The organism is Pseudomonas sp. KB-10, assembly GCF_018221585.1.
Classification (GTDB): domain Bacteria; phylum Pseudomonadota; class Gammaproteobacteria; order Pseudomonadales; family Pseudomonadaceae; genus Aquipseudomonas; species Aquipseudomonas yangonensis.
Genome location: NZ_QYYB01000006.1, coordinates 1 through 57,671 on the forward strand (window position 1 = coordinate 1; position 57,671 = coordinate 57,671).

Here is a 57,671-nt window from a genome sequence, read left to right on the forward strand (position 1 = left end):
CAGGATCGACCGTATGCAGACGGCCATTGAACAGGATGAGATCGGCGCTCATGGAGCCTCCCGGGGAACTGGTTGAAGAGTCACTGGCGAAGGTGGCGAAAGGCAGGGCGGACCAGATGGCTCCAGCGGCGCCGAGAACGCTGCTGGTGGCGAGGAAATGTCGGCGCTTCGGGTCGGAGGGATCCTGACTCATGATCGATCCTCATCTACGGTTGGGCTCAGCCAGGCGGCGAACAGCCTCGTGGCCATGGGCATGAACAGGTACACCACAAGCAGGACGATGCTCAGGGTGATCACGACGTTGCTCGGCACGTAACCGCCAAGCCAGGGAATACGGTGGAACAACGGTTGCCAAAGCAGCGGCACCAGCACACTAAGTGGCAGGATCACCAGGAAGGTGACGCAGGCTTGTTTCCACCTTGGCGGCGGCGTCTGCGTGGCTTCTGGCATGAACCAGAACTCCTTGCCTTGGGCGATCTCCAACTGGTCGCCGGTGCGCAACATCGGCTCAACCTCAGCGATCAACTGATGCCTTTGTTCAGAATCGATCCAGCTCTGCAGCTGCTGCAGGCTGGAGAAGCGCAGCACGCTGGTGAACTGCGCCACGCATGGCTGACGGCTGCGTACCACGTCCACACCGAGGTGGCCGGGGCATTGGCTGGCAGTGGCGATGATGCGGCGCAACCAAGCCTCGTAAAGTTGCACGTGGCTGGGACGAACCTGATGGCGCACCACCAGGGTGACGGTTTCCGCTTGCGTCTGGTTCATTAGGCTGTCTCCGCATCTGCGAGTTGGGGCCAGCCTCCGCCACGCGAAGGCTGGCATCGGCTCAGATAGGTGCGGCGACAGGGGCCATGGTCGGGCCGTGCTGCACGCGCTCGGGCGCCTTGTGGACCATGGTGTAGGCGTAGTCGACGCCCATGCCGTAGGCACCGGAGTGCTCCTTGACCAGGTTCATGACGGCGTCGTAGGTGTCGCGGTTCTTCCAGTCGCGCTGCCATTCCAGCAACACCTGCTGCCAGGTCACCGGTACCACGCCGGCCTGGATCATGCGTTGCATGGCGTAGTCGTGCGCTTCCTTGGTAGTGCCACCGGATGCATCGGCAACCATGTAGATCTCGTAATCGGCATCGTGCATGGCAGACAGCGCGAAGGTCGCGTTGCAAACCTCAGTCCAAAGTCCGGCGACAACGATCTTCTTACGGCCATTTTTCTTCAGGGCATCGCGCACCTTCTGGTCGTCCCAGGAGTTCATTGAGGTGCGCTCAAGCAACGGCGCATCGGGGAACACGGCGAGCAGCTCGGGGTAGGTGTGGCCGGAGAAGCTTTCGGTCTCGACCGTGGTGATAGTGGTAGGAATGTCGAAGATCTTCGCAGCCTTAGCGAGCGCAACGGTATTGTTCTTCAGTGTTTGCCGATCAATGCTCTGCACACCGAACGCCATCTGAGGTTGGTGGTCGATGAAGATGAGCTGGCTGTTTTTAGGGGTTAGGACTTCAGTTTTAGAATTTTTCATCATTGTTTCCTCTCAGCGGATAATGGGTTTTGGAACATCTCTCGGCGGCATATCTGCGTCGTTTTATTCCAGAAAAACTGGATTTCGAGGCAAATCGCTTTCCGGCGAGCGAGCTTCGAACATGCTTGATCTAGCTCAGTTGAATGGCCGTCCCAAGCTGGCTGCCATAAAATTTAATTCACAACCAGCTCGGATTAGGTACATGTAGCTAGGCCATTCGCTAACATTCTAGAAATATTTTTTACTGTGATTTGTACGGTTGTGCCGTAATGTTGATCTGCTTGTAAATATTTTGGAGTTGGAGTCTAGGTCAGAGATCAAACCTCAATCTTAAAGCCCTTGTGCCGCGATTAGAAAAGAGCCGATTGAGGCATTGCGGCTTAAAAAGCGCACATCGATACAAGCCAGGACTATTAATCGCAGACCTAGTGGCAGAGGTACGGCTATTGAGAAGGCAGCGAGTTAACAATCAGGTGCAAACTCTCGGCTACTTGAATAGCGCAGCCCTGAGCTGCGTTTTCTGAGGCCAACCTTTGAGCGTTCAAATTTGGCGCTTCATGTCAAGCAAAAAGCTAAAAAGCAAGCCTGTTTAATAATTAGTATTTACGTGTTCGAATGCCGACCAAGCTCAATGGAGCTCGGCACTAGTTGATTCTGACGAACGGCACTGCGCCAGGCCTTCGGATTGATCCCTTCAAGCTTGGAAAAGGTACGGCAAAAGTGCGATTGGTCGCAAAAACCACATTCCAGACTGATATGTATTAGACTCAGGTCGGACTCGCTCAGCAGTTCTTTGGCCTGGCGGATTCGTTGCAAGTGATTCCATTCTTTGGGCGAAAAGCCGGTGTTGGATTTAAACGCCCTGGAGAAATGGCTACGTGACATTGAGCAAGCCGTTGCAAGCTCGACGACGCTGATCCAGCGCCCCGCGTGATTGGCAATCAGTTGTTTAGCCAGAGCTTCCTTCCAAGGCGCGAGCCCACCTAATGCTCGTTTCTTTTCGTCAACTTTCTCTGCTTTTGTCAAACAGTAGGCGTGCGAAAGACTCGCCATAACAGACACTCCTGTAATGGATTCCAGTTGGTAGGTAAAACCAGAGAGCGGTTTCTTGCTGAACCGCGCAGTATTAACGCAGCCCCGATGGGGCCGTAGCTAATTAGTAGGGCAGAATCTGCTTAACAAAGTCCCGTGTTCGTACGGGACGGCTTTCCAGGCCGCAAAAAAATCTTTCTGTACTACAGTCTTCGATAATCTGTCCTTGATCCATGAAAATCATCCGATCGCTCACCTTGCGGGCAAAACCCATTTCATGGGTTACACAGACCATAGTCATGCCTTCCTCCGCCAGCTTGACCATGACTTCCAGAACCTCGCATACCATTTCGGGATCGAGTGCAGAAGTCGGTTCATCAAACAGCATCGCAATTGGGTCCATGGTCAACGCTCTTGCAATGGCAACCCGTTGCTGCTCGCCTCCAGATAACTGGCCGGGATGCTTGTTGCGATGAGCAAGCATTCCCACTTTTTGTAAGTACGCTTCGGCCCGTTCGATAGACTCGGACTTGCTGCGCTTTAGCACACGCAATTGTCCCAAAGTGAGGTTCTCGAGTACGCTGAGGTGCGGAAACAGTTCGAAGCTCTGAAACACGATACCGATGCGGCTGCGTAATTTCGTAAAGTCGGTTTTGGCGTGGGTGAGCGAAACACCGTCCACTACTATATCCCCGCTGGTAATCCCCTCTAAGCCATTTAGAGTCTTGAGCAGTGTAGATTTTCCCGATCCCGAAGGACCACAAATCACTACAACTTCCCCTCGCGCGACCGACAACGAGCAATTTGAAAGAACTTCTAAGCATCCATAATGTTTAGTGACTTCTTTAACTTCAATCATGGTTGTCATCGCACGCTGCTCAGTAGGCTTGCTGGTTCTTTTTTCGCAGGTAGTTGGCGAGAGCCACTCCCGTGCTGCAGATCGCTAGGTAGACGGCGGCCGCAAACAGATAAAACTCCACCAGCTGGCCGTTTCGCAGTCCTATCTGTCCAGCTGCGCCGAAGAAATCGTTCAGGCTGATGACGTACACAAGGGAAGTGTCCTTGAGTAGACCGACTGCTTGGTTGACTAAAGACGGGCTCATGTTTCGCAACGCCTGCGGTAGCACTACCCAGCGAACGCACTGCAAGGTGCTCATTCCTATGGCTTTACCCGCCGCCATCTGGCCGCTTCTTACGCTGCCGATGCCAGCGCGGACTATCTCACAGAAGTAAGCCGATTCTGCGAGAACTAGGGCGATGATGGCCGAGTACATCGGACCTACCGTGAGGTATGGATCGCCCGTGAGCTTTCTGAGCACGAAGGGCATGAGAAGAAACATCCAGAAAATCATCAGAATTAACGGCATGGCGCGAAAGAAATTTACATATCCTGCGGCCAACTTGGCGAGCGGCTTTGGACCATATATACGTACTACCGCCAGCAGACATCCCATGGTGAAACCCAAGGCCAACGCTACTGCAGCCAATAGCAAGGTGGTTTTCATACCTTGAGCTAGGTATGGCAGCGCAGGGATGATCCCGGCCCAGTTGAAATCGTAGTTCATCGTTGAACGCCCGCAGTAATCAGGCCGGGAACAGCCATTCTGGATTCCAATCGGCGCATCCCGATTACTACTAGATAGGTGATCGTCATATAGATCAATGTCGCTGCAATAAACGACTCAAAGGGATGGCCGGTGAACTCGCTGATGTGTCGGCTTTGTCCGGTGAGCTCCATCAAGCCGATGGTTAATGCCGCAGCCGAGTTCTTGAAGACATTCATGAAGTCGGAGGTGAGTGGGGGCAAAACCACGCGGAACGTCTGCGGTAGCAGAACGAACCGGTACACGTGCCACGTGCTTAACCCTATTGCCCTCGCTGCCCTGGCCTGCTCCGGCGGTACAGAGCGGAGCCCGGCGCGCACTTGCTCAGCCACACCTGCGGTGGTGTAGAGCGTCAAGCAAAATATGACACTCAGAAATTGGTTGAGGGTGGGATCCATTTGCTTGATCGCGTTACCCCACGGAACAGGCAGCAGCTCCGGGACCACGAAATACCAGAGGAACAGCTGCACCAGCAGTGGCGTGTTACGAAAGCAATGAACGTACACTGCCGATGGCCGGCGCAACCATGCGATGCTCGAGTTACGCGCGATGCCCGTGAAGGTTCCAAGCACCAACGCAAACGCCCAGGAAAGCAATGACAGTACCAGCGTCCATAACACGCCTTCTGCCAGCAACATTCCATACAAGCCTTCGCCTGTGGTGGAGGGTTGGAAGAATATGCTCCAGTCCCAGCTGTAGTTCATGAGAGACGTACCTGAAAGGTCTACTCGAAGGCGTGATCGTTGGGGTTTTGGTAAAGCTGCGCATTTTCACGGGACAACGGCACCTGAATCTCCAAGCCACCGTTAACGTCAATGCGAGTGTTGAAATACTTGTTGTACAGCTCGAGCATTTCTCCAGAGGTCTGCATCTCGCTAATCACCGAATCCGCCAGTTTTTTGAAAGCCGGATCATCCTTGCGCAGCATGCATCCGTAAGCCTCGCGTGACTGTGGGGTGCCCACTACCGCCCACTGCTCGGGTGTTCTGGCGATGGCAATATTGCCGAAGAAAATGATGTCGTCGCCCATCGAGGCGACTGCGCGGCCGGTTTCCACCATGTTGAAATTGGAGATGGTGTCCTTCGTCAACAGGATGCTGATATCCAGATCCCTTTCCCTATTGAGGATGCGCAACAAGCGCTCTGAGGTGGTGCCGGCCTCTACTGCGACCGTCTTGCCCTTGAGGTCGGCGAAATCAAGCACGCCTGAGTCCTTTCGAGTCAAAAGACGCGTTTCTGTCACAAAGTAGGTGTTGGAGAACGACACCTGCTTTTGGCGCTCGCGGTTGTTGGTAGTGGAGCTGCATTCAATGTCGACGGTTTGATTGGCAACCAGAGCAATTCTTGTTTGTGGCGTAAGGCCCACTGTGTTGATTTGCAATTCGGCCAGCGCCAGCTCTTTCTGAGCCCGCCTTGCAATGCGCAGAGAAATCTCCCAACCGAGGCCAGCCTGACGGCCACTGTCGTCTACGAAGTTAAACGGCGTAGACGCTTCTCGGGTGCCGAGAGTGACCGCACCGGTGGCCTTAATCTTGTCCAGCGTGCCGGCGCTCTGCGCCAAGACCAGTTCAGACACGAGCAAGAGAGGGGCGGCTGCCGATAACTTTTTCATTCTTTGTCCCAGCTGTTGGGGTTATTCCCTGGTAAGCGTCGAGAATGCTCTCTCGAGATCCTCCAACAACACGTCCAAGGGTTCGAGACCAATGTGCAGACGCAAAATCCAAGCGGAGCCGTTCCAGGGCACCGAGGTGCGCGAACCGCTGATATCATTCAGTGCTATCAGGCTATGTGTGCCACCCCAGCTCGCACCGATCTGAAAGTGCTCAAGGCTGTCGACAAAGCGCTCGATTTTGCTTTGACTCATTTCGTTCAACGTCAAACTGATTACGCCATTGCCTCCGCTGAAGTAGCGTTTGAAGCGCGTATGTTGCTTGTCACCTTCCAGCGAGGGGATGTAGACCTCAGCCACATGTGCCTGAGTTGTCAACCACTTGGCTACCTGATGAGCACGCTTGGCATGCTCCGCAAGTCGCACCGGCAGCGTCTGCAGTCCGCGGAGAACTAGGTAGGCGTCGTCCGCACCCACACCAGTACCAAGGTTGATAAAAGACATCTTCAGCTTTTCGTATAGCTTGCGGTCCCTAACGGTACAAGCGCCCATGCAGACGTCAGAGTGGCCGCTGGCGTATTTCGAAAGCGACGTACTGACAATGTCCACACCATGCTCGAAGCAGTTGATCAGCCCGAATCCCCATGCATTATCCATCAGGACCAGGCTGGATTTTCGATGGGCCTGAGCCGCAATGGCGGTGATGTCTTGGATCTCCATGGTGTAAGAGCCAGGCGACTCAAGTACCACCAGCTTGGTTGCGCAGGTGAGCCATGGCTCGATGGTCGCGGCGTCGGCGGGGAAGAAGGTATGGGTAATGCCATAGCGCGCCAGCAGCGATGTGCACAGGTCTCGGGTCGGGCCATAGACACAGTCCGCCAGCAGGACATGGTCTCCCTGCTTCAGCAGAGCCAGCATCGGGTGCGTCACTGCCGCTAAGCCGGAAGGCAGCAAGATGCTGAATTCCCCTCCCTCGATGGCCGCGATCTGCGCTTCCAGTGCCTTGCCTGTGGGCGTTCCATACAAGCCATAGCTGAAGCCATCAAGCATTCGCTCATGGCGCTTGAGAAAGCTCCCTGCAGAGGGATAGGTCAGCGTCGAGGCGCGGTGAATTGGCATATTCAGCGCGTGGAAATTGGGCATCGCGGCGCGAATAAGACGAAGATTTGCAGGCAGATAAAGAGATTTCACGGAAGGCCTTTGGCATCGCCATGTGCATAGGCTTCCTAAGGTGGATGATTGTCCGTATAACTTCTAATGCAAAGATGTCTTGAATCAATTCAGATTTGATATAGGTGAGCATGAATCATCGGCAGATTGAGGCCTTCCGGGCAGTAATGGTAACGGGCAGCACGGTAAAGGCTGCCGAAATGATCCACACCTCGCAGCCAGTCGTTAGCCGGTTGATCGGGCAGTTAGAAAACAATCTGCGCTTAAAGCTTTTCGAGCGTGAGTCCTCAAGACTGCGTCCCACTCCCGAGGCCAAGTCGCTCTTCGTGGACGTTGAAAAGCACTTCTCCGGCATGGATCAGCTGGAGAAGAAGGCCAAAAGCCTACGCGACGGACGAAGCGGATTGCTTTCCATAGCTTGTTTGCCGGCAATGGCCTATGGCCCCATGCCGAAGTTTTTAGCTGAGCTGCAGCGACAGTTACCTGACCTGGCTATCCGCTTGGAGGTCAATTCATCAAATGAGGTACGCGAACTGATCGCCAGCGGGCGCTGCGATATCGGTTTTGCGGCCGAGGAGATTGATACACACGGAATCGTGGCTCGAAGTATCGCTCGACGTAGAGCTTTACTTGCAGTACCCACCGGCCACCCGGTAGCGGACCTTCCTAAGGTGTCCGTTCTGGATCTGGCGGAATACCCCTATCTTGGGCTGTCTTCCACTGATTCGACCCAGCGTTTCTTGAACAGTGTGATGGCCTCTGCGGGAAAGGCGCTACGGATCACCATTGAAACACCTTATACCTTGACTATCGCTTCCTTGGTCGTCAGTGGCGCAGGTATCGGTCTGGTCGATCCTATTGCCCTCGACGCGTTTGAATGGCCCGGTTTGAAGCTGGTCCCGCTGGTGGAAAATATCCATTTCAATACCCTGGTCATCCATAGCGCGACTGCTCCGCTTTCAGCACCTGCAAACCTGTTGATCCGTATCGCTGAAGATTTTCTTTCCCGCTGAATAGCTGCTTTTGGTCTGCATCTCCACGCCACTTCTAGAGGAAAAATTGTTGGCGGACGGCCGTTAAGGACAGGCCACAAATGTCAGCTGTTAGACTTACACCAATGGCTGCTTTTGGCCGAAAGCGGCCTTTTGAGCCTGTGGGGCAGACTACTCAAGAGCCCTTAACGAAGGCCATCTATCATGGATCCACCTATATTCTTCGGGTGGATCGGTGGTTACGACATAGACCCGTAAATCCTCTCCCTCGCCAATCACCAAGCATTCCAGAGCGTAGCCCTCTGGCACGTCAAACCAGTGTGATGGTCTTGTCTTGCTTCCAGGTTGTCCTTCTTTCTCCATAAAACGCTGCACCATGCCGAAGCCACGGCGCGGTCGGTACTTTGCCCAACCCCCGGCCTCCACCGTGCTGAGTCGTGCCCAGCCGCCCTGTGGACCACTGCCGGGCTCCTCCTTCCGCCGCCCCCAATGAATCCAGTCCAACTGGCCGCTGTCTTCCAGCAGTACCGGTATGGCTGCCTTGGGGTTGGGGAAGTAGATCTTCCAGACCTTGTCCGCTTCGCGAGCCTCTACACCGCCGCACATAGGGCTTTCCTCTGCTGGAAATCGTCACACGTAGTGCCTACGTCTCGTAGGCAATCAGCGTAGCAAGCGCATCCCTGCAACAGGAAAACCTTCCGTGAGATGCACGGCCCTGCCTCCTTGCGGTGGAGCGCGCGGCCCCGATGTTGATCTGGGAGGTGGGAGGGCAGCAGAACCCAGTGCGCGCTGACGCCTCCTGTCGGGGCTGTCCAGCAGCCGATTGACTGGCAAACTTACTTCGCAAATACTGTTCTTATATACAGTATTGGTGAATGTTCCGATGTCATCTCTCTCGATACTTGCCCGCGGTAAACGGCTGCGCGAGCGCTTGCTCACCGATGTTGCTGCGGATTTGCGCATTACAGGATTCCAATTGCCCGCCGAGGACGAGAAGGAGGAGGGGCTTTCCCTCGACCGTCTCACCGGCTTGGGCGCACCGCACATCTGGGGTGTCCAGGTGCTGGACGACAGCCTGGTCGGATTCGGCATCTTTCCTGGTGATCGGCTGATCGTGAACCGGTCAGCGAGTCATCTCGATGACAAGCTGGTGGTAGTGGATCTGGGCGGAGAGGGATATCGAGTGCGTCTGGTGCAGCGGGATCTATTCGGAGGCCGCTGGCTGAAGGCGGCTGACCCGGCCGTACCGGATGTGCAGCTGGACGGCGAGGAGATCATCGAGGTCTGGGGCGTGGTGTCATGGGTGATCAGTCGCGTGTCGCCATGAGCCATCGGCGGCGTGTGTTCGCGCTGATCGACTGCAATTCGTTCTATTGCAGTTGCGAGCGCATCTGTCAGCCTGCGTTGAAGCGCCGCCCCGTGGTGGTGCTCTCGAATAACGATCTGATGGGTGGCTTCCGTTAGTAAATGAACTACAGTCCGCACCACCGAGAAGAGGCCTATGAGAGCTTCGGAAAGGGAGTCATTGGGTTGGTGTGTAAGGCTGTGAAATGAGGCTGGTGTTCGCAACAAAAGACCTTGTCGTAGCAGGGCGATCCTTTGAAGGCTTTCCGCTATTGATTGGCGCCGACGGTTGGCCAGTGGAGCCGGCGCAGTCTTTCCTCTGGCACACCTTGATTGAGTCTGGTGAGGCTCTAAGCCCCTTGACGTGGGAGGCCTATGGCCGGCGTCTCTTTGACTACTTCGCCTTTCTTGAAGCGAACGATCTCGCGTGGAACGAAGAGAGCCAGGCAGATGGATTGAGTGTCCTATCACGGTATCGCGACTGGTCGAGCAGTGAGCTGGAGCTAGACCCCAGCACTTTAAACAAGCGCCTGAGTCTGGTGGTGAGGTTCTACCAATGGGCCAAGCAGCGCGATCTGATCGCTGTACTGCCGTTTGGTGAGCGCAGGGTCAGGACGACACCGCATGCCGGTTTCCTCAGCCACGTAGCGCGGCCAAATACCGAGAGCAAGAAGCCTTCGGTTATGGTGCGGGAGCGTAGACGCTTGACCAAATTCCTGACCAAAGACCAGGCGAAGATTTGCCTTGCTATGGACACCGATCCAAGCCACCGGATCTTGCTCCACCTGATGGTTCGTACTGGTCTGCGCTCCTGCGAGGCACGCACCTTTCCTCAAAAGTACGTCTTCAATCCTCGGCTCAAGAAGGGGCTACGCCCTGGGCAGATGATCAGCGTCGCCCTTGACCCATCAGACATGTATCTCAAGTACAGCAGGCCTCGGACTATCGACGTGCCCTGGTCGCTGATGGAGGACATGTGGTCGTACTCACTTCATGTGCGTGAGGTGCGCAAGGCGGCCGGAAATGAGCGCGCCACCGCTCTGGTGCTTACCAAGCAAGGGAGGCAGTACTCGAAAGACTCCATCGTTGATGTGATGAAGGCATATGAGCGCAAGTGTGGCTTCTACGTCCGGGCCCACATGCTCCGCCACACCTATGGGACTTATACCCTCCGGGCGCTGAGGAAGAGCCGAGACTTCCAAGGAGAGCCTCTGCTCTATGTCCGCGACAGGATGGGGCACTCGGACGTCCAGACAACGATGGTGTACCTGCACCTAATCAACCAGCTCGAGGCCCAGTCCGTCCTCGCCCATGAAGACGAGATCGACATGATGTTCCTCACAGGAACTACTCCAAGCGCTTGAGGTAATACCATTGGCTCGCAAGAAGAACTATAAGGCCGAAATGCAATCGGTCACGAAAGGGTTTGAAGCAATTGAAGATGACCTTGTGATCCTTTTGCCAAAAAATCCACGTAAGGTTGGGAAGATTGATCACGCGCAGTATATGGGGGTAGGGTTTGACGCATGGGCCGTTCAGTGCACTCATGTCATAAGAGCGCTGTTGAACTCCGGAAATTTCTCCACTTCCACTCTAATTGGGTACTCCAGCAACGGGCTGCGCTACTTTCTGGCGTTCTTGAAAGGCGGCGCTTTAGACAGTCCCCCTTCGGTTCCGAATAGCCTGGAAAAACGGCATCTAGAGAGATTCGTCTCGTGGCTGAAGCTCAAATACCCGAACGGAACGACGGCGAAGAACTGTTACACCGCGTTTAAGTCATTGGTTATTAGTCTAATTGAATATGGCTTCATTGAGGCTAGTCGCGACGATTTGCTTCCTGACATTCCATTTCCAAACAATGCGAAGACCATTGGCGACACGAAGCCTCTCACGCTTGCGGAAATGCAGCGGCTTATTTCTGCGCTAAAGGCTGATCTAATTTCAATTCACAAGAGTACCTTTGTAGGAAATGCTGCAGAAGCTATGACAGTTCTGTTCCTGATCACCGCTGCCAGGTCTGGAATTAACACCACGCCGCTGCTGGAAATGACTAGAGACGCACTGCAGCCTCATCCATTCATTCCTAATCTAAGGATACTCACCACTGTAAAGAGACGCGGCAAAGGTGCTCAGAGCAAGACTATTAGACAAACTGAGATTCATGACGAGTACAGCGCTATTCCACTGGATGGCGTGGCTGTCGTAAACAAGGCACTCACCATTTCAGCTCCTTTGGTTGAACTGGCACCAGAGGAACTTAAGTCTCACATTTGGCTTTATCACTCAGGCCAGCCAGGCCGCGAGCACATAATCGTCAGCCTCAGTGCTGGATCTGTTTTTCAATCAACAAAAAGTATTTGCGAGCGACATTCTCTGAAGGACGATAAAGGTGAATCACTGGTCGTCAATCTAATGCGTCTTCGAAAGACGATGGAGAGCAGGCTCTGGAAGTTAAGTGGAGGAGACCTTTTAGAGGTTTCTGCTGTGATGGGGCATTCTCCAGGCGTCGCTGATAACCACTACCTGAAAATCAACGACGAGATCAAAACCGAGGGGGCCATCTTCGTTGGAGAGGCTTTCCCTGATCAGCTGCGAGGCCTCAACGTTACCCCTACGCCACCTGGAGGCTGCAAGGATAGTCTCTACGGAAGCTTGGCCCCCAAAGACGGGGTCACCCATTGCTCGAAGTTCATTCATTGCCTGACATGCCCTAGTTACGCGATTGTGGGAAGTTTGGAAGACTTGTATCGGCTGTTCAGCTATCAGCAGTTTCTGCATGCTGAGATTGAGTACTTCTTAACTGATGAATGGGAGGCTTGGCGGCAGCGACAGAGCAGCATAATTGCACTTATTGATCGCTTCACTTCTCGCAAGTTCAGTCAAGCGTTAATTGGTGAGGCGAGGGCCAAGGCAGAAGAGTCTCCTCATCCCTTCTGGATCAGCAAGATCAAGCTCATGAAAAAGATCCGAGGTGATTCACTTGTCGGTTAATCGAAACTCCAAAGCTTCCCTAAAGGCATATGACGTCCTTTTTACGCAGCCTGTCACTGCCTCGGGTCTTGGTAAGTCTGAACGCGATTCGATAATCATAAGCGCCATTGTCAATGATAGTGGCGAGACTCTCGTGCTGAGTCGATTTGGAGATCCACGGTGGGATCTGCGACCGTTTTTCGATCAGTCCAATGTTGGCGAGAGCGGCAAATTCGTAGCTGGGATACGAGCCTTCCAGTTGAGTTAATAGACGATTGCAAGTCCGTCGCGTATGCATGGTTCAAAAGAGGTCTTCCAGGATCAAAGCCGCCCGTCGCTCGCGGAATCACAACGCTTGTTGGGGCTAGTGTTATACCCTTTGTTCGTTGGCTCAGCACCCTCGGGGTTAAACGATTTTCCGATGTCCGGCCTATACACATAAGCAACTACATTCACCAGTGCAAGTCAGAGTCATTGAGGCCTCTCCCTCTCTACTCGAAGCTGCGGATTGTTGACCTGCTATGGATTTTTTCTGCCGAAACAATGCATCCCCTTGAGCAATATCCGTGGGGGAGTTCTTCGCTGTGGCGAGTAAGTGGGGTTGGCGAGACACGGGGTGTTTCGGCCGCCAACAAGAACACGGGAAGAACGGATATCATTCCGCCTGATGACCAATCCAAAATATTCAACTATTGCGAGCAAGTCATTCGAGAAACCAAGGCGGATCTTGAAGCGTCAGGAGTCGAATCCTTCACCCGCCGCAGTCCAAAAACGATTCGCTGTCGGGATGCGGTGTTGTACGTCTCTTCCATTACTAGCGGCATGCGGAACGAAGAGGTAATTGGGGTTGATTCGGGGGCATGGCGGAAAGAGACCGTTGATGGCGTAACCTTCTGCTGGGTAACCACCACTGAGCATAAAACTGGAAAGGGTCGTGTCGATTACCTCGTTCCGGAACTGACTTTGGACGCGCTTGAGCTCTTGGCCAAGTGCACGACTCCAATGAGGCAAGAGCTTGAGGCTGAGGTCTATGAGCTAGAGCAGATGGCACCCTCGTCCAGATCCGCTGAGCATTTGCTCCGGTTAGAGAAGGCCCGAAAGGATTCGAAGAGGTTGTTTCTCTGTTTGAACGGATCAGGCAACAAATCTGAAAGGTTAGCGCACATTGAAGTGCTTGGACAGGCTGGCTCGAATGAGTCCTTCAAGCGCATCGCAAAAGCCGCTGGAAGTGACTGGCCGCTGCGCACTCACCAGTGCCGGCGAACCTATGCCCGTTGCTTCGTTGAGTCGCGGATGGGGCGCACCTCGCTCGTCTTCCTCAAGTGGCAGCTCAAGCACAGCAGTATGAGCATGACCCAGCTCTACGCCTCCAATCCGCTCCAGGATCTGACGCTGTTCGATGAGATCCTGCAGCAGATGACGGAGTTCAAGATCGACCTCATTGAGTCCTGGCTTGATGACCAGCCTTTGGCAGGTGGTGCCGGGAGCAAAATCGTTGAGTTGCGTGCGATTCCGGTCAAGGACAGGGCCGCCTTGCTGGCCCAAACGGCACCTCATGCGAACATTCGCGCAACCGGTCACGGATGGTGCATTGCCACTGAGCGTGGTTGCGGAGGCGCTGGGTTGTACGAGGCCACCAGGTGCCCTGGGTGCAAACACTCGGTGATCGATGAGACGTTTGCAGGCACTTGGCAAGGCATCTACTCCCAGCAACGGGAGCTAATGAAAATTGAGGACGCAGGGCCGGCAGTGAAACAGCGTGCAGAGCGCGACCTGCAGGTCGCCCTCGACGTGATCAATAGTCTTGGGTTGTCGCCGGATGACCAGGAGCTTGAGGAGGCTGTGAATGGCTAGCAAGTCGACCGAGCCGTCCAAGGGCCGCTCTCGCCCAAAGACTGCCGATGCGCTCAACAAGGTCATCGATAGGATGCTCGCCGGCAATGAGAAGCTCTCCATCTCCTCGGTCGCCAGAGCGGCAGGCGTCACCCCCGGGCTGATCCATAACACCTACCCGGCCGTGGCGGAGCGTATCCGCAGCCTCATAGGGAAATCGACGCGCGCTCAGCGTGATTCGAAGCACCAGGCGCTCATGAAGGAGAAGGATCTCAACAAAGCCCTCCGCGCAGAGAACAGCCTACTTCTGGAGGAGATCGCTCGCCTTGCCTCCGTGAATCAACGCCTCATGCTTGAGCTAGCACAGCTGAAAGGTGTTGCTCAAGGCAAGGTCATCGAGCTTGCGCCAAAACCAGGGGCAAAGTAGCTCCTGGGCATCACTCTGCAGTCCAGAGTTGATTTAGCCTGGTCGTGCAAGGGTGTACCGGACATTCTCTGACTACTCGATCAGCGGTAGCTTGACATCTCTCCGTTCGAAATCTAGTCTACCAACTAGTAGGTAGACAAACAGAGGGCATCACCATGCAGTTCAAAGGTCGCAAGCTTCTGGTAGTGGGTGGCACGAGTGGCATTGGTCTCGAAACCGCGCAGATGGTCGCCGAGCAAGGCGGTTCGGTTGTGATCGTGGGCAACCGCCCTGAGAAAGCCGAAGCTGCACGCCAACAACTGGCCGCCGTTGCCGGCGAAGACAAGGTCGTGGCCTATGCTGTAGATCTGACCGATTTCGCCAGCGTCCAAGCGCTGATCGAGAAACTGGCCGCAAGCCACAAGGACATTGATCTGATGGTCAATTCCGCGGGTATCTACTACCCGAAAGCATTCATCGAGCACTCGCTTGAGGATTACGACAACTTCCTGAATCTGAACCGCGCCATCTTCTTCCTAACCCGTCAAGTAGCGGCGGAGCTGGTAGCTCAGGGCAAACCCGGTTCGATCGTGAACGTCACCGCGGTAGCAGCCAGGCAGGCGGTCGAGGGTGTTCCGGCCTCGGCCTACTCGATGGCCAAAATTGGCCTGGACACCTTGACCACACACGCGGCAGCAGAGCTGGCCCAGCACGGTATTCGCGTCAACTCGGTCAGCCCGGGTATTGTGGAAACGAAGATCTTCGAGCGCTTCATCCCCGGCGATCAGTTGGCTGGTGCGCTGAATGACTTCAACAATTTCCACCCGCTGGGCCGTAACGGCACTCCGCGTGACGTTGCTGAGTCCATCGTGTTCCTGCTCTCCGACAAGACGTCCTGGGTGACCGGTGCTGTTTGGGACGTGGACGGTGGGGTCATGGCTGGCCGTAAGCAAGGTAAGTAAGATAACTGCGTAGTGGCCGGAATCGCTCTTTTCTGGTCGGGGCGATTACGGCAGGAGAAGTTATGGCACTGGCAACACGGGACGCGTTAATTCAAGCCGCTGAAGGGCTGATGCGCACTAAAGGGTATGCAGCGTTCAGCTATGCAGATCTTGCAGACGCGGTAGGTATTCGCAAGGCGAGCATTCACTACCACTTCCCTACAAAGGAAGACTTGGGGATCGCGATCGTCGAAGAGTACGTCTCGCGGGTGCAAGCCGAGTTCGAGCGAATCGAGATCAATCAGGCAGGTGCAGTTGAGAGGCTCAAGGCTTTCTTTGTGCTCTTCTACTCCAGCACCGAGGGTGGTCTGTTGCCATTGTGTGGTGCGCTAGCAGCTGAAATGGCTGCATTGCCCGACGGGCTTCAACGCCTGACACGACGGTTCTTTGATGTGCAGTTGTCTTGGTTGACCAGAGTGATGGACGAAGGCATTGCCGCTGGTGAGTTAGCCCGGGGGCGAGGGGCCAGAGAAAAGTCTTACTTGCTGCTCAGTATCCTTGAGGGATCGAGCTTCATCAACTGGGCCACCAGGGAAGGTGAGACTGTGAATATTGCTGTCATTCGGATGATCGCAGAGTACTGATCTCTGCCTACAACAGGGCCGATACGCGACCCGCGTCGGCCCTATTTTTGGCCGATCTTACCTATCAACTAGTAGGGTGGTAATCATGTCTAGTATGCCTAACTGGGAACAAACCATCACCGACGTCAGTGCCCGCCTGAAAGAGTTCGGCGCACATTCCCCCGACACCCTGCGTGGCGTGGCAATGCTCGGTAATGCAGGTAACAAAACCAATCGCCTTGATGCGAAGACCCGTGAGCTGATCGCACTGGCAGTTGCCGTTACCACGCGCTGCGATGGCTGCATTGCGTTCCATGCGGCAGAAGCCAGGAAGCTCGGCATTACCACCGAGGAAGTGGCGGAAGCTCTCGGCGTGGCCGTGAACCTGAACGCCGGTGCGGCAGTGGTTTACAGCACTCACGTCTTGGATGCGATGGATAGCAAACCTCAAAGCTGAGGTCCCTCCGCGGCTGATCCATAAGCATCGGAGACAGATGAGAGGAAGTTCCATGAAGAAAATTACGGTCGAGGTCTGGTCCGACTTTGTCTGTCCCTGGTGCTGGATAGCAAAGAAGCGCCTGGAGCAGGCAATTGATGCTCTCGGGGACCAGGTCGAAGTTGAAATCGTGCCACGCGCATACCGCTTGGCCAAAGGCATGAGCCCGATCCCTTTTAAAGAGGCGCTCGTACAAAAAACAGGCAGCCAGGGCCGAGCGGATGTGTTCATGAGGGCCATTCGCGGAGCTGCTTCACGTGAGGGTTTGGACTATCGATTTGACGTCATGCGCTTCGGGGACACGTCCGCGGCTCATCAGTACGTCAAGGCCATCGCCGATCCGGCGTTGCAGGTCCGCTATGTAGAGCGGCTCTATTTGGCGGGAACTACTGAGGGCAAGGACATCTTCAACGCACGAGTTCTGCGAGATCTGGCGATTGAAATAGGTGCCACCGACCTCATCGGCTTTGATTCGGCGGAGGCCGCAATCCTGAGCGATGAAACAGCAGTAAGCAGCCTCGGTACCGGCATTCCGTTGTTCGTGATCAATGGTAATCGCTACATCTCCGGCGCTCAGGAACCTGCAGTGTTTACCAAAGTGCTCCGCGCCGCGATTGAAGAGCTTTCGAGTGATGAAGAGGCAATCAGTGCAACCAGCTGTTCGATTTCTGGCTGTTCGCACTGACAGGGTTATCGCCTTCGGGTGTTTCGTTTTTTTGATTTTTTATCCACGACTTTAAGAGGTTTTGAAAATGGACAAGCTTCTCAACGGTATCGACGTCGCTGCTCTGCAAGCCTTCGCACAGGGCGTTGCTGAAGATGCATCCAAGCGTCACGCACGCTTCAACGTGAAGACCAAGTGGGAGCATCAGACCCGCACCGTAGCCACCGTGAACCGTTTTCATCTGAGTGGTAACGACTACCCGCGTGACATCAAGATTGCGGCCGACGAGCCACTGGAGCTGCTGGGAGCAAACTCTGCCCCAAACCCGCAGGAACTGCTGATTGCCGCTCTGAACGCCTGTCTCTCCGTGGGCTATGTGGTGAACGCTTCGGTCATGGGCATCACCATCCACAACCTTGAAATCGAGACCGATGGTGAGTTGGATCTGCGCGGCTTCCTGGGCCTGGACGAGAGCGTCAACCCCGGTTTCGACGAAATCAGCTACGTCGTGCGCATCCACACCGATGCACCTGTCGAGAAGGTGGAAGAGCTACACCGCATCGTCACCAAGACTTCCGTGAATCTCGCCAACTTCTCCAAGGCCATTCGCATGGTGCCAAAGCTGGAAGTCGTTGTCGGCTAAGCCAGCCGATTGATTCAGGTATTCGTTTGAAGAGGTTGAATATGAAAAAGCTGTTTTCTCCATACAATCTGGACAGTCTGGAGCTGGCCAACCGGGTAGTTATGGCACCGATGACCCGCACCCGGACGGAAAACAATGTTCCGACCGAACTGACCGCGCTGTATTACGCGCAGCGGGCCTCGGCGGGCCTGATCATCACCGAGGGCCTGCCGATCTCCGACGAGGGACGTGGCTACCTGTATACCCCGGGAATCTACACGGACGAGCAAACCCGTGCCTGGCGAGAAGTGACTGATGCAGTGCATGCCAACGGCGGCAAGATCTTCGCGCAGCTCTGGCACGTGGGCCGCATGTCCCATGTGTCGCTGCAGCCAGGAAATTCTGCGCCGGTCTCGGCGAGTGCCGAGCCAGCAGTAGGTACTACTGTTTATGCTTGGGTCGAGCCTGGTCTCCCTGGCCCGGTCGCACCGAGTGTCCCCCGTGCACTGAGCGTCGATGAGATTCGCCGTGTCACCGACGACTTCGTTGCCTCCGCCCTGCGTGCGGTCGAAGCCGGCTTCGATGGAGTCGAGCTGATGGCCGCGAATGCCTTCCTGTTCGATCAGTTCCTGAGCAGCCAGATCAACACGCGTACAGATGAATACGGCGGATCGATCGAGAATCGTCAGCGCTTCTTGCTGGAGACCGTCGATGCCATTGCAGACGCCATTGGGAGTTTCCGTGTCGGCGTGCGCATCTCGCCATTCGGTCGGCTGTACGACCTGCGTCCCTACCCTGAGGAAGAGGCTACCTGGAAGAGCGTTGCAGCTGCACTGAATGAGCGCGAGTTGGCCTTCGTCCATCTCAACTACCAGCCAACACTGGATGCAGTACCGTTCCCGGAAGGCTTCTACAAGAGCTTCCGCTCGCTCTACAAAGGCACGGTTATCGGCGCCGGTGGCTTCACCGCGGAGCTGGCAGAGGCCGAGCTGCAGAACGGCAATCATGACTTGATCGCCTTCGGCACCCCGTACATCGCAAACCCAGACTTGGTCGAGCGGATGCAGAACGGTTGGCCTCTCGCACCAAGCGATCACTCCACCTTCTACGGCGTGATCGGGGCGAAAGGCTACACCGACTATGCGCCTTACCAGGAATAACCGTTTCGGCTGATCCACAGCGTAACTCAACTACTGAAGGTGTCTGGCTATGCCACTGGTAACTGTGAAAGGTATCGAAGGGGTTTTCTCTACCGAGCAAAAGGCCGAGATCATCAGCAAGATCACCGACGCCATGGTCTCTGTCGAAGGCGAGAAAATGCGTGGTGTGACCTGGGTCGTTTTTGAGGAAGTGAAGAGCGGCGACTGGGGAATCGGCGGTGAGCCCATCACCACCGAGAAGGTACGAGCTCTTCAGAACAGCTGATGGTGAAACTGGCCCGGCCTGAGCTTTGCGCGGGTCGGGCCAGCCAGCTCATTTCTTCGGCTTGTATACCTCTTTTTTTGCGTACTGGATCAACCAGTTCCTTGTTGACTCATTCGTTCCAAGGCGCTTCCAGCGCCTGTCGCCACATGGTGAATTTTCGTGCTGATAGGCGAAAAAAGTCGAAATTTGTTAGTCGGAAAAAAGCGTTATGAATCAGTGTGTTATGACCTACTAATTGTTAGGATCATTCAGATACAACGATGGCTGCGTCATTGCTCGCAGCTCCGAAGCAAAGGCCCTGGGCATTGCCATGGGCGCCGCCTATTACCAGGTGCGCGAGCATATGCGCCATCAAGGTGTGGTGGCGTGCTCAAGCAACATCTACTAGCGCCAAGGCTTCTTTCAAGCGTTGTGTTAGCACCTTGTCAGCCTGGCTTGGTTCTGGATTTCCGCTTGGATGGTTGTGCGCGAAGATCACTGCCGCAGCATTCAGGCGCAGCGCGTCCTTGACCACCTCGCGTGGGTACACAGACGCACTGTCGATGGTGCCGCGGAACATCTCGACGTACTGGATCAGGCGATGCTTGGCATCCAGAAACAGCGCTGCAAAAACCTCGTGCTCAAAGCCACCCAGTTTCGCGATCAGGTAGTCCTTGACCAGCTCCGAAGACGTAAAGGCTGCACCTCGCTGAACCTTCTGATCGATCACCTTGCGAGCAGCATCCAGGATCTGCTCCGCAGTAGCAGGCAAATAACGTCCTTGCTCGTCGCGAATCATCAGGGAAGCGTCAAAGGCGAGAGAAAGCTGCGACATGATCATGCTCCAGTTGCTCGGGCGGAATTGCCCGGAACCGGCCCAGCACGGCGCAGCGCAGCAGTCAGGGGGCGATAGCCGGCCCAGCCGCAAATGCGCGAAGCGCATGCAGCCCTTGACGGCGAGAATGCCGTGATAGGGTGAGAGGAAACAGCAAGACCGCTATTCCACCGATCTCACAGGCAACACCAGCAAGCGCAGCGCGCAGGCTCTGTCGGCCCAACCAAAGATGCCAAGTGATGTTGTGGCGGGCCGTAGAACTGCAGATATGGCCTGCACCAACAACGAGAAAGGAACGAGGCTGGTCGCCACTTATAGCCAGTACCCCATCAAAACGTTTGGCAGATGGCCGCTACCGAAATATTCTCCGGTCTCTGGGCTAACGAAGTGCAAACAGTCAGTACGCTGCCCCTGCACTCCGTTAGCTCAGAACCTTCCTTCCTGGTCTGTGTAAACAGGCCACTTCATTGGCATTTGCCATGGCTCAGGTCAGCCCTGACAGCTCGCTCCTGCGAGCGTCAGGGTCTTTCTGTGGCCAGAACAATCACCCGCCGTATAGATCTCGGCCAGCTCACCGCAGCGAAGATGCGAGCACATACGCTGGTGGATACGACTCAGGAAACCCACTTCAAAAGCTCGCCTTTCAATAGCGCAGGGCAGCAGATCGCGCTCCGCGATCATCACTGCCCAGAGCCATCCACTGCGGGCGTTATCGAGCCAGGTCTGTGCCAGCTTCACGCCCTGGTCGAATGCCTCTCTGCAATCGGCAGCCCAGGTGATCTCCATTCCTGGATGGCCGTCGTGAGGCGGAAGGTAGGTCATCACACCCTTGCTCATCTGGCACCTCCTCGAACGTCAGAGAGGGCGCGGCGATAGAGCACGACCATCTCATCGAGCAGAGCCAGCGCTGAATAAGCAGCGATGCGCACGCGCAGATCCGCTGGCTGCAAGCCCTCAGGTTCAGCCAGTTGATCGAGCAGATTGCCGAGCATGACGCCACGCAGTTCAGCGGCAGCTTCAGAGGGCAGGGGAGAGCGTTCGGATTCATGCAGCGGGCTTCGTTGTAGCGGAAAAGGTACAACGCAGGATTCGAACTCAGCCATGGCGCACCTCCGGATCAGAGGTGGACAGCAAGACCTGAAGCCCAAGGCGGAGCTCTCGGGTAAAAAAGGGGTAGCGCATTCCTTATGCTCCTCGGACAGTGAGAGGAACCACCAACACCGTTTCGACTCGGTAATGGTGGCGAACCGTACGGGGGTCGAAATACCGGCGTCCGAGGGAACCGGCCAGGCAAAAGCCTGCCCCGCACGGCCCGCCATAGAAATGCAGTAGCTGGGTACAAGGTACCTGCTACGCAGCTATGAACGCTGCCGCGCCCTCAGACAAAGCGGGTTTCGACTCCCGGTCGCGGGACTTACCACGACGGGCGCACTCTAGCCCGAGGGTTTCAGGATGGCAACCTACTGTGGCGTAGTTGATTGAGAGATAGGTGACGGCGTCGCCTTACCAGGTCATGGCCGGTACGGTGATCGCCGGCGCCCTGGTGACGGGCATCAAGTCGGATCTTCCGGGTGACGTGATTAGTACGGTGACGGAACCAGTCTACGACACGGCGACCGGCAAGCACCTGCTGATCCCGCAGGGCTCACGCATCCTCGGCCGCTACAACAGCCAGGTCAGCTACGGGAAGAGCCGCGTGCAGGTGGTGTGGAATCGCATCATCCTGCCGGACACATCCTCGCTGACGCTGGACAACCTCGTGGGCACCGATCCGGCCGGCTCTGCAGGCCTGGAGGACGGCGTGGATTGGCACTGGGATCGCGTCTTCGCTGGCACGGCGCTGACGACACTGCTGGGCGTTGGTGCTGAGCTGGCCGCGCCCGAGAGCCGCCAGGGTGGCGATCGCATCATCATCGCCAGCCGTGACGGCCTGCAGGACAGCGTGAATCAGGTCGGGCGGGAGATGACTCGACGCAACATGAACATCCAGCCCACGTTGACCGAGCGGCCTTGCCTGCCGGTGCGCATCATTGTCAACCGGGATCTGGTGCTTCGGCCTTACCAACCACTGTTCTTCAACCGGGGGACTTAGCAACGAGTACGACTCGAAAGCTGCGGCTGGGGCCGCTGCCCAAGACTGAGAGCATCAGGTTGGCCTTTGCCTGTCCGGCCAGCTTGAAAGCCGATCTCGACCGCTACGCCACGCTGCACGCGCAAGCATATGGCGAGGCCGTCGATGCCACGGTTTTGATTCCGCACATGTTGGAGGCCTTTATGGCAGGGGATCGAACGTTTCGGCGGACTAGCAAATTTCCGGCCGCAAAGCCCAACGCCAGCGACGACTGACAGCTATCTGCCGCACCTCCGCTGACTGCCCCCCGTGCCTGACTCGGTGATCTGTGTCCTCCCGTGCAACCTCTGCGCCCGCCTTTTATCGGAGGCAGGCGCGATTTGCCCGTTTCCAATCGCCTTCACAGACATCTGAAAGTGTGTGAGAATAAATATAGTCCGTTTTTTGTTTTAAAAAATTCCTTATAAATCAGTGGGTTGAAAATTGTATGGGCGAATTGACTGGTTTGAAGGCTGATTTAGCCCAGGTTGTGAGGCTGGCGTTGGCTGAACAGACGGAGGATGTTCGTCTGTACGCTGCGAGGCTGGTCAGAAAGTATCGGAGCACTGAGCCGGAACTGGCTGAGCAGGTGGATTTATTTCTTCGCGCCAAGCCGCATCGGGCGGGAAAGCCATTGCGCAAGGCGGCCGCGCCGTCGCTCGTCGAGCAGGTGCTGCCGATGGATGATGAGTCGCGTTTGTCGCTGCTCAAGGTTTTCAAGGACTCTCCGGATCGGGACGCGCCACTGCTGTCTGCCAGTCTGGAGGAGTCCCTTGGTCAGCTAATTCAGGAGCGCAAGCAGGTAGCGCGTCTTACCGCACTGGGCCTGACACCGACACGCTCTGCCATCTTCGTTGGTCAGCCAGGTGTTGGGAAAACACTGACAGCACGTTGGTTGGCAGCTCAACTTGGCGTGCCGTTGTACGTACTCGACCTGACTGCTGTGATGAGTAGCTTGCTGGGGCGTAGTGGCACCAATCTGCGCGCGGCGCTAGATTTTGCCAAACGCGTCCCCTGTGTCTTATTGCTGGATGAGATCGATGCGATCGCCAAACGCCGCAGCGATGATACTGACGTCGGCGAACTCAAGCGGCTGGTGACCGTGATACTGCAGGAGGTTGATGAGTGGCCTGCGACGGGGATGTTACTGGCAGCAACCAATCATCCTGAACTGATCGATCCGGCGCTTTGGCGTCGATTCGACCTCGTGGTCGAATTCAAGGTGCCAGAAGCAGCAGCGGTCAAAGAGGCGATCAAGCGGTTCTTGGGGCCGGACTTCGCGCTGTTTGGGCGTTGGATCGAGATTCTGGCCTTCGCGTTTCGTGGCCAATCCTTTAGTGACATCGAGCGCGAGATACAGCGTTTTCGGCGTGCCGTGGCGTTGGGGACGACGCCGGATGCAGATTTGATCGAAGAGTTCATAAAGGCGCGCGCCCTGTCGCTTGATCGTCAGGGGCGCATCGATATGGCGGTGCTGCTGGCTAAGCAGACGCGTTTATCCCAGCACAGCATCTCGGATATCACCGGCGTGAGCCGAGACACCATTCGCAAGTACACAAGCGACGGACTGACCGTCGCGCCCAAAAAACGGGGGGCGTGAGGCATGAACCAGACCAATTTCCTGATCGGACGTGGCGAGTTGTTGACCCACGAAATCAAGGGGCCGAAGCGCGGCATGGATAAGGCCGAGGTCTACACGTTGCAGCAGGCGAGGATCCGACTGACACCGCAGTTCGTCGACGTTGCAGCAAGCCTCGACAGTTTGCCCAACAACGCCTGTCCGGGGGATTTGGGAGTGGCACGCCTCGCACTTAATCCTAGTTACATCGCGCGGTCCTTCTTTCCGGCGGCCATGCTGCGTAGCGTAGGTCTTGAATCTGTCGGTAGTAGGGCGGTCAGATTGACGCCGGAGAGCTGGTCGAAGAAGGGGGCGCCGCGGGAGTCGACCACCACAGAGCTATTCGTGGTGGGCAGGCGCCAGGCCTTTCGGCAGTTGAAGGACTGGGCAGGGCAACTGGAGGAGGGATCGAACGAAGCGAAGGATCTGTCGCATATTGAGCGGATTTCCGCGTTCGAGCCGAATGACCGTATTGTTTCGCTCGGCGAGGAAAAGGATCGCTTCTTCGAGGTTGGCATCCATCTGCTTCCTGGCGACAACGATCAGTTTGTGCAGCGAGCATTTGCCAAGTACGCGACCGATGTCGGCGTGAAAATCCATGCCGACTTGGCGTTTAGCGCTGGCAATCTGTGGTTCCTCCCGGTTGAGGGAGCGCATGACAATGTTGTGCGTCTGGCTGAATTCTCATTTGTGCGGGTGATTCGTTCCATGCCGAAGTTGCGTGGCATGCGTCCCGTACAGCGCTCGGCGGGTGTAACAGTGCCATGCAGTCTGCCGACGGAACAGCCGCTATCGTCCGAACCTAAGGTGGCTATCCTCGATGGCGGCTTGCCTGAGCAGCACGGTATCGCTCCATGGTTGCATACCTACCGAGTTCTCGATGAAACGGCGGCCGACGATCCGGGCGGCCTGGAGCACGGACTTGGCGTGACTTCAGCATTCCTGTTTGGCCCAATTGCTCCTAACAGCGTCGCGGCACGCCCTTACTCTTACGTCGACCACCTGCGTGTACTGGATCGTGAGACTGACTCGGAAGACCCATTGGAGCTGTATCGCACACTGGGGCTAGTCGAGGAAGTGCTGCTGTCGCGGCAGTATCAGTTCATCAATTTGAGCCTTGGGCCTGACCTCCCAATCGATGACACAGACGTGCATGCCTGGACTTCCGTGATCGACGACCTTCTCAGCGATGGCGAGACGTTGATGACCGTGGCTGTTGGCAACAATGGTCAAATGGATCGGTCGGTAGGAAATGCCCGTGTTCAGGTGCCTTCCGACTGCGTTAATGCGCTATCCGTCGGCGCTGCCGACAACACGAACGCGTCATGGTCGCGTGCCGCCTACAGTGCCATCGGGCCAGGGCGAAGCCCCGGCGTGGTAAAGCCGGACCTCATGGCCTTCGGTGGGGATGCCGCCAGCTCCCAGTATTTCCATGTGCTGGCACCTGGTGCGAAGCCGACACTGGTGCCGCAGTTGGGCACCAGCTTTGCGTCACCGTATCTATTGCGCAATGCCGTTGGTGTTCGAGCGATCCTCGGAGCAGATTTGACTCCGCTGGCCATCAAGGCCTTGCTTGTTCATGCCGCGGATTCATCCACGCACGACAAGCTCGAAGTCGGTTGGGGCAAGGTGCCGGAAGACTTGATGGATGTCATTACGTGCCCAACCGGCGTGGCGCGAGTGGTCTACCAGGGCGAGCTAAAGCCGGGGAAATATCTGCGCGCGTCACTCCCTCTGCCTGCCGGTGGTTTGCAAGGCAACATCCGCTTGAAGGCGACCTTCTGCTATGCGTCTCCGACAGACCCGCAGGATGCTGTTGCTTACACGCGGGCCGGTTTGGAAATCGTGTTCCGGCCCAGCGATAAGAAGATCAAGGAAGGCAAGAGCAACGCGGACACGAAGGGCTTCTTCGATATGAAGAAGTATGCTACGGAAGAGGAGCGTCGTTCCGACATGGGCAAGTGGGAGACGGTCCTACACGGTAACAAGTCCATGCGTGGCACTAGCCTGGATAACCCCGTGTTCGATATCCACTACAACGCACGCGAGGCTGGTGCGCCGACGACGAGTGCAGAAAAGATTCGCTACGCGCTAATTATCACGGTCGAGGCGCCCAAGCACGCGGATCTGTACAACGAAATTTTGCGCGCTTACGCCAAGATGTTGGTGCCCATTCAGCCCAAGGTCACATTGCCAATCCGTGTGTAGCGGAAAAAGGCGGACACGTATCGCTACAACGCCTTGCCGGCTTCGATCGCAAAATTCAAGAAGAGATGGGGCATGAAACTCACAAGAATTTACGTTAGCAATTTTCGCAACTTTCGCGACGCGGACATCGTCGTAGATGGAAGTGTCGTCATCGTCGGCGAGAATCGCGTTGGTAAGAGTAACCTGCTTCATGCTTTGCGACTTGTTTTCGATCCCAGCTTACCCGATAGCGGTCGACAGCTTGGGCAGGGCGATTTCTGGGATGGCTTGGGAGAGCCACTCGAAGACGAAGAAATCACTGTCTTCGTAGAGTTGCGGGAGTTTGAAGATGATCTGGATCTTCTCGCCCAGCTCACGGACTTTCGACTTGACGACGATCCGCACACAGTGCGGCTTACCTACAAATTCCGGCCGATTCCTGGCTTAGAGGGGGCGCCAGAATGCGACGACGACTACGAGTTCATCTGCTTCGGCGGTGAAGTCGAGACGAAGCGGTTTGGTCACGAAGTGCGTCGGCGCATTGCTATGGACCTCCTGCCGGCGCTGCGCGATGCTGAAGGTGATCTAGCTACGTGGCGCCGCTCGCCTTTGCGGCCCTTGCTCGAGCGCGCCTTTGCTAGCGTATCTGGCGAAGACCTCGCAGGTGTTCGCAATGCTGTCCAGGCCGCGACGGGACAACTGGCGGATTTCCCTTCGGTGCAGAACTTGGAGCAGGCTCTGCAGCAACTGTTCGCATCGATGAGTGGTCCCAAGCAGGATATCGAACCTAGCCTAGGGTTCGGGACGACCAACGTGACACGCCTGTTCCGCAATCTTCGGCTACTGATCGATGGCGGCCTACGCACAATTAGCGAGGCCAGTCTCGGTTCGGCTAATGTGGCGTTCCTGACCTTGAAGGCCCTGGAGCTTCGCCAACTGATGGGCGAGAACCGGCGCGACCACACTTTACTGGCAATTGAGGAGCCAGAGGCCCACTTGCACCCCCATCTGCAACGGTCCGTGTATCGCCATCTATTCGAAGGTCTTGCGGGTGAGGAGGAGAATGAGTCGCTCTCACTACTCCTGACAACACATTCGCCGCATATTGCTAGCGTCGCACCTCTGCGTTCCCTGGTGCTGCTTCGCGACACGGTTGACGAGGGAACTGTGGCCGCCTCGGCCGCGTCGATCAACCTCACCGATGAAGAGGAGGACGATCTTGCGCGCTACCTTGACGTGACGCGTGCCGAGATGCTGTTCGCACGAGGGATTGTCTTGGTCGAAGGGGATGCCGAGAAATTCTTGCTGCCGGTGTTTGCCGCCTCAATGGGGCACGATCTCGATCATCTCGGTATTACGGTGTGCTCGGTAGCGGGCACGAACTTCACGCCATACTCGAAATTCCTTGCTGCCTTAGGCATCCCGTTTTCAATAGTGACCGATTGGGATCCACAGGGAGACCGGACACCTCTCGGCTACAACCGTTCGTGGCGACTCGTAAAAACTATTGAGGAAGTCCGAACGGGTGAGGATCAACGTGGGCTCATCGAGGAGATCAAGAGGATCGAGCAGTACAGCGATTTCTCTGATCGCTGTGAGGGGTATGGAGTTTTCACCAATCTCGACACGTTAGAAGTCGACTTGTTTGAAGATGAAGATTTCACAGCGGCCATCATCGAAACACTCCGGGAGCAAAGGTTAAGCGAGGAGCGGCAGGTTTGGGTGAACCAGTGGGAAGACGACCCAGAGACGTTGGATCGGGAGAACTACCTCAAGCTGATCGAAACCGTCGGAAAAGGGCGATTTGCACAGCGTTTGGCGTCTCGCATTGAGGGTATTGCACCGCCCCCTTACATTGCGCGCGCAATTACCTACGTGGTCGACCGTGTCTGATCGCGCGGCCTACCTGCGGGCGGCCGCGCAGCTTCAGCGCAATGCGGGGCAATGGGCTGCATACGAATCCCGTGGTCATTGCGTCGTGCTGGCGGGGCCCGGGAGTGGGAAAACCAAGACTCTCGTGACAAAGTTGGCGCGTATGCTCGTGGAGGACGTGCCGGAATCTCGCGGCATCGCGTGCATCACATATAACAATGAATGCGCGCGTGAGCTGGAAGTTCGGCTGGCTTCACTCGGAGTGGCGCCGGGTGGACGTGTGTTTGTCGGGACCGTGCATTCCTTCTCGCTTACGCAGATCCTCTTACCTTATGCCAAGGTTGCCCGATTGGGTTTGCCTGAGGGCTTCGGCGTGGCGACCCGGGCTGAGCGACAGGCAGCACTGGCCGAAGCGGTGAACCTCACGATCGAAGCGCCCAGCAATCCTCAAGATTGGGAGTTCCGGCTTGGCAACTATCGCCGATCAATCTTAAATCGCGACAGTCAAGAATGGAGTGATACCGATCCGGAGCTTGCGCGCCTCGTGGAAACCTACGAAGCACAACTTCGTCGTCGTGGCTTGATCGACTTCGATGATATGCCCTTGCTCGCGGTTCGAGCGCTGCGTGAAAACCCGTGGTTGCAGCGGGCGCTGCTCGCCAAATACCCCGTACTTGTCGTCGATGAGTACCAGGACCTTGGTGTCGCGCTGCATCGTATGGTGATGGGGTTGTGTTTTCGAGCGGGCATGCGGCTCTTTGCAGTGGGCGACATTGATCAGTCGATTTACGGATTCACCGGGGCTCGCCCTGATTTGCTCCGCAGATTGTCAGAGCGCGACGACGTCGAGACTGTGCGCCTGCGGCTGAACTACCGCAGTGGGAACCGTATCGTCCTGGCATCGCGCGTGGCCTTGGGTGAAGAGCGTGACTACGAGGCGGCTGATGCTGCGGCGCAGGGAACTGTTTATATTCACCCGACAGGCGGTACCTATGAGCAGCAATCGGCCCGCCTTGTCGGCGAGTTGTTGCCCCAGGCGCTGAGGCGTCACCCGCAACTCAGTTACCGCAATGTTGCAGTGCTCTACCCGGCCGCATGGATCGGCGATGCTGTAGCCGGGGCGGCGCAAGCTGCCGGCATACCAATCGTGCGCACAGATGGCAACGCCCTGTACCCACGTTCCAGTCGCGTCATGCAGTGGTTGGAATTGTGTGGCCAATGGTGTTGTGGTGGATGGCGAACGGGGAAGCCGCGTTTTGCTCAGCTAGCGCGGGAGGGGCGGCGACTGTTCGCAGAGTCCATACATAGCGATGGCCAGGCGATGGACTTTCATTGCCGATTGATCGCCAGCCTGTGGGATAGCCGGGAGGCGAACCTGAACCTACATGGTTGGCTTGCAAGACTGTCGATGGAGGTGATCCAGCCATTCGTCTCCGAATGTCCTGCGCTGAGGGATGAGATGGACACCCTGGCCGTCTTCGCTGCTCGGATTGCCCCGGCGGGAGATCGTGCAGATATGGTTCTGGGCGAGTTGGCTGGCGACGGCGAGCATTTGAATCGGCTAACACTGTCGACGCTGCACAGCGCAAAGGGCAGGGAGTTCGATGTGGTGTTTATGTTTGGTATAGACCGCGGCCGGTTACCGCGCAACGGTGTTGGTCCGCAACAGGTCGCCGAGGCGCGCCGGCTGTTCTACGTAGGCTTTACGCGTGCTAAGTCTGAGATTCATCTGGTGCACACCGCGGGGCGTTCATCGCCGTTTGTGGAAGAAATTGAAAATCACTTGGCCGAGGGTGCTTGATGGCCCCGTATTTGATGCCGGCAGCCTTCCTACGGGGCAAAGCTGCGGCACGAATGGTTGGGCGCCATGATGCTGTGCATGCGACGCGCTCTTGATATTATGTCTACCGATTGACAATGGGCTAGCCAGAATCGCCACCCCGCAAATTGCCCCATCTTCCGCGCCAGCAAAAGGTTGACGCTTATGACGGTCAAGGCCCATGTCGATCACTCCCAATCCCTTTGACTACGCTGGTTTAGGCGATCTGTTGATGATGGAGTGGGTTAATTCACCTTATGGCTCAGATCGTCTAAGAGCGTGCTGAAAACCGCCTCCTCTGGAATGGCGAGTCCTTGGGTGTCCATAGCTGTATGCAGCTCTTTGTCCCATAGAGCCTCGACCCCGTTGATGTCCAAATCGCGCGATCGCGTCGGCGTTACCATCACCGCTTCGAGGTAGTCTCTGCACCCGAATCGCCAAGGGGCTGCCTGCCAAGTACGCATGACGTGATTGCCGATGACGATCCCTGGCCAGTCGTAGTCGCCATGGTAGTGCAGGCGCGCGCCGGCGGCGGCCAACTGGTCGAGTAGAATTCGCTGCGCAGCGGCGGGCATGCCATCGGTGCAGACTAATGGAGCACTATCGGCACCCAGACGGTCGGCGACGATGGCTACTATGTTCGGGTTTTCACATACGTACACATTCCGTCCGTCTACTGCCCAGGAATACGGCTTGCGAACCAATTGCCGTAGTGAGAGGTAGGCGGGCTCGCCAGGCAGCCAGGTGCGGTGTCTGTCTGGCGCCACAGGCAAGTTAAGAAAGAGAGCTGGGCGGGCCAGCTCGTTGACGAGAACTCCCGCCCTTGACCAGACCTCCCGCAGACGCTCTTCGGCGCCACCGCCAGCCTCAGCTACTGCCTCATCTTCTTGAGGGCTGCCCGTACGCTCGTGCAGGCGCCACGCCGACAGTACCAGGGTCGCTATAGGGCGGCCGGAATCTAGCGCATGGGCATCACCCAGCGTTTCGGCGGCAAGTTGCGAGCGAGGTAGTCCTTCCACGGGTAGACGGCGGAGAACAGTATCAGTCGCTGCCAGTAGCTGAGTAGCGCGCGCGGGATCGCGCCCAAGACGCTTGAGCAGGGGCATGGAGGTTGCTGTGTTTTGCAGCCAGGCACGGAGGAGAGGGCTGCCTTCGGCCGACGCCGAGATTGTCAGGGCCGACCATTGTGCCGATAGCCTTTTACGCAGGCTGGCTTTCGCAACGATAGGGCCATCCAGCCTCTCCAGAGCATCCTGTAGCGAGTTGGCTAGCCCTGCGGCACGCAGTCGTGCATCGAGATCGGCAATGTCCAGCGTCATCGAGCGCGCTATACGCGAGGGGCGGCCGGTCAGTTGGCAAAGAGCCGAGTACTCTACCGGGGCGAGGTTGCTCAAGTGAACCGAGGATAGCGACTGCTCGGCATCGGCGAGCTCAAAACGGCGGCGCAGGCGCTGGCGCAGGGCGGCCAGTGCTGGCCCGCCGAGCAGGCGCTGTAGACGTAAGTCGGGGCTGGTCTTCATGCCAAGGGGAACCTGCGATCAGGATCTTCTTCGAGTCGCTTAGCCCGTCCATCCCAGGTCCAGCGCGAGACGAACACCGCATCGATACCTTCGCGACGCTGCAACTGGCAGATCGACACGCCAGGTAGCTCCGCATAGCAGGCCCACTCCCGCTCGCTGGTGATGACGAAATCCAGGTCGAATTCCCGCACCAGGCCCATGCAGTGGGCGCGGGCGGTATCGTCGATACCGGCGAAGGCTTCGTCGAGCAGCATCAAGCGTGGCGCCAAGGGACTGCCGCCGTGGCCGTAGAAACTGGCGATAGCTGCGAACAATGGGACGGTCAGGCCTAACGCGCGTTCGCCACTGGAGGCCGGTCCAGACAGCTTGCGCCATTGACCATCCTGCTGACGCTGGATGCGGAAACGATGCCAATAGCGATAGTCCAACGCGTGGGCGAGTTGATCGAGAAGACTTCTACCTGCGCTGTCAGCGTCGGCCAAGGCGCGTTCGGCGGCGATCTGCTGTTGCAGCATGGTACCGACCGCACGCCGGTCTTCGGTCGACCAGAGGTCGGCGCTGGTATTTAGCAGGCTCTTGCGGGCGTCCTCCAGGCCTGCCGGTGCGCCTTCTTCGACCGATAGCGGCTCCCATAGCAGGCGGTAGCGTACGCCTGTGGTGGTAGGGCGCTTGTGCAATTCGTTGTTTATCGCCTTGACACGGTCGTCGGCAGCCCGCATCAGGCGCTGTAGTTCGGCGGCGATCTCCGCCTGCAGGTGGTTTTCCAACACTTCACGCTCGCGCGCCGACAACAGTTCGCTGCGCTGGGAAATATCCTCGGCCAACAGTAGCGCGAGCGTATCGGGACGCTCGGCACGGTTCTGGTACTGGATTGTGACGGTGATGCCCCAATCGTTGGGTTCCGAGATGGCCTGGTGGTTCAAGGCGCTCAGCCCGCGCTGCAGTTCACTCAGGTCTTCGGCGATCTGTTTCTGTACGCGGGCCCAAGTGGCCTCGTCATCGGCGATGCCAGTCAGCGCCTGTTCGATGCGGCGGGCTAGGTTCAGCGCCGGGTCGATGCTCCAATGCTCAGGCAATTGCAGGTCCGGCAATGCGGCTGCCAGCAGGCCGCTGGCGCTGAAATGGCGAAGGCGTTCGACGGCCGTAGTGCGCTCGTCGCTACGCTCGCTCAGTGTCTGCTCGGTGCGTCCGACGTGCGCTGCGATCACGGCCAGCCGTTTTTCCGCTTCGCCCAGCGCCGTGCGGCGCGTTTCGGCTTCCTGCTCGGCCTGGGTACGTCCGGCGAGCGCGGTGGCCAGTTTGGCCAGCAATTCTTCCACCTGCTGGCCGATGGACTGGCGTAGTGTCTCCAAGCGGACCCGGGCCTGTTCAGCCTGCTCGTCGGCGACCATCAGGGTTTCGTCGGCCTGTTCCAGCACCCTGCGCGCTTCGTCTTCGCGCTGTTGCTGCTGGCTCTGATCGGGCCATGCGCGCTGCCACTCGCGTGCTGCCTGGACCAGATGCGCCTGGACGTTGGCGAAGTGTTCCAAGGCCTCTTCGGTTGTCGGTAGTAGCTCGGGGTCTGCCGGCAGGCTCAGGTCGGTCGCGTCGTGGTGTAACTGCTCGCGTGCCGATTGCCATGCGTCTTTGGCTTCCTGGCTGCGCGTTTCGGCCAGCACCAGCAGTTGCCGGCTCCGATCGACATCACGGGCGGCCTGCAGCGCGGCAGCAATCGCATCGTGCAGTGGGCGCTCGGAGGGTACGCTTTTCCGTTCCAGTTCGGCTTGGTTGCGCTCGGCGGCCAGGGTTTCGTATTGTCGTTCGAGCTTGGCTTGCGCCATGTCGAGTTCGGCGAGGAGGGTGGCGAGTGCTTCCAGCCGTCGTTGTCGTGCCAGTTCCCGTGCGCTGCGGCCGATGTAGCCTGCCTCGGTTTTTCGCCAGGCACCTGCCAGCGGCCCCAGACGATAGCGACCATCAGGCGACAGCCAGGCTTCGGCATCGCTCGGCTCCTGCGTGCCGTAAGCCACGCCTGCCAACAGCGCAGTCAGCGTTGCTAGTGTGATCGGACAGGCCTCGGGCAATGCGGGAATCAGCGCAGCGTTCAGGTTGGCAGCGTTCACTGGCGCGCGCTGGTGCCAGCTGCTATCCAGCAGCGGCGTACCGTCGCTATCGCTCAACATCCCATTTGGCGACAGCCAGGCGTCAAGCAAGCCGCTGGCTTCCAGGGCGGCTTCCAGCCCGGCCCGTTGCGCGGCATCCAGGCTCGGGTGGAAATCCACCAGGTGCCAGAGCGGCGCGCCGTGCCGTTGCAGGCGCACACCACTGGCCCGGGTGGGCGGCTCGGCGGGCAGCGCATCTTCGCCAGCGGCCAGGCGGGTGCACTCATCTTCGATATCGGCGCGCTGTTTGTTCAGGCTAGCAAGGTAACTGTCCAGCTCCGCCTGCTGGGCGGCGTTTCGTTGCAGCGTCGTCTGCCAGGCGTGGTCCAGTGCCACTTGCGCTGGGTTTTCGCCTTCCGGGTGGGCCACCCACTCGGCCAGTTGCAGCAAGGACTGCTCAGCATCGAAGCGCAATTGGACGAGGCTTGTGCAGTGCTCAGACCAGGCTCCGAGCAGCGCGCTGCCTGCCTGTTCGGCTTGCTGGTCGGCCCGCTCGCGTTGCGCCAGTGCTATGTCCATTTCACCGCGAATGGTTCGAACGTGTTCTTGCTTGTCCGCCAGTACCGCTTGGTGTTGGCTAACTTCTGCATGACGCTTACGCAGATGGGCGATGTCCTGGCGCCGATTCCTCACCAGCTCGCGCAGGGCTTCTTCAGCTGCTCTGTACTCGGGAGGATGAGCCGCCAGCGCTTCGGCCTCAAGGCTAAGCAGTGGGTTGATTGCGAGGTCTGCTGTTATAGCGAGTGCTTCGGCCGCGTCCAGCGTACGAGTACGCGCCTTGTCCAGCTCATCGCGAGCCTGAGTGGCCGCAGCGGTCCGTCGCTGGCTCAGTTCTACTTCGCTATTGAGTTTGCTACGCGCTTCATCGCGCTGTCGGCTTGCCGTGTGAGCTGCATGTTGCCGTTCGGCGGCATTGCGTTCTTCCAGGGCAAGACGGTTGGCGTCCTGGTTGGTGGGATCGCTCTGCAGCGTATCTACCAGCTCTCGGGCCGCCGAATACTTCAGCTTCGCGGCCTCGTGCTTCGCAAAAGCCTCACCCTGCGCGTTCTGTGCGCTGACGAGTTCAGCCTGCGCTTGATTGCGGGCCTCGCTGGCGTTGTCGAAGTGGGTTTGAGCCTGGCGTAGTTCGCGTGCCTGGCGCCGCGCCAACATACCGGTATAGATGCGGTAGCGTCGTTCAAACTGGGTGACGGTTTGCTCCAGTAGGCGCGTTTCTTCCAATTGAATGCGGTCTTCCTCCAACTGGTTGAGCGCTTCGGCCACATCGCCCAGCAGCTCGGGTGGTAACGGAGGCAGAGACTCACTCAGGGCATTGGACAGGCCGGTTTCGTCGGGTTTCTTTGACAGTTGTGGCTGGCGTAGCTGGATCAGCGTATCCATCAGAGCGTCATAGCGCCGTGTCCCTAGCTGGAACAGGCGCTCGTCCACGGCACGGCGATAAAGCTGATGGTTTTCGAATAGTTGACCTCGTCCGCCAAGTGCATCGCGCAAGCGTTCGCGAGTAAGGACCTGGCGCTCGGCAGTGGTAAGCCAAAGATCTTCGCCGATACGCGGGTCTAGTGTCGTGCCGTCACCTTCGACGATGAAAAACCAGCTGTCTACTTGAGCCCGGCCATCGACTGCCGACAAACCGACCCCCAGGGTCAGGTAGCGAGGGCGGCCATCGCGCTCGCGTCGGCCGAACTCGATCCAGCTGTAGCCGATACGGCGGGGATAGCTACCGACAAGAAGGTTCCAGGCCATCTTTTTGCCGCTATCGCCGTCGGGCTCGACGCGCGACGAGCGCAATTGTGCGTCCAGCAGCAACGGTAAGGTCAGCGACAGCACCTTGGATTTCCCGGTGCCGTTATTGCCGCGCAGAAGTAAATGGCCATCGTGGAACCAGAACTCCTCGCTGTCGTAGTGGAACAGTTCGACGAGGCCAAGACGTAATGGCTGCCAGCGTTCGCGTAGAGGCTTGGGCAGTGGGGGGCGGGAAGAGGTGATGAATAGGTCGCTGGTCATGCGTCAGGCTCGGTTAGAAACAGGGTTTCGGCGCCCTGGGCGTTGCGCACCTCGGTCTGTCCGAGGGAGAAGCGGGCAATGGCGGGCAACGGATGCACGCCATGCATATCACGCAGCATTAGGCCCAGACGACATAGGCGAGCGATGGCGATTTCCGCCAGCTCGTGTTCGGCGCCTGGCGCGCGCGCCGACTTGCGCCAATAGCGGCCATATCGCCCAGCGGCCTCGCGCAGGAACAGGGCAATTTCGCTTTCGGTTGCTCGCAATGGGGCACGTTTATCACGCAGACGCCGGGCCAGGTACTCCGCTACCAGCAGTGTGACATGAGCCTCAGTGCCTTCGGCGGGCATGGCTACATCCGTCAGTTGTCCGCTCTCGTCGATCAGGGCCAGGCCTTCGGCGCGTTGCTCGGCGACCAGTCCGGTGGCTTCACACAAGCGGTTGGCGAGAACACCGCGCTGATTGACGAAATAGCTGCGCGTCTCTTCGTCCAGGGTGTCGGTATACAGCACCGGATCGTCGAGCAGGCGTCGCGCCAGGTGGTGGCGTATGGCATCTCGCCTGCCTTGCTCGCTGTCCACCGTAAAGCCAGCCACCAGTGCATGCAGCCGAGCCTCGGTATTTCCCGGAGTCTCCTCTGTGCTCCAGGTCGAGGGCCCGCGCACCGCAGCTAGCAGGCCGGCCAGCAAGCGCCGGTGAATGTCGTAGAGGGCGTCGGACTGTGGCCCGCTGCCGTCCTGCACGAAGCTCTCTTCCTCGCCAGCGACACGTTCGAGAATGCCATGATCCAAGAGGGTACGGCACACCATGACCAACTCGCGTCTTTCGGCAGCACCGTGCAAGGTGAAGGCGAAACCCAATGTCTCCAATGCCGGGTCGGCGGCTTGTTGTACGATCCGCTCGCCGATTTGTCGCAGGGTAATCTGCGGATCGGCTCGCTCCAGCACTGCAGCAGCTAGGCACAGCAGTACATAGCGACGCCGGTCATAGTCCGGCAGGCCACGGGTCGGGGCGGATAGGTCGGCCGGGCGCTTGAACAGGCGGGCACCTTCGCGGTCCACATGCAGCGGCCAGCCGGTCTCGCGGGCGAACCACTCGCGCAGGCGCTCGGCTTGGCGACGTACGGCGGGGAAATCCGCGTGCCCTGGCGGCATGAGCGGGCACATCAGCAGGCTGCGCAGAGCCCGGCGGAATTCGTCTTGCTGCTGCGCCTTCTGTGTTTCTCCGACATGTCGGGTGCCACGGCGGGACGAGGGTATGCTCATGATCTGTCCTCGGTGAGCCGGATCGTCAGCAGATGATCCCGGCCGGAGAAGACCCCGGCTGCCGTGCAGATTTGGGCGCGGCTGTTTTCAGCCAGAGGTTCCAGGCGAATACGCAGCAGACCGTCGCCCGTTTGACGCTCGACAGGACTGTTCGGGTCGTGTTGTTCGGCCAGCGCCTCGCCAAGCAATCCTAGAAAGAGGCCGAAGGCATGCACATCGAGCTCGCCCAGTTCCGATAAGCGTGTCGGGCGGCCGGTCGCCAATCGCCGGCGCGCGGCGTCGACTTGGCGCGATTCCTCCGCCAATTGCTGAGCCATCAGCGCCCGATCCCGGCTACGATCGCGCACTTTCGCCAGTGCGCCGCGCGGCGCGGCTTCACCGTACTCGCGCAAGCGCGGATTGATGATCAGCTGAGGTGCATCCAGCCAAGAGGTGCTCGCTGGCACGTCGTCTGCATCAGCAACCTCTAGTGAGAAATGGCGTGCTGGGTGCAGCGCGAACGCTGCTTGCGCGAGACGGTGTGCATCGTCGTCGCTGTCGCATGCAGCGAACCACTGTGCCAGCACTCGGAAATCGGCCGACCGGTCGCTGCGCCCGCTGCGTCGCTCATTAATTGCCGCGATGGCGCTAAGCAGTTGCGGAATCGCCGAGCGCGCTCGGGCACGCAGTAGTTCTGCTTGAGGTGGTTCGTTGCCGGTGGCCAGAAACCAGCCGCGCAATCCTTTCCAGCGCTCGCGCCAGATATCCTGGCGACGCTGCGTTTCCTCTGCCTGCTCGCCAGTGCCGTCGGGGGCGGCATCACGCGCTTCACGTGCAGCGACTTGGCGTAAGACATAGTCGATGGCGGCGGACAATTCATGCAGCGTGCGGGCGATGGCATCGGAGCGGCGGATCAGATCACCCATGAAGCGCTCGAGATAGTCGATCAGCCGTCGCTTGTAAGCGACCAATGCGGTGGCGTCGGCCTGCTGCAACTCTAGACTACGTGCCACTCCAGCCATGAACGCCTGGGCGTTTTCAGTGAGACCCTCAAACACCCGCACTAGGTCGCGTAGAATCTCATGTGCCTTGGCGGTATCAAGGTCGTTGACTGATTGCGCCTCAGCCATCAATCGCTGCAAGGCGCGCAAGCGGCTGTCGATGTCCTCCAGCGCAACTGTCTGCAGTTCTGCACGATGACGTAGGCTCTGTGCGAATGCTATCAGGCCGGCCTCTACCGCCTCGCCGCCGCGCGAGAGCCGATAGAGAAAACGTGCTCGATAATAATCGTTGAGCGTAGATACGCGCGTCATGTCCGGCTGTGATTCGAGATTGCCCCAGGCAGCTAGCTGAGCCAGTGCGGCGGCAATCTCTTCCTGAGCAGGTGGCGTTCTGTTGCCCCAATTCGCCTCGGACAATACTTCGTCGGGTCGCAATTGCAGGCGGTACTGGCGCTTGGCGGCAGCAAACACCTCCATAATGGAGCGATAGAGGGTCGCTTTTTCCGCAGTGGCGTGGCGGAACAAGTCTGCAGAAGTCTCAGGCCAAGATGAATCGCGAATCACCAAATCTTCCCCAGTGACCTTCCGTGATCGATGAGGCCATTCTTCAGTCATCTTCGCTATTTGCCAAGCTTTCCCTGCGAGCTAAATTACTTTGGAGTTTTTTGTGTCAGTGAGGTGCTTCAGGTGGTGAATGTGGGTGGAGGTAGAGTCTGCTGGCGGTAACTTGCCGTTCTCTTCGGATCTCCTGAGCTAGATCAGTTTCTGTCCAGAATCCGCAATTGACCTTCTTCTTAAAGCACCATTCGGCGCAGTATTCCGCTGTGCGAGAGTAGCATCGACTGCTCTCCCAACGATAAGGGTAGGACACTTGCCTCAATATCTTCTCGTCCGGTTAGATGGATAAATCCAAGCGGGATTCAGAGTAAGAGTGGTGATGCTCATAGCGACCATAACGGACACCTCCGGATGGCAGATGGGATGCCTTGGGAGAAGCGTAGGCGATGAAATACAAAGGCTGGTGGCTCACGAGTGGCTGACTGGATGCTTGGAGGATGGCTTCAAGTCTTGCAAGCTCGTTTACAGAGCCAAGCAAAGCTTGGGCGAATAAAGGCACCGATCAATCTTCTGCTGGTAATCCCCCCTAAAATCAGTACTTGTCAGAAGTAGAATTTTCTCCTAATCGGATCAAGGAAATTTTGCGTGAAGACATCGCGTTTTTCGGACAGCCAAATCATCGCTATCCTCAAGCAGGCTGAAGCCGGCAGCCCAGTCCCTGAGCTTTGCCGCGAGCATGGCATCAGTTCGGCAACCTTCTACAAGTGGCGCGCCAAGTTCGGTGGCATGGACGCATCCTTGATGGCTCGGCTGCGCGAACTGGAAGAGGAAAACCGTCGCCTGAAGAAGATGTACGCCGAGGAGCGCCTGAAGGCCGAGATCATCCAGGAGGCGATGGCAAAAAAGTGGTGAAGCCATCTCGGCGGCGAGAGATGGCGCAACACGCGGTTCGCTCGGGCCGGGCCAGCATCAAGCAGGCGTGTCTGGCTTTCGGTATCAGCGTCACCGGCTATCACTACCGGCCACGGCTCTCTTCGGAGAATGGCGAAATTGCCGAGCATCTGATCCGGCTAACGCATAACCAACGCAACTGGGGCTTCGGGCTGTGCTTCCTGTATTTGCGCAACGTGAAAGGCCACCGCTGGGATCACAAGCGGGTGTACCGGATTTATCGCGAGCTGGAGCTGAACCTGCGAATCAAGCCGCGCAAACGCATCGTGCGTGAGAAGCCCGAGCCTCTGGCTGTGCCGGAGGCGATCAATCACTGTTGGTCGATGGACTTCATGCATGATCAACTGGCAGACGGTCGCAGCTTCCGCCTGTTTAACCTGATCGACGACTTCAACCGCGAAGCCCTGGCCATGGATATAGACCTCTCACTGCCGGCAGAGCGGGTGGTGCGTGCGCTGGATCAGGTGATCGAATGGCGTGGCAAACCCCGGTCGATTCGCAGTGACAACGGCCCGGAATACATCAGCAGCAAGCTTGTGCTGTGGGCAGAGAAGCATGGCATCCGCCTCGAACATATCCAGCCCGGCAAGCCGCAGCAGAACGCCTATGTCGAACGCTACAACCGCACGGTGCGCTACGACTGGCTGGGACATTACCTGTTCGACTCCATCGCCGAAGTGCAGGAGCACGCTACGCGATGGGTTTGGACATACAATCACGAACGGCCAAACATGGCCTTGGGAGGTATCACCCCCAAACAGAAGTTGGCCCTCGCGGCCTGACCTCTACTTCTGGCGTGTGCTGAAAATGGGGGGATTACCTGCTGACTTCCTCTCAAGTGTTCCGCAAAACCCAACGCCCCCTTGAATTTAGGGGGGCTGCAGCGGATCTAGCTTGCGGCGTTTGCGGAACTAAAATACGTATAACTTACTGTTTTTATTGAATTTATTTGGTGACTTAAAATCTCTCGCCAGCAATGGCGTGCCGGTTCGAGTCCGGCTTCGGGCACCATTCATCTGTTTCTAGCTGTCTCTATAAGTCTACGAAACCCATCTAAACCGGCCATCTTGGCCGGTTTTGTTGTTTATGGCTGTCTCTCCTTATCTCTGTACATATCCCGATTTTAGGAATAAAAATGGGGATACGCCGGTTCGGTAAGGAAAACGTATTCCTATGGCACGCCCAGTAACCCCGCTGACAGACCCAAAATGCGAGGCAGCTAAGCCACGCGAGAGGGAATACAAGCTATTCGACGGCCAGGGGCTCTACTTGGCGGTCAAGCCCAGCGGCGCCAAGACATGGCGCTTCAAGTTCACTCGACCTGATGGCCGGGCTGGGCTGGCCACCTTCGGTAACTATCCAGCCCTCACGCTCAAATCTGCGCGCGCTCGCCGTGCTGCAGCCCTCGAGCTGCTGGCCGAAGGTGTAGATCCCATTGAGCATGAGCAGCAGGCGAGGGCGAACGCCCGGGCCGAGCTGGCCAACACCTTCAAGGCCGTGGCGTTGGACTGGCATGCGGCCGGTGCTCGCAAGTGGTCACCGGATCATGCCGCCAAGGTACTGCGCCGCATGGAACAGCACCTGTTCCCGACGCTTGGTAGCCGCTCGGTGGCAAGCCTCAAGGTGCGTGACCTGCTGGCTCCGCTCAAGGTGGCAGAGCAGCGCGATACTCTGGAGCTGGCCGGCCGATTGCGCCAGTACACCACTGGGGTGATGCGCTACGCCGTCCAGCATGGGCTTATCGAAACCAATCCAGCGAGTGACCTGGTGGGCGCTACCGCGACCCGTAAGGCACAGCACCGGCCGGCGCTGGCATTGGAGCGGCTGCCCGAGCTGCTGCAGCGGATCGACAGCTATAACGGCCGCGCACTGACCAAGCTGGCCGTGGCACTCACCCTGCAGGTGTTTATCCGCTCCAGCGAGCTGCGCTTTGCCCGGTGGCAGGAGATCGACATGCAAGCCAGCCTCTGGACGATCCCGGGTGAGCGTGAGGCTATCGAGGGCGTCAAGCACTCCAGCCGAGGGGCCAAGATGCGCACACCGCACCTGGTGCCGCTGAGCCGGCAGGTGCTGGGTTTGCTCGGCCAGGTTCATATGCTGTCCAGCCGGTATGAGTTGGTGTTCCCCGGCGACCACTACCACCACAAGCCCATGAGTGAGAACACCGTGAACGCTGCGCTACGCCGTATGGGCTACGACACCAAGGCCGAGGTATGCGGACATGGCTTCCGTGCCATGGCTTGTTCTGCTCTGGTGGAGTCGGGCTTGTGGACGCGCGAGGCGGTAGAGCGGCAGATGAGCCACCAAGAGCGCAACACGGTGCGGGCTGCCTACATCCATAAGGCGGAACACCTCGAAGAGCGCAGGCTTATGGTGCAGTGGTGGGCTGACTACCTCGATTCCAACCGGCAGCAGCACGTCACCCCCTATGACTTTGCTCACCGAGGGGAGGGCGCCGCTAACGTGGTGCCGGTCAACTTCGGCAAGGCGGTTTGAACATGCGAACCCGTACCCCTCAAAAATCAGGTGTAATCGGTGTAACGGGTGTAATTAAAACTCTAAAAGCCTTGCGTGGCGGGGCTTTCAGAGAAATTACACAAGGCACGGGCAGTGCGTACACCCCGTGTAATTTACACCATTGGTGTAATGCCTCTTCCGACACGATACCGGCCCCGCTCCTGCCTGTTGGCCTTCTGCGGAATGAGCAAACCAGCGCGGGTATGGTCGCTGGCTTCGGGGCCCGGGGGTGACTCGTGGATGATCGGGGAGAGTGGGCTTTCCTCACCGGGTGTTACCTGGTGCCGGATGGGAGACCGGCCGACCGTATCCGGGAGCGGCTGTCTTGCTTCCCGCATCTGGACGATTACACCGGACAGATAGAAGGCGTTCTCGCCATCATGGGGGAATGCCGGCCTTGGTTGACTGGCCCGGACGCCTATCGCCTCACAGCAGAGGCCTGCGGCAAAAATGACGCGATTGCTCAGCAGGTGGATTTCTATGGCGTTGACGTGTTGCCCGATCAACTCCGGACGTTCGCCGGTGTTACGGCCGGGGATATCGAAGCAATCGCAGCCTATGTGATGGCCTGCGCTGCATTAGCTCTGCATGCCCTGTTTCCTGTTTTACAGGACAAGCAAACTGATGCTGTCGCTCATCTTGATCAGCACTTGTTGTATTTGGATGCGATCCATCCTGTAAGGGACTGCGTGGCTTCTACGCGTTTGGCGTTGGACGCCGACGCTATAGCAGGTTGCCAACGATTCGCCGATTTATCCGATGCAGCGTCTCGTCTAGCCGTGTTCAAGGCTGATGGCTATTGGGGGGAGCTGGCAAGGCGTCTGCAAACCGGTTCCGATGTTCGTGATGAAGCCATTCGACAGAAGGCTTTGGAGTTAGTGCGCTCAGGTACTCGACTGCATAACCTGAGCGGCAAGCTACGAGCATGGCAGCTCCGGGAAACTGGTCAGGCACTCAGTAAGCCCGCTATGAACGCCATCCTTAGGCGTTACAACCTGCATAGCTAGCCTAGTTGCAGTGCACCTCTACGCTCTCCTAGTGAGCAAGGGTGACCAGGCTGGTTAATTTCTTCCGGCAGTGGCATTGTGCTGCTACATTGATAAGAGGCGTGCCAGCGCCCAGTAAACGACCTCCCTAACGCTGGTACATCAGGGGCTCCAGACGGTAGTAGGATCAAGGAAGTGAAATGAACTACGAAACTATCTTTTCCATTGCGCGACACCATAACTGAAATCTAGTGCTGCGGTGCCGTTCATCCAGAATGGCTAATATATTAAGTTGCCGACTCTTAATGTGGCTTACTTGAAAGAAGAGACTGGCGTTTTTTGCTTGGTCTTCGTGTGAGAGTGAGTTCTCTTGTTGGCTGTCAATTTAAAGTCTCTCGCAGGTGTTTTGATTGCGTAGAGCTAATGGAATGTAATTATGGAACAATTTAAGTTTGAAGCCCTTTCCATAGACAAACTGATTGCGCATACCGTGCATGCTAGAACGAAAGAGGGGGTCGTTGTGCCTCCTCAATTGTCTGATGAAATTATTACTCTGGATGTGGATTCAAGGGATCTTATTCAAGTTCGAGTGACTGACGCCCTAGGTAGCGCATCGCACGGCATCGAAATATATGCAGATAAAGACGATGCTGATTCATTTATGCAAAAAGCAGCTTCTGCAATCAGAAGCTCCGATGTTGAATTTGTTGCGTTGTCTAAGCAGTTAGCTACTGACCTAACTGATGCGCAGACAAATCCGAAGTGGCCTGGCGGAGTGCTGATTGTACTAAAGGGTAAGGTTGGTGTGAATCAAAAGCCATATGTTGCTGCGATAAAGGCGGAGACTGATAAAGGCTTTAATATTGTGGAAGTCAACGGGTCAGTAAGCTTAGCTCTCATTAAGAAGATGTTGCTTTCGCAGACACAAAGGCTTTACAAGATAGGTTTGGCCGTTGAGATGAACTACGAACCGCCTGTGGATCAACTGTTCAAAAAAGAAAACTACCGTTACTTCCTCTTTGATCACTTGCTTACTAGTACTGAAACCAAATCTGCAGCTGCATATTTTTATAATGCTTTCCTCGGGATGAATATTGTCAAGTCGTCAAAATTTCAAACTAAGAAATTTTATGAGGAGACTAGGCGGTATATAAATTCTCTGCCAATACCTCAGCCTGAAAGGATTGACCTGCTTGAGGCTTTGAGATCTGAGTTGAGAAGCAACAAGGGAACGGTTTCTTTTGTTAAATTTGCTGATGAGCATCTCCCTAAAGAATCTAAGGATGACTATGTAAGGCAGATGAATAATGCTGGTCTGCCAGATACTGCCATAGTTAAAGATCTTGCATATATTAAAGCTAAGCTGCGGCGTCCTCGTAGGCTAGACTTTAGTAATGGTATAAAGATTCAAGTGCCTGCTGACTTGGAATTGGCTGAGAATGTGAAGGTTGGTGGTCTGGTGGATGGCTATACCGACGTTAAGATTAAAGGTGTTATAGAAGGTCAAGAATAGTGGGGCTTGATGATTTCGAGCATCGTCTATCTGCGGCGCAGCCAGAGCTGCGCCAATGGGGTAAGTATGTCTCAGAATTAATCGAAGAAATTGCCAGCTCAAGAAATATTAAATTACAGATGCTATCTAGCAGGGTGAAGGAGGTTGAATCTGCGGTAGGCAAACTTTCAAGAAAAAAATACCGTGACCCAATGTTGGAAATGACAGATCTGGTTGGTGTTAGAGCGGTTTGCCTGCTTAGTCCTGATGTCGAGACGTTGTGCTTGGCCCTTGAGTCTTATGCTGGGCTAGACATACGTAAGTCGCGAGATACTTCGAAAGAGTATGAGGGTGCGCCGGATAAGTTTGGGTATCAGTCTCATCATTATGAAATACGTGCTAAAGTGGATACACTGATAGGCGGTGTTAAGGTTAGCAGTAACACCTGTTGTGAGTTACAGTTGCGTACTTTAATGCAGCATGCTTACGCCGAGGTTGTCCATGACTCGATTTACAAAAGTTCTTGGTCTGCTCCGACGCGCGCCGTGAGGTTTGTGTCAAGTAGTGCTGCATTGATTGAGACGGCTGATCACTTGTTCTGTGAAACAATGAATATATTGGATTCGGAAATGCAAGGTCGTGGCCAACTGCTTGAGCAGTTGACGGCGATTTATGATTCCCAAACCCATAATTCGAAGTTTAAAGATCAAAAATTTAATATGATGGTTTTGGATGAGTTAACCCCGATTATCGAGGATGATACTGCTGATGAAGTTGCTAGATTTATGAGTGAGCGCTCCTATATAGGCGAGAGAATAGTAAGCCGTATAGACTCTGATGCGTTCTGGTCTCAACCTGTTTCTGTATTAACTTATTTTTTAGCCCATACTCAGCCTTCTGCTCTAAAAGAGCTTTGGCCTTTTGCAGAGTCTGAAGATGCTCTAGAAAAAATTTATAGTGATTTAGGCAGAAAATATCACTGCGAATAATATAGGTGTCACGCTGTTTCGAATGATTTCATAATTATGTTTCTGGCTTTTACCTGCTGTCGCTAAGTGTTATCAACTGTTCTTATTAGCCTAGACGCTAGACTGGCGGTTATCGCGCACAATTGTTATACGACCCTTGTTGTTAACCGCAAAAAAAGTAAAGTCCCCCTGCCTAACGCCCCTGGCCACCCATAGGGTTCTGTCTGTAGCAATCTACAGGAGACTACCCCATGGTTCACCAACCTATACCTCTCGTCGACAGCCCTGCAGGGCCTCGCTCTACGCCGGTTCTGGAGTCAAGGCGCTGCAGTAGTGCCCATGATCCGGCCGCCACGCTTATCCGCATTAGCGAAGTGGTAGCCATTGTTGGGCTGGCTCGCCCAACCATCTACAAGCTCCTTCGGCAGCCAGATAGCAACTTTCCTCAGCCGGTAAAACTTAGCGACAGCACTGCCCGTGGTGCCCCGGTAGCCTGGGTACTGGCTGAGGTTCAAGCCTGGGTTAAGGCACGTATCGCTGCACGGGGGAGGGGTGTCGCATGAGACGGATACAACCGCACCCGATCCCCGTGCAGCGCTTCGATCACACCCCTGTCGGCTGGCGTTTCACTGTGTCAGTCCATTGTGGAAGAGACCGAGATGAGGACACGCAAGCCAGCATCTGTGGGCGCGCTATAACTGCTTTGGAAGATGTCCTTCATACCATGCGTGAGGCCTTGGCTGTACTCGAGAGTAAGCAGCCAGGGGGTGACGTATGAGTTTCAGGGATCGCCTAATTCAGTTTGTGCTGCGAGGGAAAGATGAGTTGTCGCCGGCTGCGGAAAAGGCCGGCGAGGCCATAGCAGAACTGGCTAAAGAGGCAGATGAGCTAGGTAAGGCTTTAGATACTGCTCAGGCTTCACAAGGCTTTATCCGTGAACTACAGACTGCCGAACGCAACCTGGCGCAAGCCGAGGCGGCGTCTGAGCGGGCGGCAAAACGGATTGAGCAACTGCGCAAAGAACTGGATGAAGCCCCGAAAAGCAAGGGGCTCACGGCCAGTCTGAAAGAGGCTGAGCGCCAGTTCGAGCGGGCAAACAAGGATATCGACTCCCTGCGCCCAACGCTGGCGGACTTGTCCACGGCGTTGAACCTGGCAGGTGTTGATACCAAGCAGCTCGCGGCCGAGGAGAAACGCTTGGCCGAAGAGGCGACCAAGGCCCAGCAGGCGCTCAGGGCGAATGCAGACAAGCGTCGTAGCGTGCGAGCGGACGAAGCGGCGGCCAGCCGTGCGGCTGCCGAGGCAGAGCGGGACGCTGCAACCGCCAGTACCGAACTGGAAGGCAAGAAGAAAGCCGCGGCTGTGGCCGCACGCGAGCTGCTGCAGCGCCAGCGGGAGGGCGCCCAGACCACGGCCGAGCACAGCAACCAGATTGGTATCAGCATCAAGCGCCTGGCTGCCTATGCGGCTGGGCTTTTGGGCGTTGGCCAGGTGCTGGGCAAGCTGCGTGAAGGCATTACGGCGGTGTTCCGCTCGGGCAACGACAACGAACAGGCGCTGGCCCAGCTCAATGCGGCGCTGGCTTCGACCGGCAACGCGGCCGGGCTGACGGCTGAGCAGTTGCAGGATCTGGCCGAGCAGTTGCGCAGCTCGTCGCTGTTCAGCACGGAGCAGATCGTGGCAGCGGAAACCCGGCTGCTGAGTTACACCGACGTGGCGGCCGAGGAGTTTCCCCGGGCGATGCAGATTGTGGTGGATCAAGCCCAGCGTCTGGGCATGAGCATCGAGCAATCTGCCGAGACCGTGGGCAAGGCGTTGCAGTCGCCGGCCGAGGCCATGGCCGCATTGGGCCGCCAAGGCTTCAAGCTGGAAGCCGGCCAGAAAGAGCTACTGCAGCAGTTGGTAGCCACCGGGCGCACGGCCGAGGCGCAAGCGGTGATCATGGACATGCTTGCCGAGAGCTACGGCGGTGCGGCTGCTGCCGCTCGTTTGGATACCGCGACAGGCTTGTGGAAACGCCTCACGGATCAGCTAGGCGATTTCGCCGGGCGTGTGGCTGACAGCGGTTCTTTCGACTACCTCAAGCAGAAGCTGAAAGAGCTGGGTGACTACCTGCAGGCGCTGGCCGATGACGGCACCCTGGATCGCTGGGCCAAGCAAGCCAGCGATGCGCTGGTGAGCCTGGCTCGCAACCTGGAGAACGCCGGCCGCTGGGTGGCGCGCCACTCCACCGAACTCAAGGCCATGGCAGCAGCCTACGCCGCGCTAAAGCTGGCCGGGATGGTCACGGCCATGACCCGTTGGGCGACCTCGGTGCAAGGCGGCGCGCTGCAGATGCGCGCGCTGACGCTGGAAACGAACGCAGCAGCAGCGGCCACTTCCCGTCTTGGTGCTGCCCAGGTGCTCGCGTCCGGTATGGGCAAGATGGGCGCAAGCGTTCTTGGCCTGGCCAAGGGGCTGCTGTCGCTGACTGGGCGCCTGGCCGGTTGGGCGGGTATTGCCATGCTTGCTGCCGACGCCGGCAAACCGCTGGGTGAGATGTTCGCCAAGATGACGCCGGCCGTGAAAGAGGCCGAGGCCAGCATCGAACGACTCAAGCAGCAGATGCGCGAGCAGTACGAAGCGGCCAAGGTGGCGGCGCAAGGGTTGGAAGATGCGGCCGGTGTGCAGTTCAAAAGCTCCAGTGAGCTGCGCCGCGCCAGCGACGAAGAACGGGACGCCTACAGGCAACGGCTGCTTGCCCTGGAGGCCTACCGTAAGGCGCAACTGCGCGTGGCGTTGTTGGGGCGTGAAGTCGGTGCAGCGTCGGCCGATGACCTCAAGCAGGCCCAGCAAGGCCTTGCGGGTGTACAGCGTGAGATGAAGGCCATTGAGAAGGCCGCCGACTTCACGGCGGATGCCTTCAAGGGACGGCTGACCACGGGCGCCCTGGAGCTGGTCGAACAGTTCAACGCCGTGCGGCGCAGTGGCAAGGATGCCGAGGAAGCCCTGGCCGAGCTGGGCAAGAGCTTCGACCCGAGCAACGCCGACCAACTGCGCGATATGGGCGTGCTGCTGCAGTACCTCGGGCAATACGGGGTATTGAGCGGTGAGCAGATCCAGCAGTTTCTGATTGCCAAGCTGGACAAGCTCAGCGGTGAAGACCTGCTGAAAGTGCAGCAGGTGGCGAAAGAAGTCTTCGACGGCCTGGGCCGTGGCGCCGGCGCATTGGGCATGGTGGTTGACGCCAGCCTGGGGCGTGCGCTGCAGAAACTGGGCATCGATCTGGAGGAGGTACACACCGGCTTCGACAAGGCCACCCGCGATACCCTGGAGGCCTTCGGCGAAGTGATCCGCGTGCAGCAGGAGTCCGGGCGCAGTGCGCAGGAGTCGGCCGCTGTGATCGCTGCCGCCTACGTAGCCGCGCGGCAGAAGATCGATGACCCGGCCGCGCTGGAACAGTTGGACGCCGCCTTCAAGGTAGCAGCGCAAACCGCCGGCATGACCGCCACGGAAATCAGCACCAGCATGGCCAAGGCACGGGGCGACGTTGAGAAGGCCTCGGGCGCCATTCGAGATATGGGCGATGCCCTGTCGCGGATCAGCGATGCCAGCAGCACGATGGAGCTGGCCAACATCGGTGTCGCTGCCAGCAAGGCCTTCCACGACGGGCGCATGAGTGCCGAGCAATACGCCAAGGTGCAAGACGCTTTGCGCGACAAGGCACGCGAACTCAAGGGCGCCATCGAGGAGACAGGCGAGGCCGGCGAGCAGGCCGGGGAAAAGCTGCTGCGCTCGCAGGAGATGTACAACGACGCGTTGAAAGACGGGATCGTGACCAATGAGGAGCTGCGGCGAATCTCTGGCCAGCGTATGGAGGAGGAGCGCAAAGGCCTGACGGATCTGCAGGAAAACAGCAAGCGCGATATGTCGGCTATGGAGGGGTTCTTCTCGGGCGTCATGACCCGCGCCCGTGAGCCGCTGGCGAGTATGAGCAGGGCCGCTCTTGAGGCATACGATCGGATGCGCGGCCTCACCACCATGGATATGTCGATTGATACCAGCGGCCTCGACGCGACGCGCGGTTCTCTGGAGAAAGTCACTAAGGCGCTAGGCGAGGTGCAGCAGGCACTATCCAGCCCGCTGACCAGCAGCCTCGGCCGTTGGGCCGCTGAAACACAGCGCGCCAGCCTGCAGACGCAGCAAGCCTTTCTCAGCCAGAAAGCAGCGCTGCAAGGCCTGCTGGAGCGTTACCAGAGCGGTGCGATAGATGCGCGCAAGTTCGTGCAGAGCGCGAATGGCATGCGCCACTCCCTGAGCTTGCTGGATGACTCCGACCTGAGCGGCCTTGAGTCCGCTATCAAGTCGGCAAAAGACCAGATGCAGGCTCTTACCCAATCCACGCAAGGCACGTTGAACAGCCTGATGGATGAGCTGGACGGCCTGCAGGGGCGAACGGAAGACATCGAGCGTCGCCGCTTCCAGAGTCGTCGCCAGGAACTACAGACCCAACTGGCCGAGGCCAATGCCAAGGGAGATGCCCAGGCCATCGCCAACGCCTCAAAGGCACTTGGCCTGCTGCGGCAGATCGAGGACGAAACCGCCCAGAAGCGCCAGCGTGATGAGCAGCAAAAGCGCATTGAGGCCAATACCTCAAGCACGCCCGCTAAGGCCGAGCCAACCGCAACACCCTCCACCGTCGTGCGCTTTGAGTCTCCACGCGGCGGCCCAGCTGTGGACGTGGCGGTGGCAGACGGCGACCAAACGCGCTTGCTCAGCATCCTGGCGGATGCAGGCCTGCGCTCTCTCTGATTCAGATACAGGATCTTTCGCAATGAAAAACAACCGTCACCCCTTCGCGGAACCGTTCTTCGATCCCTACCGGATCGGCTTTGGCCTGTATCGCCCGGACAAACCCAATTGGCGTCAGCGCACCATTGCTGGCGTGAGTTGGGATGGTCGAGCTCGAGAAGCCTACTTCTTCAACCCTGACGGCCTGGCGCTACCCCTCGAGCCACACCCGTGGAACTTGCCGCCGCTGTTGGGACGGTACGTGGTGCGGCAGGAGTTCGCCCACGTGGAGGGCATCGGATTGTTCGCTATGAAGCCTGCCCAACTGAAGGCCATGACCTCGGCCAGGTTGGGGGACTGGGTGACTTATTGGCTGGTGGGGAGTGACGCCCATTACGCCAATGAGGCCGGCACCTGGGCTGAATATGCGGATGCCCGGGCGGTGCAAGCCCGTGAGGATGTCGAGCAGGCAACCAAACTGCAGCCAGAGAGATTCTGGCCGGAGCACTTGCGGCAGCGGTGTGGGATGGATGAGACCGCACGGGCCGATCTTCTCCAACTGCGTGCCGCCCATGTGAAGCACTTGCAGTCTGAGGCTGAGCAGGAGTCTCGCAGCAACAGTGCTGAGGAATACGCCAGCCAGTGCGCATATGACAAGCGGATCAACGCTTGGCTGCGTGGCGAAGCGGGCGGCCCGCCCTTGTTGGCACTGATGCAAGGTGCCGCCTGAACAAACCCAACCCCTGAAACGAGAACGCCCCCGGTTGCAGCCGAGGGCGTTGGAGGTAACGCGCTGTGTTTACTCAATCTATGCCTTGCCTGGGCATCGTGCAAGCGATGCTCGCTCTGCTGACCCTTGCGCAGCCCCAGCGGCCGCGCTACTCTGCGCCCGTCGCTGTCAATCCAGCGGCCGGGTTTGGCGACCCGACTTTCCGAATGGCGCACATGCGCCCCAAGACCATTGCAGGCGCATTTTTTGTGTCCGCAATGTCGTTCTATGGCGGCCGTGCGTGGGAGACCTTCGGGTCTGCCGGCGTCCATTCGGGCCGGTTCGCCAACCTGCGCACGGCTGCCACCCATAATCGTTTGGCGACGGTTTGTGGCAGCTCCTACCGACCGAATGGAGCACCACCCATGAAGCACCCGCACGCCCTCAATCCGTCCAAAATCCGCGCCGCCGCTCACCAGGCGATGGCCCTTGCTGCACTGCGTAGCAAGTCCTCTCTTGCTGTTCGGCTCAACCGCTACAACCACCACCGCGCTATCCAGCGCTCTCTTGAATCCCAGGCCAATGCCTGCGACTGGCTGGAGAGCTTGGAGGGTGACGCCTGGGCCGATGCCTGCGAAGAGATTGCGGCTGCCCTGAAGGCAAAGGAGGTGCGCCATGGATAACCTCGATTCGCGTTGGGAGTTGGATCAATTGAGCCAGCGTGCCGATGGCCTTACCTCGGCCGGCATGGGCTTGGAGGCAATCGGTCGGCTCTTGAATGAAAGCGAGCTGCACGCCGATGACGTTAACGGCTTGCAACAGGCTGTCATGGCGCTGGGCGACTATGTGCGGCGTTGTGGTTACGACCTCTATGCGCAGGCCGAACGCCTGAAAGGCGGTGCCAAATGATGCGCCGTCCTGTGCTGACCAGACGAGAAGGGTTCTGCAAGTTTCCGGACGGTAGCTTGTTCTCTGTGAATGCCGATATGCCGGCAGCGCTTGCTCTGGAGCAAGCATCCAACCTGCTGTCCTGTGTGGAGTCGTTGACGGTGAGCTTGGCCGATGGCACGGCGGGCGGCTCTGAGGTGTTCGCCGTGCAGTACCTGGCTGAGATGGCCAAAGCACTGGTTGATGCCAGCGCGGCCGGCTTGCCGGATGGGGAGGGCGGTCGATGAGCCAGGCAACCAATAATCCGCGCAAGTACCCCACCTTTGCCGAGGTGAAGCGCGCCGCCCTGCAGGCCATTGACCGGGTGCTGTCGCACTGGTTGCCCGGTGGCAAGCGGGTGGACGGCGGCAAGGAATACACCGCACCCAACCCAACGCGGGCCGACAAGCGCATTGGCTCGCTCAAGGTGAGCCTGGCCAAGGGCACTTGGAGCGACTTCGCCACTGGCGACAAGGGCGGCGACCTGATTGACCTGGTGCGCTACCTGGACGGCGGCAGCGAGGTGGACGCTTGCAACAAGCTGGCGGACTTCCTGGGCGTTACGCCAGGCACTGTCAGCGCCAGCGCGCCGGCCAGCAGCAAGCCCAAGGCGCCCGAGTGGTCGCCGGTGCTGCCAATCCCTGATGATGCTATGCGCAAGCTCCCCACGCAGCATGGGAAGAACGGCATACCGTCGAAGGTGTGGATCTACCGCGCCGCCGATGGCCAACCCTTGATGGTGCTGTACCGCTTCGACCTGGGGCCGGATGACAGCGGCACGCCGCGCAAGGTGTTCGCCCCGCTGACCTGGTGCAAGCATTCGGGCAATGGCTCACTGGCCTGGCGCTGGCTGAATCTGCCCGAGCCGCGCCCGCTGCTGCGCCTCGATGAGCTGGCCACCCGAGCAACTGACCCGGTGGTGCTGTGCGAAGGCGAGAAGTCGGCAGATGCTGCCGCCGAGTTGCTGCCCGGCTACGTCGCTACCTGCTGGCCCAACGGCACCAACTCTTGGCAGAAGGCTGACTTCGCGCCACTGGCTGGCCGCCATGTGCTGTTGTGGCCAGACAACGACGCGCCCGGCCTCAAGTGCATGGATGCCCTGGCCGAGCACTTGCGCCAGCTTGGCGCGGCCTCGGTGCGCTCGGTTGCGCTGACGGTGTTCAGCCAGCGCCCCGGCCTCGATGACGACCGGCCCACCTTCGCCCCTGGTGGCGAATGGGCCGAGGGCGACGACGCCGCCGATGCAATGGCCAAGGGCTGGACGGCTGCGCACCTGGCTGAGCTGGAACGTACCGGGGAGCTGTTCGCCCTGGCACCGGCTGCAGCGCCTGCCAGTAAAGGTAAGGGCGGCAAGCCCAGCAGCAAGGGGAGTGCCAGCAGCAAACCGGCGCCAGTCGAGAAGCCTGCGCCGCTGCCGGCCGGCTTCCGCGTCACGGCGGACGGCGTGTTCTATGCCGGCGAGGATGGCGAGGCGCGGCCGGTGTGTTCATGGCTGGAAATTAAGGCGCGCACTCGAGACGGTAACGGCGGGAGCTGGGGTCTGCTGGTGGAGTTCGACGACCCGGACGGCGACAAGAAGCGGCTTAACATCCCAGCCCGGGCCATGGCTGGCGACTTCGGAAAGGAGGTGGTCGCGCCGCTGGTTGATGCAGGCCTGCGCCTGGCTCCCGTGCGTACCGCCCGCAATTCACGCAACGACCTGCAGAGCTACCTGCAGGGCTATGACAGTGCCGAGCGGGCTCGTCTGGTCACACGCCTGGGCTGGCATGGCGATGCCTACCTGCTGCCGGATCGCCAGATAGGGCAGAGCGTAGAGCACCTGCACTTCTACGAAGCCGGGGCACGCCTCCCGCCGATCAGCCAGGCCGGCACCCTGGAACAATGGCGGCAGCAGGTTGGCGCGCTTTGCGTCGGTAACAACCGGCTGGCGTTCGTGTTGTGCGTGGCCTTCGCCGGCCCGCTGCTGCATCTGTTGGGCGCCGAGTCGGGTGGCTTCCACCTCTATGGCGACAGCTCGGGCGGTAAGACCACGCACTTGCAGGTGGCTGCCTCGGTATGGGGTGGCCCCCGATTGGTAATGCCGTGGCGGGCGACGGACAACGCGATGGAGAGCATTGCCGCCGCTTTGTCTGATGCACTGCTGATCCTGGACGAAATTGGCCAGTCAGAGCCACGCATTATCGGCGAGATGATCTATATGCTTGGCAATGGCACCGGCAAGGCTCGTGCCAATGATCGAGGACAGGCCGGCCGACAGGTGCATGAGTGGCGTTTGCTGTTCCTTTCCACCGGGGAGAAGACGCTAGCGCAGCACATGGCCGAGGCACACAAGGAACTGAAAGCAGGGATGGAGGTGCGGCTGCTGGCCGTACCTGCAGACGCTGGCAAGGGCCTCGGGTTGTTCGAGGTGCTGCATGGCTTCGAGGATGCCGCCGCGCTGTCGGATGCGCTCAAGGCCCGGGCGGGCAAGTTCTACGGCACGCCGGCCCTGGCCTTCCTGTCGGCCCTCTGCGAGCCGGGTAAGTTGCGCGGCTATGCGGCCGTGGTGCGCAGTACGGTGGAGCGTTTCACCGCTGAGGCATTGCCGGCTGACGCGAGCGGCCAGGCCCAGCGAGCTGCGGCGCGCTTTGGCCTGGCTGCTGCAGCCGGCGAACTGGCCACGTCGCTGGGCGTCACGGGCTGGCCGGATGGCACGGCCACACACGCGGCCAGGGTGTGCCTGGGCGCCTGGCTCGCTGAGCGGGGCGGGGCTGGCAACCTGGAAGGCGACGCCATTGTGCAGCGCCTGCGCCTGACCATCGAGCGCTATGGAGAAAGCCGGTTTACCCGCTGGGAGAGCGTCGCCGCAAAGGTCGATGACCACAGCCCGCGCACGGTTGACCGTCTCGGCTTCCAGCGCACGGATAGCCATGGCTATGGCGACATTCTCTACACCACCAAGACGTACTACTTCCTGACGACCGCTTGGAGCAACGAAGTCTTCAAGGGCATGAACGCCCGCAACGTGAACAGGGAGCTGGTCGCACGTGGGATTTTGCTGCCCGGCAAGGATGGCAAGGCCGCACAGGTTACGGCGTTGCCCGGCATGGGCAGCACGCGCACCTATGTGGTGAGCAATGCCGCGCTGTTCTCCGAAGACGCAGCACCCGAGGCCGCATAAGCCAGGGCTGCCGCATGCAGGAGAGTGCCGGCCGCCTTCGGGCCTGGCCCGCCCGTGAACGAACAGACCCTATATCGAATTGGAGATACACCCCATGCAAGAGCTAGACGAACTGAAGCAAGAACTGGAATCCCTGACGGCCGAGCACGAGGCACTAGGATTGCGCTATGCCGAGCTGCAGGAGGCCGAGGATGCGGCGCCCAAGAACTGGAACCACCTGGCTATGCCTGTTGGCTCGCCTGAGTTTTATGAAGCTCAGAAGCAGCGTATGGAAGTTGGCGGGCAACAACAGCACGTTGAGAGCCGTATGGCTTGGATCGGGCGCCGTGTTCAGTACCTGGAACAACTGGCGGGCGCGGACGCAGAAATCGGCAAAGCCCAGGAAATTGAGCAGGCCGCCGCACAGCGGGTAGCCAGGATCGGGGAAGGCCTGTCGAGGGTAGTCGGGCAACTGGAGGAGCTGCAGGCAGGAGAGGTGCAGGGCGCCGAGCGCCGGCAACAAGCCGAGCAAGAGGCTGCGCAGGCGCTGGCAGCGGCCACCGCCAGCGGAGATAGCAAGGCACTCAAGGCCGCTCAAGCCGCAATGGAAGCGGTGATTGTCGAAGGCCGCGATGCTCGGGCCAGGCAGGAGGCCAATGCTCCTGTCATCGCGGCACTTGAGGCCGAGGCGGAAGCACAGCGCCAGCAGCTTACTGCAGCGCAGGGCGAGCAGAAGAAAGCGGCCTTCGCGGTCAACGCGGCCCAGCGCTTGAAGAAGGGGGCGGAATGGGATCAGGCAGTGAGCGTACTTGCTGGGATTGGTGCTGATCTTGTCGCGCTGGGTGTTGGCTATCCGTTGACCTATCTGAAGGTGCCGACCTTTGCACCTGGCGGCGGCGGGGATGTCACTCTGTACTCCTTGCAACTGCAGCACCAACAGGCTGCGGCATGAGCAGCAACTACCGCCGCGACCTCAGCCGCAGACTTCACAACGGCTTTGAGACCGTACAAGGTCTGCCGGTTATCTGGCAGGTGGTGTGTTGGGATGCGGTGAACGATGGGGCGAGCCATGCAATGGTTCGCCCCCTCTCCACCGAGGCCCTGGCGAACTGGGCAAAGGGCGTGCTCTCCAACCATTACCCAGGCCGCACCTATGAGGTTAACTGCTACCCGTTGGCCAAGCCCGTCGAGACTGCACAGTTAACCACTTTCGAGTCCTGGGCAATGGATGAGGTCAAACGGCTGGAGCTGGCGCAACGTCAAGCCGGCTAGGCCCAGCTCTGTCCGCCTTGTTATCCGCCGCTGGTGTAACCGATGCCAGCGGCTTTTTTATTGCCTTGGGCATTACACCAATGGCGTGTTTTATCGATGGTGTAAGGCATGAGTGGCAAAGGTGTAATGTGGCTGAAAGCCCCGTCAATACTGGCTTTCAGAAACTAAGTTACACCTCTTACACCCATTACACCGGAATCTTTGGTATGTGGGATTGCGCGCCCCCGCCCCCGCTTGGGTGGATGCCGCCAGCGGCCTAAGACTATGCGCCGGGTTCCTCTTGATAGGCATAGGCGCCCGCCATATCAGGCCGGGGGCCCCTGCAATGGAAAGCCAGTCACGGGTAATTCGAGCCCCGTTCTCGCGGTAGTGGGTGGGGGTGGAAGTTAGTTAACAGGCAACTGGTGTGAACCCGTGGTTAACCATGAAGCCGCTTCATGTTGTAACCCTCTCTAGGTGGTTTAGGCCATTAACTCGACTTCAGCCTGCCTCTGTTCCTCGTGCCAGTTCTGCCAGGTTTGCCTCTCTTGTCGACAAGCCTCTGGGCTTACCACCCGTGGGCGTAACAAGTGGATGTCGCTTGGCTCCGTCGCAAAGATGTATCTATCTGCATGTTCGATGATGAGCCTGCGCATCAGCAGGGCGGTTTTCTCGTCGAGAACCGTACCGCGGGGCCAGGGGTGTTTACCTATGCAGGTGTACATCAGATGCTTAGGGCTCAGCGGCAGGATGATGTCCCCCTTTCTTCGGCCCCACCCGCCTTTGAAGTCGTACTCTTTCTCGTTGACGAAGTTGAGACAAATGACAGGGTTGTCCGATGTTGGCCAGGTCATGCCCTCAGGGGCGTGGAGTATTGTCCAATGATGCCGAGGCAATCTGGTCAACGTGCTTGAAAGGATGTGGCGCACCTGCCACAACCATAAGCGGCGCCCGATGATTGTCTGGGTCTCTATAACGCCTGAACCATCCGCCTGTTGCTTGATCGCGACTTTTAGCGGTAAGGGATTGGTCGAATCTGTTTCGGCGATCGGCGGCCGAGTCCCTGCGGAATATGCCTTTTCTAGCTTTACAAGAGAGTGTTCAACCGTTTCGGTCATTAGTGATTGGAGGCTGTCTGCTTGTCGAGTAAGAAAGGCCCTCAGGCTGGCCGGCGTGCGCACCTTTTGAGCTACGGCAAAGCGGACTAGGTTCGCCCAGTGTTCGGGGCGTAACCTTTCCTCCTGAGCTACTCGACGGATGGCATCTACCGCTGGACTTTCAAACTCCCGGTCAAGCCACCGCTCAAACTCATCTGTGTCGCCCTGGCCAGCAAAGTAGGTGTACAGATGCTGGTGGTAGGCAATACCTGCCAGAGAGTGCTCCTTCCAGAGAGGGCATCTCTCGTGGGGGACCAACAGCCGATAGGTCAGGATCTTGCCCTGATGTGCCCACTGCTTGAGATACAGCTCAGGCACATAGTGATTGTCTCTGCGCAACTGCTGCATGAAGGCTTCCCTGCTTGGGCTATGTCGATTGCCGCCAGAATAGGTCTGCGGGGATTTGGCGGCTAGGCCAGCTTGGTGAGAAGGGTGGTTTAGATTTTAGGAATACGTTTAGGGATATGAGGTAGTAGATATCCGCTATAGAACCCTGTTAAACGTGGCCTGCATGGGGGTTGTTCTAGTCCGGCTTCGGCACCAGTCAATGCGTGACCTTCGGCGAAAGGTCGCAGCATGTTTCGCAAAGCCAGAAAATTTTCCGCAATTTAGCGGGACGGGGTGATCCTCTTGTTCCCGCGATCTCTGATGAGTTCGATTTTCCAGACAGTG

General features: G+C 58.1%; 48 protein-coding genes and 3 pseudogenes. 34 read left to right on the top strand and 17 right to left on the bottom strand.

The annotated features are described in order from the left end of the window. From DXK50_RS16600 to DXK50_RS16640, 9 genes are all read right to left on the bottom strand, one after another. Positions 1 to 193, bottom strand: a 193-nt coding sequence (locus tag DXK50_RS16600; RefSeq protein WP_212631089.1) for a twin-arginine translocation signal domain-containing protein, incomplete at its 3' end; no start/stop codon positions are given. Beyond that, a complete protein-coding gene (locus DXK50_RS16605) occupies positions 190 to 768 on the bottom strand; it encodes an antibiotic biosynthesis monooxygenase (protein ID WP_212631090.1) in 579 nt (192 codons plus the stop codon). The genes DXK50_RS16600 and DXK50_RS16605, both read right to left, overlap by 4 nt. Positions 769 to 829: 61 nt before the next feature. Next, complete coding sequence (locus DXK50_RS16610) at positions 830 to 1,516, bottom strand: hydrolase (protein ID WP_212631091.1); 687 nt, start codon at positions 1,514 to 1,516, stop codon at positions 830 to 832. Positions 1,517 to 2,119: 603 nt separating this feature from the next. Next, positions 2,120 to 2,569 carry a helix-turn-helix domain-containing protein gene (locus DXK50_RS16615; RefSeq protein WP_212631092.1) on the bottom strand — a complete coding sequence of 150 codons (450 nt, stop codon included), beginning with the start codon at positions 2,567 to 2,569 and terminating at the stop codon, positions 2,120 to 2,122. A 103-nt stretch (positions 2,570 to 2,672) separates the two neighbouring features. Next, positions 2,673 to 3,407 carry an amino acid ABC transporter ATP-binding protein gene (locus DXK50_RS16620; RefSeq protein WP_212631313.1) on the bottom strand — a complete coding sequence of 245 codons (735 nt, stop codon included), beginning with the start codon at positions 3,405 to 3,407 and terminating at the stop codon, positions 2,673 to 2,675. A gap of 19 nt (positions 3,408 to 3,426) precedes the next feature. After that, positions 3,427 to 4,113 (bottom strand): amino acid ABC transporter permease, encoded by a 687-nt coding sequence (locus tag DXK50_RS16625; protein ID WP_212631093.1) that lies wholly within the window; start codon positions 4,111 to 4,113, stop codon positions 3,427 to 3,429. Next, a complete protein-coding gene (locus DXK50_RS16630) occupies positions 4,110 to 4,856 on the bottom strand; it encodes an amino acid ABC transporter permease (RefSeq protein WP_212631094.1) in 747 nt (248 codons plus the stop codon). The genes DXK50_RS16625 and DXK50_RS16630 overlap by 4 nt, the downstream gene beginning before the upstream one ends. Positions 4,857 to 4,876: 20 nt before the next feature. Then, positions 4,877 to 5,764, bottom strand: a complete 888-nt coding sequence (locus tag DXK50_RS16635) for a transporter substrate-binding domain-containing protein (RefSeq protein ID WP_212631095.1) — start codon at positions 5,762 to 5,764, stop codon at positions 4,877 to 4,879. A gap of 21 nt (positions 5,765 to 5,785) precedes the next feature. Next, the gene (locus DXK50_RS16640) at positions 5,786 to 6,952 is read right to left on the bottom strand and encodes a trans-sulfuration enzyme family protein (protein ID WP_212631096.1); all 1,167 of its coding nucleotides are present in this window, start codon (positions 6,950 to 6,952) and stop codon (positions 5,786 to 5,788) included. Between the two features lie 110 nt (positions 6,953 to 7,062). Here DXK50_RS16640 and DXK50_RS16645 point away from each other — a divergent pair, with 110 nt between their 5' ends. From DXK50_RS16645 to DXK50_RS16710, 14 genes and pseudogenes are all read left to right on the top strand, one after another. Then, positions 7,063 to 7,944, top strand: coding sequence for a LysR family transcriptional regulator (locus tag DXK50_RS16645; protein WP_212631097.1), 882 nt, complete (start codon positions 7,063 to 7,065; stop codon positions 7,942 to 7,944). Between the two features lie 862 nt (positions 7,945 to 8,806). Beyond that, positions 8,807 to 9,250: a LexA family protein gene (locus DXK50_RS16650; protein WP_212631098.1), complete on the top strand. Its 444-nt coding sequence runs from the start codon at positions 8,807 to 8,809 to the stop codon at positions 9,248 to 9,250. Then, positions 9,247 to 9,366, top strand: a pseudogene (locus DXK50_RS16655) (Y-family DNA polymerase); the annotation flags it as partial. The gene DXK50_RS16650 and the pseudogene DXK50_RS16655, both read left to right, overlap by 4 nt. A 107-nt stretch (positions 9,367 to 9,473) precedes the next feature. Then, positions 9,474 to 10,631: a tyrosine-type recombinase/integrase gene (locus DXK50_RS16660; RefSeq protein ID WP_043250033.1), complete on the top strand. Its 1,158-nt coding sequence runs from the start codon at positions 9,474 to 9,476 to the stop codon at positions 10,629 to 10,631. Between the two features lie 10 nt (positions 10,632 to 10,641). Continuing rightward, positions 10,642 to 12,258, top strand: coding sequence for a hypothetical protein (locus DXK50_RS16665; RefSeq protein ID WP_249186910.1), 1,617 nt, complete (start codon positions 10,642 to 10,644; stop codon positions 12,256 to 12,258). Between the two features lie 522 nt (positions 12,259 to 12,780). Next, positions 12,781 to 14,091, top strand: coding sequence for a site-specific integrase (locus DXK50_RS24985; protein WP_249186911.1), 1,311 nt, complete (start codon positions 12,781 to 12,783; stop codon positions 14,089 to 14,091). Then, positions 14,084 to 14,497 (top strand): hypothetical protein, encoded by a 414-nt coding sequence (locus tag DXK50_RS16675; protein WP_015060171.1) that lies wholly within the window; start codon positions 14,084 to 14,086, stop codon positions 14,495 to 14,497. Before DXK50_RS24985 ends, DXK50_RS16675 begins: the two co-directional genes overlap by 8 nt. A gap of 155 nt (positions 14,498 to 14,652) precedes the next feature. Next, positions 14,653 to 15,438, top strand: a complete 786-nt coding sequence (locus DXK50_RS16680; protein ID WP_003125309.1) for an SDR family NAD(P)-dependent oxidoreductase — start codon at positions 14,653 to 14,655, stop codon at positions 15,436 to 15,438. Positions 15,439 to 15,500: 62 nt separating this feature from the next. After that, positions 15,501 to 16,061: a TetR/AcrR family transcriptional regulator gene (locus DXK50_RS16685; protein ID WP_015060170.1), complete on the top strand. Its 561-nt coding sequence runs from the start codon at positions 15,501 to 15,503 to the stop codon at positions 16,059 to 16,061. 94 nt (positions 16,062 to 16,155) lie between these two features. After that, a complete protein-coding gene (locus tag DXK50_RS16690) occupies positions 16,156 to 16,497 on the top strand; it encodes a carboxymuconolactone decarboxylase family protein (RefSeq protein WP_003125308.1) in 342 nt (113 codons plus the stop codon). 52 nt (positions 16,498 to 16,549) lie between these two features. Then, on the top strand, positions 16,550 to 17,221 hold the full coding sequence (locus tag DXK50_RS16695; RefSeq protein ID WP_016561615.1) for a DsbA family oxidoreductase: 672 nt from the start codon (positions 16,550 to 16,552) through the stop codon (positions 17,219 to 17,221). Positions 17,222 to 17,288: 67 nt separating this feature from the next. Further along, the gene (locus DXK50_RS16700) at positions 17,289 to 17,843 is read left to right on the top strand and encodes an OsmC family protein (RefSeq protein WP_003125306.1); all 555 of its coding nucleotides are present in this window, start codon (positions 17,289 to 17,291) and stop codon (positions 17,841 to 17,843) included. 41 nt (positions 17,844 to 17,884) lie between these two features. Next, positions 17,885 to 18,982 (top strand): alkene reductase, encoded by a 1,098-nt coding sequence (locus tag DXK50_RS16705; RefSeq protein ID WP_003125305.1) that lies wholly within the window; start codon positions 17,885 to 17,887, stop codon positions 18,980 to 18,982. Positions 18,983 to 19,031: 49 nt separating this feature from the next. Continuing rightward, positions 19,032 to 19,247 carry a tautomerase family protein gene (locus tag DXK50_RS16710; RefSeq protein ID WP_003159697.1) on the top strand — a complete coding sequence of 72 codons (216 nt, stop codon included), beginning with the start codon at positions 19,032 to 19,034 and terminating at the stop codon, positions 19,245 to 19,247. 376 nt (positions 19,248 to 19,623) lie between these two features. Here the strand turns inward: DXK50_RS16710 and DXK50_RS16715 are convergent. The 3 genes and pseudogenes from DXK50_RS16715 to DXK50_RS24990 form a co-directional block, all read right to left on the bottom strand. Continuing rightward, positions 19,624 to 20,061, bottom strand: a pseudogene (locus DXK50_RS16715) (JAB domain-containing protein); the annotation flags it as partial. Between the two features lie 489 nt (positions 20,062 to 20,550). Continuing rightward, complete coding sequence (locus DXK50_RS16720; protein ID WP_212631099.1) at positions 20,551 to 20,898, bottom strand: LasR-specific antiactivator QslA; 348 nt, start codon at positions 20,896 to 20,898, stop codon at positions 20,551 to 20,553. Beyond that, complete coding sequence (locus DXK50_RS24990; RefSeq protein WP_023106401.1) at positions 20,895 to 21,164, bottom strand: hypothetical protein; 270 nt, start codon at positions 21,162 to 21,164, stop codon at positions 20,895 to 20,897. Before DXK50_RS24990 ends, DXK50_RS16720 begins: the two co-directional genes overlap by 4 nt. Positions 21,165 to 21,559: 395 nt before the next feature. On the opposite strand from DXK50_RS24990, the pseudogene DXK50_RS16730 reads away from it, so the two are divergent. The 6 genes and pseudogenes from DXK50_RS16730 to DXK50_RS16755 all read left to right on the top strand — a co-directional run. After that, a pseudogene (locus DXK50_RS16730) lies at positions 21,560 to 22,153 on the top strand (TraB/TrbI/VirB10 family type IV secretion system protein); the annotation flags it as partial. Positions 22,154 to 22,173: 20 nt separating this feature from the next. Beyond that, positions 22,174 to 22,407 (top strand): DUF2274 domain-containing protein, encoded by a 234-nt coding sequence (locus tag DXK50_RS16735; RefSeq protein ID WP_212631316.1) that lies wholly within the window; start codon positions 22,174 to 22,176, stop codon positions 22,405 to 22,407. A gap of 212 nt (positions 22,408 to 22,619) precedes the next feature. After that, positions 22,620 to 23,771 carry an AAA family ATPase gene (locus DXK50_RS16740; RefSeq protein ID WP_212631101.1) on the top strand — a complete coding sequence of 384 codons (1,152 nt, stop codon included), beginning with the start codon at positions 22,620 to 22,622 and terminating at the stop codon, positions 23,769 to 23,771. Positions 23,772 to 23,774: 3 nt separating this feature from the next. Next, complete coding sequence (locus DXK50_RS16745; RefSeq protein WP_212631102.1) at positions 23,775 to 25,997, top strand: S8 family peptidase; 2,223 nt, start codon at positions 23,775 to 23,777, stop codon at positions 25,995 to 25,997. A gap of 72 nt (positions 25,998 to 26,069) precedes the next feature. Further along, on the top strand, positions 26,070 to 27,869 hold the full coding sequence (locus tag DXK50_RS16750; RefSeq protein ID WP_212631103.1) for an ATP-dependent nuclease: 1,800 nt from the start codon (positions 26,070 to 26,072) through the stop codon (positions 27,867 to 27,869). Beyond that, a complete protein-coding gene (locus tag DXK50_RS16755) occupies positions 27,862 to 29,649 on the top strand; it encodes an ATP-dependent helicase (protein ID WP_212631104.1) in 1,788 nt (595 codons plus the stop codon). The genes DXK50_RS16750 and DXK50_RS16755 overlap by 8 nt, the downstream gene beginning before the upstream one ends. 263 nt (positions 29,650 to 29,912) lie before the next feature. Here DXK50_RS16755 and DXK50_RS16760 read toward each other — a convergent pair whose 3' ends face one another. Genes DXK50_RS16760 through DXK50_RS16775 form a run of 4 tightly spaced genes read right to left on the bottom strand, consistent with a single transcriptional unit; the run spans position 29,913 to position 38,189 of the window. Next, a complete protein-coding gene (locus tag DXK50_RS16760; RefSeq protein ID WP_212631105.1) occupies positions 29,913 to 31,187 on the bottom strand; it encodes a TIGR02679 family protein in 1,275 nt (424 codons plus the stop codon). Beyond that, entirely contained in the window at positions 31,184 to 35,329 is a 4,146-nt protein-coding gene (locus DXK50_RS16765) for a TIGR02680 family protein (RefSeq protein WP_212631106.1), read from the bottom strand. The genes DXK50_RS16760 and DXK50_RS16765 overlap by 4 nt, the downstream gene beginning before the upstream one ends. Beyond that, on the bottom strand, positions 35,326 to 36,594 hold the full coding sequence (locus tag DXK50_RS16770; protein ID WP_090432266.1) for a TIGR02678 family protein: 1,269 nt from the start codon (positions 36,592 to 36,594) through the stop codon (positions 35,326 to 35,328). The genes DXK50_RS16765 and DXK50_RS16770 overlap by 4 nt, the downstream gene beginning before the upstream one ends. Continuing rightward, on the bottom strand, positions 36,591 to 38,189 hold the full coding sequence (locus DXK50_RS16775) for a TIGR02677 family protein (protein WP_090432268.1): 1,599 nt from the start codon (positions 38,187 to 38,189) through the stop codon (positions 36,591 to 36,593). Before DXK50_RS16775 ends, DXK50_RS16770 begins: the two co-directional genes overlap by 4 nt. A 588-nt stretch (positions 38,190 to 38,777) precedes the next feature. Here DXK50_RS16775 and DXK50_RS16780 point away from each other — a divergent pair. From DXK50_RS16780 to DXK50_RS16845, 14 genes are all read left to right on the top strand, one after another. After that, a protein-coding gene (locus DXK50_RS16780) for an IS3 family transposase (RefSeq protein WP_212631107.1) occupies positions 38,778 to 39,865 on the top strand; the annotation gives its coding sequence in 2 pieces (ribosomal slippage) (positions 38,778 to 39,030 and positions 39,030 to 39,865; 1,089 coding nt in all). Positions 39,866 to 40,256: 391 nt separating this feature from the next. Next, the gene (locus DXK50_RS16785; protein WP_212631108.1) at positions 40,257 to 41,579 is read left to right on the top strand and encodes a tyrosine-type recombinase/integrase; all 1,323 of its coding nucleotides are present in this window, start codon (positions 40,257 to 40,259) and stop codon (positions 41,577 to 41,579) included. A 257-nt stretch (positions 41,580 to 41,836) separates the two neighbouring features. Beyond that, the gene (locus DXK50_RS16790; protein ID WP_212631109.1) at positions 41,837 to 42,607 is read left to right on the top strand and encodes a hypothetical protein; all 771 of its coding nucleotides are present in this window, start codon (positions 41,837 to 41,839) and stop codon (positions 42,605 to 42,607) included. 415 nt (positions 42,608 to 43,022) lie between these two features. Next, positions 43,023 to 44,099, top strand: a complete 1,077-nt coding sequence (locus tag DXK50_RS16795; RefSeq protein WP_212631110.1) for a nucleoid-associated protein — start codon at positions 43,023 to 43,025, stop codon at positions 44,097 to 44,099. Next, positions 44,099 to 45,067 (top strand): GTP pyrophosphokinase, encoded by a 969-nt coding sequence (locus DXK50_RS16800; RefSeq protein WP_212631111.1) that lies wholly within the window; start codon positions 44,099 to 44,101, stop codon positions 45,065 to 45,067. Before DXK50_RS16795 ends, DXK50_RS16800 begins: the two co-directional genes overlap by 1 nt. Positions 45,068 to 45,297: 230 nt before the next feature. Continuing rightward, the gene (locus DXK50_RS16805; protein WP_212631112.1) at positions 45,298 to 45,609 is read left to right on the top strand and encodes a helix-turn-helix transcriptional regulator; all 312 of its coding nucleotides are present in this window, start codon (positions 45,298 to 45,300) and stop codon (positions 45,607 to 45,609) included. 262 nt (positions 45,610 to 45,871) lie between these two features. Further along, positions 45,872 to 49,837 (top strand): phage tail length tape measure family protein, encoded by a 3,966-nt coding sequence (locus DXK50_RS16810; RefSeq protein ID WP_212631113.1) that lies wholly within the window; start codon positions 45,872 to 45,874, stop codon positions 49,835 to 49,837. A gap of 22 nt (positions 49,838 to 49,859) precedes the next feature. Further along, on the top strand, positions 49,860 to 50,546 hold the full coding sequence (locus DXK50_RS16815; protein ID WP_212631114.1) for a hypothetical protein: 687 nt from the start codon (positions 49,860 to 49,862) through the stop codon (positions 50,544 to 50,546). A 107-nt stretch (positions 50,547 to 50,653) separates the two neighbouring features. Next, positions 50,654 to 51,208 (top strand): hypothetical protein, encoded by a 555-nt coding sequence (locus DXK50_RS24995; protein WP_249186912.1) that lies wholly within the window; start codon positions 50,654 to 50,656, stop codon positions 51,206 to 51,208. Continuing rightward, positions 51,201 to 51,434 (top strand): hypothetical protein, encoded by a 234-nt coding sequence (locus tag DXK50_RS16825; protein ID WP_212631115.1) that lies wholly within the window; start codon positions 51,201 to 51,203, stop codon positions 51,432 to 51,434. Before DXK50_RS24995 ends, DXK50_RS16825 begins: the two co-directional genes overlap by 8 nt. Then, positions 51,431 to 51,700, top strand: a complete 270-nt coding sequence (locus DXK50_RS16830; RefSeq protein ID WP_249186913.1) for a DUF3077 domain-containing protein — start codon at positions 51,431 to 51,433, stop codon at positions 51,698 to 51,700. The genes DXK50_RS16825 and DXK50_RS16830 overlap by 4 nt, the downstream gene beginning before the upstream one ends. Continuing rightward, entirely contained in the window at positions 51,697 to 54,612 is a 2,916-nt protein-coding gene (locus DXK50_RS16835; RefSeq protein ID WP_212631116.1) for a DUF927 domain-containing protein, read from the top strand. Before DXK50_RS16830 ends, DXK50_RS16835 begins: the two co-directional genes overlap by 4 nt. Before the next feature lie 94 nt (positions 54,613 to 54,706). After that, positions 54,707 to 55,543 carry a coiled-coil domain-containing protein gene (locus tag DXK50_RS16840; RefSeq protein WP_212631117.1) on the top strand — a complete coding sequence of 279 codons (837 nt, stop codon included), beginning with the start codon at positions 54,707 to 54,709 and terminating at the stop codon, positions 55,541 to 55,543. Continuing rightward, positions 55,540 to 55,863: a hypothetical protein gene (locus DXK50_RS16845; protein ID WP_212631118.1), complete on the top strand. Its 324-nt coding sequence runs from the start codon at positions 55,540 to 55,542 to the stop codon at positions 55,861 to 55,863. The genes DXK50_RS16840 and DXK50_RS16845 overlap by 4 nt, the downstream gene beginning before the upstream one ends. 461 nt (positions 55,864 to 56,324) lie before the next feature. Here the strand turns inward: DXK50_RS16845 and DXK50_RS16850 are convergent, their stop codons facing one another. Next, complete coding sequence (locus DXK50_RS16850; RefSeq protein WP_212631119.1) at positions 56,325 to 57,347, bottom strand: DUF4238 domain-containing protein; 1,023 nt, start codon at positions 57,345 to 57,347, stop codon at positions 56,325 to 56,327. Positions 57,348 to 57,671 lie beyond the last annotated feature (324 nt).

What these genes read in the sequence shown, in the direction of transcription:
- DXK50_RS16740 (WP_212631101.1), top strand. Translation starts at nt 22,620, where the DNA reads ATGGGCGAATTGACTGGTTTGAAGGCTGATTTAGCCCAGGTTGTGAGG.
- DXK50_RS16845 (WP_212631118.1), top strand. Translation starts at nt 55,540, where the DNA reads ATGAGCAGCAACTACCGCCGCGACCTCAGCCGCAGACTTCACAACGGC.
- DXK50_RS16635 (WP_212631095.1), bottom strand. Translation starts at nt 5,764, where the DNA reads ATGAAAAAGTTATCGGCAGCCGCCCCTCTCTTGCTCGTGTCTGAACTG.
- DXK50_RS16835 (WP_212631116.1), top strand. Translation starts at nt 51,697, where the DNA reads ATGAGCCAGGCAACCAATAATCCGCGCAAGTACCCCACCTTTGCCGAG.
- DXK50_RS16620 (WP_212631313.1), bottom strand. Translation starts at nt 3,407, where the DNA reads ATGATTGAAGTTAAAGAAGTCACTAAACATTATGGATGCTTAGAAGTT.
- DXK50_RS16785 (WP_212631108.1), top strand. Translation starts at nt 40,257, where the DNA reads ATGGCACGCCCAGTAACCCCGCTGACAGACCCAAAATGCGAGGCAGCT.
- DXK50_RS16840 (WP_212631117.1), top strand. Translation starts at nt 54,707, where the DNA reads ATGCAAGAGCTAGACGAACTGAAGCAAGAACTGGAATCCCTGACGGCC.
- DXK50_RS16700 (WP_003125306.1), top strand. Translation starts at nt 17,289, where the DNA reads ATGGACAAGCTTCTCAACGGTATCGACGTCGCTGCTCTGCAAGCCTTC.
- DXK50_RS16625 (WP_212631093.1), bottom strand. Translation starts at nt 4,113, where the DNA reads ATGAACTACGATTTCAACTGGGCCGGGATCATCCCTGCGCTGCCATAC.
- DXK50_RS16645 (WP_212631097.1), top strand. Translation starts at nt 7,063, where the DNA reads ATGAATCATCGGCAGATTGAGGCCTTCCGGGCAGTAATGGTAACGGGC.
- DXK50_RS16825 (WP_212631115.1), top strand. Translation starts at nt 51,201, where the DNA reads ATGGATAACCTCGATTCGCGTTGGGAGTTGGATCAATTGAGCCAGCGT.
- DXK50_RS16750 (WP_212631103.1), top strand. Translation starts at nt 26,070, where the DNA reads ATGAAACTCACAAGAATTTACGTTAGCAATTTTCGCAACTTTCGCGAC.
- DXK50_RS16685 (WP_015060170.1), top strand. Translation starts at nt 15,501, where the DNA reads ATGGCACTGGCAACACGGGACGCGTTAATTCAAGCCGCTGAAGGGCTG.
- DXK50_RS16650 (WP_212631098.1), top strand. Translation starts at nt 8,807, where the DNA reads ATGTCATCTCTCTCGATACTTGCCCGCGGTAAACGGCTGCGCGAGCGC.
- DXK50_RS16680 (WP_003125309.1), top strand. Translation starts at nt 14,653, where the DNA reads ATGCAGTTCAAAGGTCGCAAGCTTCTGGTAGTGGGTGGCACGAGTGGC.
- DXK50_RS16775 (WP_090432268.1), bottom strand. Translation starts at nt 38,189, where the DNA reads ATGACTGAAGAATGGCCTCATCGATCACGGAAGGTCACTGGGGAAGAT.
- DXK50_RS16695 (WP_016561615.1), top strand. Translation starts at nt 16,550, where the DNA reads ATGAAGAAAATTACGGTCGAGGTCTGGTCCGACTTTGTCTGTCCCTGG.
- DXK50_RS16765 (WP_212631106.1), bottom strand. Translation starts at nt 35,329, where the DNA reads ATGACCAGCGACCTATTCATCACCTCTTCCCGCCCCCCACTGCCCAAG.
- DXK50_RS16795 (WP_212631110.1), top strand. Translation starts at nt 43,023, where the DNA reads ATGGAACAATTTAAGTTTGAAGCCCTTTCCATAGACAAACTGATTGCG.
- DXK50_RS16710 (WP_003159697.1), top strand. Translation starts at nt 19,032, where the DNA reads ATGCCACTGGTAACTGTGAAAGGTATCGAAGGGGTTTTCTCTACCGAG.
- DXK50_RS16630 (WP_212631094.1), bottom strand. Translation starts at nt 4,856, where the DNA reads ATGAACTACAGCTGGGACTGGAGCATATTCTTCCAACCCTCCACCACA.
- DXK50_RS16745 (WP_212631102.1), top strand. Translation starts at nt 23,775, where the DNA reads ATGAACCAGACCAATTTCCTGATCGGACGTGGCGAGTTGTTGACCCAC.
- DXK50_RS16705 (WP_003125305.1), top strand. Translation starts at nt 17,885, where the DNA reads ATGAAAAAGCTGTTTTCTCCATACAATCTGGACAGTCTGGAGCTGGCC.
- DXK50_RS16815 (WP_212631114.1), top strand. Translation starts at nt 49,860, where the DNA reads ATGAAAAACAACCGTCACCCCTTCGCGGAACCGTTCTTCGATCCCTAC.
- DXK50_RS24985 (WP_249186911.1), top strand. Translation starts at nt 12,781, where the DNA reads ATGCATCCCCTTGAGCAATATCCGTGGGGGAGTTCTTCGCTGTGGCGA.
- DXK50_RS16720 (WP_212631099.1), bottom strand. Translation starts at nt 20,898, where the DNA reads ATGAGCAAGGGTGTGATGACCTACCTTCCGCCTCACGACGGCCATCCA.
- DXK50_RS16610 (WP_212631091.1), bottom strand. Translation starts at nt 1,516, where the DNA reads ATGAAAAATTCTAAAACTGAAGTCCTAACCCCTAAAAACAGCCAGCTC.
- DXK50_RS16660 (WP_043250033.1), top strand. Translation starts at nt 9,474, where the DNA reads ATGAGGCTGGTGTTCGCAACAAAAGACCTTGTCGTAGCAGGGCGATCC.
- DXK50_RS16615 (WP_212631092.1), bottom strand. Translation starts at nt 2,569, where the DNA reads ATGGCGAGTCTTTCGCACGCCTACTGTTTGACAAAAGCAGAGAAAGTT.
- DXK50_RS16675 (WP_015060171.1), top strand. Translation starts at nt 14,084, where the DNA reads ATGGCTAGCAAGTCGACCGAGCCGTCCAAGGGCCGCTCTCGCCCAAAG.
- DXK50_RS16690 (WP_003125308.1), top strand. Translation starts at nt 16,156, where the DNA reads ATGCCTAACTGGGAACAAACCATCACCGACGTCAGTGCCCGCCTGAAA.
- DXK50_RS16850 (WP_212631119.1), bottom strand. Translation starts at nt 57,347, where the DNA reads ATGCAGCAGTTGCGCAGAGACAATCACTATGTGCCTGAGCTGTATCTC.
- DXK50_RS16830 (WP_249186913.1), top strand. Translation starts at nt 51,431, where the DNA reads ATGATGCGCCGTCCTGTGCTGACCAGACGAGAAGGGTTCTGCAAGTTT.
- DXK50_RS16770 (WP_090432266.1), bottom strand. Translation starts at nt 36,594, where the DNA reads ATGAGCATACCCTCGTCCCGCCGTGGCACCCGACATGTCGGAGAAACA.
- DXK50_RS16760 (WP_212631105.1), bottom strand. Translation starts at nt 31,187, where the DNA reads ATGAAGACCAGCCCCGACTTACGTCTACAGCGCCTGCTCGGCGGGCCA.
- DXK50_RS24990 (WP_023106401.1), bottom strand. Translation starts at nt 21,164, where the DNA reads ATGGCTGAGTTCGAATCCTGCGTTGTACCTTTTCCGCTACAACGAAGC.
- DXK50_RS16805 (WP_212631112.1), top strand. Translation starts at nt 45,298, where the DNA reads ATGGTTCACCAACCTATACCTCTCGTCGACAGCCCTGCAGGGCCTCGC.
- DXK50_RS16605 (WP_212631090.1), bottom strand. Translation starts at nt 768, where the DNA reads ATGAACCAGACGCAAGCGGAAACCGTCACCCTGGTGGTGCGCCATCAG.
- DXK50_RS24995 (WP_249186912.1), top strand. Translation starts at nt 50,654, where the DNA reads ATGCTCGCTCTGCTGACCCTTGCGCAGCCCCAGCGGCCGCGCTACTCT.